General features: G+C 72.2%; 38 protein-coding genes. 27 read left to right on the top strand and 11 right to left on the bottom strand.

Translation table 11 applies throughout. The annotated features are described in order from the left end of the window. Positions 1 to 2,160, bottom strand: a 2,160-nt coding sequence (locus LE548_RS21365; protein WP_225098523.1) for a DEAD/DEAH box helicase, incomplete at its 3' end; no start/stop codon positions are given. 505 nt (positions 2,161 to 2,665) lie between these two features. Between LE548_RS21365 and LE548_RS21360 the strand changes: the two genes are divergently transcribed. Then, positions 2,666 to 3,403 carry a ferritin-like fold-containing protein gene (locus LE548_RS21360; protein ID WP_225098522.1) on the top strand — a complete coding sequence of 246 codons (738 nt, stop codon included), beginning with the start codon at positions 2,666 to 2,668 and terminating at the stop codon, positions 3,401 to 3,403. A gap of 142 nt (positions 3,404 to 3,545) precedes the next feature. Here LE548_RS21360 and LE548_RS21355 read toward each other — a convergent pair whose 3' ends face one another. The 4 genes from LE548_RS21355 to LE548_RS21340 form a co-directional block, all read right to left on the bottom strand. Then, positions 3,546 to 3,812, bottom strand: a complete 267-nt coding sequence (locus tag LE548_RS21355; protein WP_225098521.1) for a hypothetical protein — start codon at positions 3,810 to 3,812, stop codon at positions 3,546 to 3,548. A 174-nt stretch (positions 3,813 to 3,986) separates the two neighbouring features. Then, on the bottom strand, positions 3,987 to 4,214 hold the full coding sequence (locus LE548_RS21350; RefSeq protein ID WP_225098520.1) for a DUF3107 domain-containing protein: 228 nt from the start codon (positions 4,212 to 4,214) through the stop codon (positions 3,987 to 3,989). Positions 4,215 to 4,348: 134 nt separating this feature from the next. Next, complete coding sequence (locus tag LE548_RS21345) at positions 4,349 to 4,990, bottom strand: TetR/AcrR family transcriptional regulator (RefSeq protein ID WP_225098519.1); 642 nt, start codon at positions 4,988 to 4,990, stop codon at positions 4,349 to 4,351. 156 nt (positions 4,991 to 5,146) lie between these two features. Further along, positions 5,147 to 5,374 (bottom strand): hypothetical protein, encoded by a 228-nt coding sequence (locus LE548_RS21340; protein WP_225098518.1) that lies wholly within the window; start codon positions 5,372 to 5,374, stop codon positions 5,147 to 5,149. 249 nt (positions 5,375 to 5,623) lie between these two features. Here LE548_RS21340 and LE548_RS21335 point away from each other — a divergent pair, with 249 nt between their 5' ends. From LE548_RS21335 to LE548_RS21280, 13 genes are all read left to right on the top strand, one after another. After that, on the top strand, positions 5,624 to 6,601 hold the full coding sequence (locus LE548_RS21335) for an alpha/beta fold hydrolase (RefSeq protein WP_225098517.1): 978 nt from the start codon (positions 5,624 to 5,626) through the stop codon (positions 6,599 to 6,601). 490 nt (positions 6,602 to 7,091) lie between these two features. Then, positions 7,092 to 8,501, top strand: a complete 1,410-nt coding sequence (locus tag LE548_RS21330) for a DUF3152 domain-containing protein (RefSeq protein WP_263636381.1) — start codon at positions 7,092 to 7,094, stop codon at positions 8,499 to 8,501. A gap of 56 nt (positions 8,502 to 8,557) precedes the next feature. Then, positions 8,558 to 8,653 (top strand): Ms4533A family Cys-rich leader peptide, encoded by a 96-nt coding sequence (locus LE548_RS46545; RefSeq protein WP_333492262.1) that lies wholly within the window; start codon positions 8,558 to 8,560, stop codon positions 8,651 to 8,653. A gap of 194 nt (positions 8,654 to 8,847) precedes the next feature. Further along, entirely contained in the window at positions 8,848 to 10,566 is a 1,719-nt protein-coding gene (locus tag LE548_RS21325; RefSeq protein ID WP_225098515.1) for an ABC transporter substrate-binding protein, read from the top strand. 4 nt (positions 10,567 to 10,570) lie between these two features. Next, positions 10,571 to 11,623 carry an ABC transporter permease gene (locus LE548_RS21320; RefSeq protein WP_225098514.1) on the top strand — a complete coding sequence of 351 codons (1,053 nt, stop codon included), beginning with the start codon at positions 10,571 to 10,573 and terminating at the stop codon, positions 11,621 to 11,623. Further along, a complete protein-coding gene (locus LE548_RS21315) occupies positions 11,620 to 12,618 on the top strand; it encodes an ABC transporter permease (protein WP_225098513.1) in 999 nt (332 codons plus the stop codon). Before LE548_RS21320 ends, LE548_RS21315 begins: the two co-directional genes overlap by 4 nt. Further along, entirely contained in the window at positions 12,615 to 14,207 is a 1,593-nt protein-coding gene (locus tag LE548_RS21310; protein ID WP_225098512.1) for an ABC transporter ATP-binding protein, read from the top strand. The genes LE548_RS21315 and LE548_RS21310 overlap by 4 nt, the downstream gene beginning before the upstream one ends. A gap of 201 nt (positions 14,208 to 14,408) precedes the next feature. After that, positions 14,409 to 16,163: a DUF3492 domain-containing protein gene (locus LE548_RS21305; protein ID WP_225098511.1), complete on the top strand. Its 1,755-nt coding sequence runs from the start codon at positions 14,409 to 14,411 to the stop codon at positions 16,161 to 16,163. A 467-nt stretch (positions 16,164 to 16,630) separates the two neighbouring features. After that, on the top strand, positions 16,631 to 17,791 hold the full coding sequence (locus LE548_RS21300) for a hypothetical protein (protein WP_374116155.1): 1,161 nt from the start codon (positions 16,631 to 16,633) through the stop codon (positions 17,789 to 17,791). 178 nt (positions 17,792 to 17,969) lie between these two features. Next, positions 17,970 to 18,929, top strand: coding sequence for an NAD(P)-dependent oxidoreductase (locus LE548_RS21295; RefSeq protein WP_225098509.1), 960 nt, complete (start codon positions 17,970 to 17,972; stop codon positions 18,927 to 18,929). After that, entirely contained in the window at positions 18,917 to 19,666 is a 750-nt protein-coding gene (locus tag LE548_RS21290; protein WP_225098508.1) for a spherulation-specific family 4 protein, read from the top strand. The genes LE548_RS21295 and LE548_RS21290 overlap by 13 nt, the downstream gene beginning before the upstream one ends. Before the next feature lie 63 nt (positions 19,667 to 19,729). Then, entirely contained in the window at positions 19,730 to 20,908 is a 1,179-nt protein-coding gene (moeZ, locus tag LE548_RS21285) for an adenylyltransferase/sulfurtransferase MoeZ (RefSeq protein WP_225098507.1), read from the top strand. A 107-nt stretch (positions 20,909 to 21,015) separates the two neighbouring features. Then, positions 21,016 to 21,366 carry a hypothetical protein gene (locus LE548_RS21280; protein WP_225098506.1) on the top strand — a complete coding sequence of 117 codons (351 nt, stop codon included), beginning with the start codon at positions 21,016 to 21,018 and terminating at the stop codon, positions 21,364 to 21,366. A 98-nt stretch (positions 21,367 to 21,464) separates the two neighbouring features. On the opposite strand, the gene LE548_RS21275 is transcribed toward LE548_RS21280, so the two are convergent. The 3 genes from LE548_RS21275 to LE548_RS21265 all read right to left on the bottom strand — a co-directional run bounded on the left by LE548_RS21275 (position 21,465) and on the right by LE548_RS21265 (position 27,624). Beyond that, the gene (locus tag LE548_RS21275) at positions 21,465 to 23,039 is read right to left on the bottom strand and encodes an alpha/beta hydrolase (RefSeq protein WP_225098505.1); all 1,575 of its coding nucleotides are present in this window, start codon (positions 23,037 to 23,039) and stop codon (positions 21,465 to 21,467) included. 131 nt (positions 23,040 to 23,170) lie between these two features. Beyond that, positions 23,171 to 24,715 carry an alpha/beta hydrolase gene (locus tag LE548_RS21270; RefSeq protein WP_225098504.1) on the bottom strand — a complete coding sequence of 515 codons (1,545 nt, stop codon included), beginning with the start codon at positions 24,713 to 24,715 and terminating at the stop codon, positions 23,171 to 23,173. A gap of 71 nt (positions 24,716 to 24,786) precedes the next feature. Next, on the bottom strand, positions 24,787 to 27,624 hold the full coding sequence (locus LE548_RS21265) for a lysylphosphatidylglycerol synthase domain-containing protein (RefSeq protein ID WP_225098503.1): 2,838 nt from the start codon (positions 27,622 to 27,624) through the stop codon (positions 24,787 to 24,789). Positions 27,625 to 27,810: 186 nt separating this feature from the next. On the opposite strand from LE548_RS21265, the gene LE548_RS21260 reads away from it, so the two are divergent. From LE548_RS21260 to LE548_RS21235, 6 genes are all read left to right on the top strand, one after another. Further along, positions 27,811 to 28,197, top strand: coding sequence for an MGMT family protein (locus tag LE548_RS21260; RefSeq protein ID WP_308030355.1), 387 nt, complete (start codon positions 27,811 to 27,813; stop codon positions 28,195 to 28,197). A gap of 257 nt (positions 28,198 to 28,454) precedes the next feature. Further along, complete coding sequence (locus tag LE548_RS21255) at positions 28,455 to 31,865, top strand: ATP-dependent DNA helicase (RefSeq protein WP_225098501.1); 3,411 nt, start codon at positions 28,455 to 28,457, stop codon at positions 31,863 to 31,865. A gap of 109 nt (positions 31,866 to 31,974) precedes the next feature. Continuing rightward, positions 31,975 to 35,583 (top strand): ATP-dependent DNA helicase, encoded by a 3,609-nt coding sequence (locus tag LE548_RS21250; RefSeq protein ID WP_225098500.1) that lies wholly within the window; start codon positions 31,975 to 31,977, stop codon positions 35,581 to 35,583. A gap of 53 nt (positions 35,584 to 35,636) precedes the next feature. After that, positions 35,637 to 37,040, top strand: a complete 1,404-nt coding sequence (locus LE548_RS21245) for a dipeptidase (RefSeq protein ID WP_225098499.1) — start codon at positions 35,637 to 35,639, stop codon at positions 37,038 to 37,040. Between the two features lie 153 nt (positions 37,041 to 37,193). Then, positions 37,194 to 38,138, top strand: coding sequence for an NAD(+) diphosphatase (gene nudC, locus LE548_RS21240; protein ID WP_225098498.1), 945 nt, complete (start codon positions 37,194 to 37,196; stop codon positions 38,136 to 38,138). An 11-nt stretch (positions 38,139 to 38,149) separates the two neighbouring features. Next, positions 38,150 to 38,764: a class I SAM-dependent methyltransferase gene (locus LE548_RS21235; RefSeq protein ID WP_225098497.1), complete on the top strand. Its 615-nt coding sequence runs from the start codon at positions 38,150 to 38,152 to the stop codon at positions 38,762 to 38,764. Positions 38,765 to 38,805: 41 nt separating this feature from the next. On the opposite strand, the gene LE548_RS21230 is transcribed toward LE548_RS21235, so the two are convergent. Continuing rightward, on the bottom strand, positions 38,806 to 39,048 hold the full coding sequence (locus LE548_RS21230; RefSeq protein WP_225098496.1) for a mycoredoxin: 243 nt from the start codon (positions 39,046 to 39,048) through the stop codon (positions 38,806 to 38,808). A 204-nt stretch (positions 39,049 to 39,252) separates the two neighbouring features. Between LE548_RS21230 and LE548_RS21225 the strand changes: the two genes are divergently transcribed. The 5 genes from LE548_RS21225 to LE548_RS21205 all read left to right on the top strand — a co-directional run bounded on the left by LE548_RS21225 (position 39,253) and on the right by LE548_RS21205 (position 43,147). Beyond that, positions 39,253 to 41,448, top strand: a complete 2,196-nt coding sequence (locus tag LE548_RS21225) for an ATP-dependent DNA helicase UvrD2 (RefSeq protein ID WP_225098495.1) — start codon at positions 39,253 to 39,255, stop codon at positions 41,446 to 41,448. Positions 41,449 to 41,612: 164 nt separating this feature from the next. Continuing rightward, positions 41,613 to 41,933 (top strand): hypothetical protein, encoded by a 321-nt coding sequence (locus tag LE548_RS21220; RefSeq protein ID WP_225098494.1) that lies wholly within the window; start codon positions 41,613 to 41,615, stop codon positions 41,931 to 41,933. 172 nt (positions 41,934 to 42,105) lie between these two features. Further along, positions 42,106 to 42,474, top strand: a complete 369-nt coding sequence (locus tag LE548_RS21215; protein ID WP_053664703.1) for a WhiB family transcriptional regulator — start codon at positions 42,106 to 42,108, stop codon at positions 42,472 to 42,474. After that, on the top strand, positions 42,471 to 42,794 hold the full coding sequence (locus LE548_RS21210; RefSeq protein WP_225098493.1) for a hypothetical protein: 324 nt from the start codon (positions 42,471 to 42,473) through the stop codon (positions 42,792 to 42,794). The genes LE548_RS21215 and LE548_RS21210 overlap by 4 nt, the downstream gene beginning before the upstream one ends. A 137-nt stretch (positions 42,795 to 42,931) precedes the next feature. Continuing rightward, on the top strand, positions 42,932 to 43,147 hold the full coding sequence (locus LE548_RS21205) for a hypothetical protein (RefSeq protein WP_225098492.1): 216 nt from the start codon (positions 42,932 to 42,934) through the stop codon (positions 43,145 to 43,147). Between the two features lie 76 nt (positions 43,148 to 43,223). On the opposite strand, the gene LE548_RS21200 is transcribed toward LE548_RS21205, so the two are convergent. Both LE548_RS21200 and LE548_RS21195 read right to left on the bottom strand, forming a co-directional pair. Further along, complete coding sequence (locus tag LE548_RS21200; protein WP_225098491.1) at positions 43,224 to 44,606, bottom strand: AarF/ABC1/UbiB kinase family protein; 1,383 nt, start codon at positions 44,604 to 44,606, stop codon at positions 43,224 to 43,226. Continuing rightward, positions 44,599 to 45,861, bottom strand: coding sequence for a TOMM precursor leader peptide-binding protein (locus tag LE548_RS21195; RefSeq protein ID WP_225098490.1), 1,263 nt, complete (start codon positions 45,859 to 45,861; stop codon positions 44,599 to 44,601). The genes LE548_RS21200 and LE548_RS21195 overlap by 8 nt, the downstream gene beginning before the upstream one ends. A gap of 357 nt (positions 45,862 to 46,218) precedes the next feature. Between LE548_RS21195 and LE548_RS21190 the strand changes: the two genes are divergently transcribed. Further along, positions 46,219 to 46,815, top strand: coding sequence for a M48 family metallopeptidase (locus LE548_RS21190; protein ID WP_225098489.1), 597 nt, complete (start codon positions 46,219 to 46,221; stop codon positions 46,813 to 46,815). Between the two features lie 129 nt (positions 46,816 to 46,944). Continuing rightward, positions 46,945 to 47,476, top strand: a 532-nt coding sequence (locus LE548_RS21185) for a TerD family protein (RefSeq protein ID WP_225098488.1), incomplete at its 3' end; no start/stop codon positions are given.

Below are 47,476 nucleotides of genomic sequence, written 5' to 3'. Positions count from 1 at the left end.
GGTGCGGCGGGGCTTGGCCTCGGCTTCGGGGGTTTCCGTCGGCTCCGGGGCGGTCGCGGCCGTCTTGCGCGTGCGGCGGGGCTTGGGCTCCGTCTCCGGGGGCTCGGCCGTGGCGGCCGTCGCCTCGGCGGTGGCTGCTGCCTTGCGGGTGCGGCGGGGCTTGGCCTCGGCTTCGGGGGCCTCGGTGGTGGCCGTCGTCTTCCGCGTGCGGCGCGGCTTGGCCTCGGTTTCCGGAGTCTCCGGGGCTTCGGCGGTCGCGGCCGTCTTGCGCGTGCGGCGCGGCTTGGGCTCCGCCCCCGCCTCCGCCTCCGCCTCCGGGGCCTTGGTGGCCGCGGAGACCTCAGCGGCCTCGGGAGCGGGGGCCGTTGCCTTTCGGGTACGGCGGGGCTTGGTCGCCGGGGCGGGCTCCTCCGTGGGCTCGGCCGGGGCCGCAGCCGTTTCCGGCGTGGGCTCGGCCGTCTTGCGCGTGCGGCGGCGAGGCTTCGCCTCCGGTGCCTCCACGGTCACCGTGTCGGCCGCCGGAGCCGTCTCCGGCACCGTCACGGGCGTCTCGGCCGTGGGCTCGGCGACAGGAGCCGGTGCCTGCTCCGCGGACTTGCGGGTGCGGCGGCGGCGCGGCTTCTCCGGGGCCTCCGCGGTCTCCGGAGCGGCCGGAGCCTCCACCGGGGCAACGGTCTCGACGGCGGTCTCGACGGCCGCCACCGGCTGCGCCGACGCTCCGCCGCGCGTACGACGACGGCGGCGCAGGGTGCGCGGTGCCGTGGAAGTCTCCTCCGCCGGGCCGGACTCGGCGGCCGGCGCCGGAGCCGTCGTAGCGGCCGGTGCGGCGGTGGCCGCGTCCACCGGGGAGCCACCGCGCGTGCGGCGGCGGCGACGCGGCGTACGGGACGAACGCTCGCGCTCGGCCGGCGCGGCGGCGGACTCGGCGCGGCCACCGCGGCCACCGCGACCGCGCGCACCACGGCCACCGGTCTCGCCCAGGTCCTCCAGCTCCTCCGCGTCCAGACCCGCACGGGTCCGCTCCGAGCGCGGCAGGATGCCCTTGGTGCCCGCGGGGATGTCGAGGTCGGAGAACAGATGCGGGGACGACGAGTACGTCTCCACCGGGTCGTTGAAGTCCAGCTCCAGCGCCTTGTTGATCAGCTGCCAGCGCGGGATGTCGTCCCAGTCGACGAACGTGATCGCCGTACCCTTGGCGCCCGCGCGGCCGGTACGGCCGACCCGGTGCAAGTACGTCTTCTCGTCCTCGGGGGACTGGTAGTTGATGACGTGGGTCACGCCCTCGACGTCGATACCGCGCGCGGCGACGTCGGTGCAGACCAGGACGTCCACCTTGCCGTTGCGGAACGCGCGCAGCGCCTGCTCGCGGGCGCCCTGCCCGAGGTCGCCGTGGACCGCGCCGGAGGCGAACCCGCGGCGCTGCAGCTGCTCGGCGATGTCGGCGGCCGTGCGCTTCGTACGGCAGAAGATCATCGCCAGTCCGCGGCCCTCGGCCTGCAGGATGCGGGCGACCATCTCCGGCTTGTCCATGTTGTGCGCGCGGTAGACGAACTGCTTGATGTTCGCGACCGTCGCGCCCTCGTCGTCCGGTGCGGTGGCACGGATGTGCGTGGGCCGCGACATGTAGCGGCGCGCGAGGCCGATGACCGCGCCCGGCATGGTCGCCGAGAACAGCATGGTCTGGCGCTTGGCAGGGAGCATGTCGATGATCTTCTCGACGTCGGGCAGGAAGCCCAGGTCGAGCATCTCGTCGGCCTCGTCGAGGACCAGGCACTTGACGTGCTTCAGGTCCAGCTTCTTCTGGCCCGCGAGGTCCAGCAGCCGGCCCGGGGTGCCGACGACCACGTCGACGCCCTTCTTCAGAGCCTCCACCTGTGGTTCGTAGGCCCGGCCGCCATAGATCGCCGTCACGCGCACGTTACGGACCTTGCCGGCGGTCAGCAGGTCGTTGGTGACCTGGGTGCACAGCTCGCGCGTGGGGACGACGACGAGCGCCTGCGGGGCGTCCGTGAGGGCCTCGGGGGCGGCGCGTCCGGCCTCGACGTCGGCGGGGACGGTGACGCGCTCCAGAAGCGGGAGGCCGAAGCCCAGCGTCTTGCCGGTGCCGGTCTTGGCCTGGCCGATGACGTCCGTGCCGGAAAGGGCGACGGGGAGCGTCATCTCCTGGATGGGGAAGGGGGTGATGATGCCGACGGCCTCCAGGGCCTCGGCGGTCTCGGGAAGGATTCCGAGTTCTCGAAACGTCGTAGTCAGGGTGCTGCCTCTTCTGTGTGGTGCGGTGCGAGGCGAGCGCGGGGGTCATGTCTGACCGTGCCGGGGACGTCGGCTGCCGTACGGGCGAACCACTCGGGCAAGCCGTAAGACACGGGACCTCTGCCGACGCTCTAGCGCTCGTACCGCTGAGGGGTGTCCCTCCGGTCGTCGTACGTACTGCGCCGTACGGCCAGGGAGGGCTGTCGGGTCGGAGCCGATCGGGCCACCGACCGGGCATCCTCATGCGTGCGGCCTGTCGGGACGCGTCGAACACCGTCAACGCACTCAGCAGGCGCATTACCACCATACCCCGGATCGGCGCACATGCGATGGCCGATTTGGTCACGTAGTCGTCGTCACAGTGATCGGCCAGGCGCCTCGGGGGTGCCGCGAGCGGGCTATTGTGCGCCTCATGACTAGCTCTGACAAGCCTGAGAACGACTCCGTCGCACCCACGGGCATCGCCGCCAAGGACTGGGCGCAGGCCTCCGCCGACCCGCAGTACCGCGCCGCCGTCGTGGATCTGCTCGGCGCGCTCGCGTACGGAGAGCTGGCGGCGTTCGAGCGGCTCGCGGAGGACGCCAAGCTGGCGCCGACCCTCGCGGACAAGGCGGAGCTGGCGAAGATGGCCTCGGCCGAGTTCCACCACTTCGAGCGCCTGCGGGACCGGCTGACCGAGATCGGCGAGGAGCCGACCGCCGCCATGGACCCGTTCGTCGCCGCCCTGGACGGCTTCCACCGGCAGACCGCGCCCTCGGACTGGCTGGAGGGCCTGGTCAAGGCGTACGTCGGCGACTCGATCGCGAGCGACTTCTACCGCGAGGTCGCGGTACGGCTCGACTCCGACACGCGCGAGCTGGTCCTCGCCGTCCTCGACGACACCGGGCACGCCGGGTTCGCGGTGGAGAAGGTACGGGCCGCGATCGACGCCGACCCGCGCGTGGGCGGCCGGCTGGCGCTGTGGGCGCGGCGGCTGATGGGCGAGGCGCTGTCGCAGTCCCAGCGGGTGGTCGCGGACCGGGACGCGCTGTCCACGATGCTCGTCGGGGGCGTCGCCGACGGGTTCGATCTCGCGGAGGTCGGGAGGATGTTCTCGCGGATCACCGAGGCGCACACGAAGAGAATGGCTGCGCTCGGCTTGGCCGCGTAGCGCTGCGTGGGGGTGGGTGCGGTGAGTTGCGCGGCTGCGGGTCCGTTGTGGCTGGTCGCGCCCACGCGGCGGAGCCGCACATTGAACAGAGCCCCGCGCCCCTAGGGGGTTGCCGCTTACGCCACGTGCAAAGGACCCCTTGCTACGCCGTCGCTGATCGGCGCAGTCTTCCCGCCGGACGCAGGAGCAGGGAAAGCGACGCCGCCGAGATGACCGCGGCGCCCAGGAGGCTCAGCCAGGCTGTGCCGGGGCCGAGGGCGGTGTGGGTGACGAAGTCGCCGAAGAGGGCTCCGGCGATGCCTGTCGAGAACACCAGCGGGCGGGCCGGGAGCCGGTGGGAGAGGCCGTGCGCCGCCGCCCACGCGAGGACGAGACCGAGCACTGCGGACGCGAGTGCTTCCAGGATCATGTCGGGGTCCCTCCCACGGCCGGTCTGCCTTGAACGGTCGTAGCCCGTCATACCCGTGACCTGCGGACTGCAATCCTCCGCTGTGCGGGAGTTGTGCTCCATCTGTGTGCACGTCCCCAGGAAGAACAAGGGCCCGGCGGCCGAGTGCCGCCGGGCCCTTGTCACTACGTCGGCCTACAGTGCGCCGAACCCGACCTTGCGGACGCTCGGCTCGCCGATCTCCACGTACGCCAGACGGTCCGTCGGCACCAGGACCTTGCGGCCCTTCTCGTCCTGGAGGCTCAGCAGCTGCGTCTTCCCGGACAGCGCGTCGCTCACCAGGCGCTCGACCTCCTCGACGCTCAGACCGCTCTCCAGCACGATCTCGCGGGGCGCGTACTGCACGCCGATCTTGACCTCCACGGCTATGTCCCTCCGACGGTCAGTGATGTGCGCGATCTTCCGCGCCGTACGCAGCACACATTAGCCCGGTGAGGGGACGCATACGTTGTGCGTCGGCACGCCATCAGCGAACAGCGACCGGGAACAAACGGCCGTCAGTGGTGTTCGGTGCCGTGCAGCGGGAAGCCTGCGATGCCCCGCCAGGCCAGCGAGGTCAGCAGCTGCACCGCCTGGTCGCGCGGGACGCTGCGGTCGCTGTGCAGCCAGGAGCGGGCCACCACCTGGGCGAGCCCGCCGAGGCCGGAGGCCAGCAGCATCGACTCCGCGCGCGAGAGGCCGGTGTCCTCGGCGATGACCTCGCAGATGGCCTCGGCGCAGTCGTTGGTGACCTTGTCGACGCGCTCGCGCACCGCGGGCTCGTTCGTCAGGTCCGACTCGAAGACCAGCCGAAAGGCGCCGCCGTCGTCCTCGACGTAGGCGAAATAAGCGTCCATCGTGGCGCGCACGCGCTGCTTGTTGTCCGTCGTGGACGCGAGCGCGGTCCGTACGGCCTGGATCAGCGACTCGCAGTGCTGGTCCAGCAGCGCGAGGTACAGGTCGAGCTTGCCCGGGAAGTGCTGGTAGAGCACGGGCTTGCTCACACCGGCCCGCTCGGCGATGTCGTCCATCGCCGCCGCGTGATACCCCTGCGCGACGAAAACCTCCTGGGCGGCGCCCAGCAACTGGTTCCGCCGGGCTCGGCGCGGCAGACGGGTGCCACGTGGGCGTGCCGCCTCAGTTTGCTCGATGGCTGTCACGCCGCCTCCCAAAGTCGTCCACATGCGGTGTCGGCCGCGCGGCCATCGTACTTTTCGGTAACCGTGGTGTGCGCGGTGCGAGCGCAGAATTTCATGTACCGGACGGTGACGAAAGACGTGATCATCCTCCGGAACGGGCCCGGGAGTCCGCCGCCGTCAGCGGTAGTCGTCCTCGTCGAGCCTGACCACACGTGCCTGCTCGACCAGATCGGCCACGTTCCCGCGGTCCTGGTCGACTTCTTCCAGGGGATCGTCGCGCTCCGGCGAGATGTCGGTGTGCTGCTCGGCCGCGTCCACCTCGGGGGCCTCGACATCGATCTCCGAGGCCGCCGTCTCGGTCTCCAGGTCGTCGGCCGAGCCGGGCTCGGTGGGGTCATGGGCCATGGTGGGCTCCCTTCCTACGGGCGTCCCTGGATGCGGCAGGGGCCACACGTGGGTGCCCTGGGTACGAGCCTAGGAGAGAGCAGAACCGGACGCCATGCCGTGACGCCCACGCGCGCGTACGGGCGGCACCCACGCGCGCGTACTGGCGGCACTCACGCGCGTGTACTGGCGGCACCCACGCGCGCGTACGGCTCACGCTGTGACGGCGAACACACGAACCTCGGCGTGATCACCTCGTAACATTGCCGCATGTCTTCGACCGAGTCGCCGTCCGTGCCGGCCGCCAGCGTGCTCCCGAAGGTGGCGCCCGTACGGGTCGGTGAGGGTGAGCGGCTGCGGTCCGTGGGGCTGCCCGGTGTCACCCTGTCGATCCGTTCCCGCCGTCCCGCGCACGAGGGCCTGCCGCCCGCGCTGTACGTCCACGGGCTCGGCGGTTCCTCGCAGAACTGGTCGGAGCTGATGGCCGAGCTGGACGGCGTCGTCGACAGCGAGGCGCTCGACCTGCCGGGCTTCGGCGACTCCCCGCCCCCGGACGACGGCGACTACTCCGTCACCGGGCACGCGCGCGCGGTGATCCGCTATCTCGACGCGGCCGGCCGCGGCCCCGTCCACCTCTTCGGCAACTCGCTGGGCGGCGCGGTCACCACGCGCGTGGCCGCCGTACGCCCCGACCTCGTCCGTACGCTCACGCTCGTCTCGCCCGCCCTGCCCGAGCTGCGCATCCAGCGCACCGCGGCACCGACCGCCCTGCTCGGCGTGCCCGGTGTCGCCGCCCTGTTCACCCGGCTCACCCGCGAGTGGACCGCCGAGCAGCGGGTGCGCGGGGTCATGGCCCTCTGTTACGGCGACCCCGGGCGGGTGTCGCCCGAGGCGTTCCAGCACGCCGTGGAGGAGCTGGAGCGGCGGTTGCAGCTGCCGTACGTCTGGGACGCGATGGCCCGCTCCGCGCGCGGGATCGTCAACGCCTATACGCTCGGCGGACAGCACGGGCTGTGGCGCCAGGCCGAGCGCGTCCTCGCGCCGACCCTGCTCGTCTACGGCGGCCGTGACCAGCTCGTCGGCTTCCGTATGGCCCGCAAGGCCGCCCGCTCCTTCCGCGACTCCCGTCTGTTGTCCCTGCCGGACGCCGGGCACGTGGCGATGATGGAGTACCCGGAGGTGGTGGCCAGGGCATTCCGGGAACTCCTGGCCGACACGTCCGTCACCACCCCCGGCGCGGGGAGCTGAGGCCGGCGTGGGACGCCACAGCCGCCGCGGCCCGGCCCCCAAGCCCGATACCGCGGACATAGCCGCGAGGCGTGCACAGAAGCCGGAGCAGAGGGAACAGCCGGAACAGAGGGCCCGGGCGGAACGGCGGGCGCAGGCGGCAGAGTGGGTGGCACCGGGGGACGGGGCACCGCGGATGCCTGACGGGGCGCCTGCGCAGGGGATGCGGCGACCTCCGGACGGCACGCCCGTGCAGAGGATGCCGCGTATTCCTGGTGGTGCACCGATGCAGGGGGTGCCGCGTACGTCTGGCGGCATGCCCGTGCAGGGGGCGCCGCGTATTCCTGGTGGCGCCCGCGCGCAAGGGGTGCCCCGGCCGGCTGACGGCACTCCCGCTCACGGCGTGCCGGGTTTCGCCGCCGGCACTCCCGCGCGCGGTGTGCCTCGTTTCCCCGACGGGACGCCTGCGCATGGGGTGCCGAGGTTCCCTGATGGCACTCCTGCCCACGGCATGCCCCGCCTTCCCGACGGCACGCCCGCCCATGGGATGCCCCGTGTTCCCGACGGCACGCCCGCCCATGGGATGCCCCGTCTTCCCGACGGCACGCCCGCGCAGGGCGTGCCCCGGCCGTGGCCGGCTGACGGTACCCCCGCGCGCGGTGTGCCCCGTTTCCGGGAGGGCAGCTCCGCTGCGGGTGTGCCCGTGCGGGGTGGGCATCCCGAGCAGTGGGAAGTCGGCGGAGGCTGGGGGGAGTTCACGGGGCGGGCCGGGGCCGGGAGCGGGCCCGGTGCCGTGCTTCCTCGGCAGCGGCAGAGCGGGCCGCAAGGCGGGCCTCGGCAGGAGTACCTCGACGCCTTCCGGGACGGCCACGGCGGCGGTGCGGATCTTGGCGATGTCGACGTCTTCGCGCCCCGCGCGCGTGGATCGCGCCGTACCGACGGGCAGCCGGTGGACATGGCGACTGCCGTGGGGACCGAGGCGGACGGCGGCGACGCGCCCCCCGTCGACCTGCCCACGCAGCGCTCTGGCTCAGGCGCCCCGAACGGGGCGCGGGGAACTGCGCGACCAGCCACAACGGACCCGCGGCCGCAAGACGACGGAGCCGCCCCTCATGGAGTGCCGAGCGGTCAGGGCCAGCGCACGCGGGCTTTCACCGGTGTCGCCGCGGCCGCCGTGACGACCGTGCTCGCGGTGGTCGTCGCCGGGCAGGTGGCCGAGAGCCGGGACCACGCCGCACAGTCGCGCTCCGCCACCGACCAGGCCCGTGAGGCGCGCGCCTCGGGACAGCCGGCCCCCTCCGCCTCGGCGAGCCCGGTGACGCTGACGTACGAGCAGGCGATGAACCGGACGTACCCGCTCGGCGCGACACTGAAGGGCTCGGGGAAGTTCGACACCGTGCCCGGGTTCGACAAGGCGCCGGGCAGCGGACGGAAGTACACCTACCGCGTGGACGTGGAGCAGGGGCTGGGCCTGGACGGCACGCTGTTCGCGGAGGCCGTGCAGAAGACCCTGAACGACGAACGCAGTTGGGCCCACGGAGGGGCCCGTACCTTCGAGCGGATCTCCTCCGGCAAGCCCGACTTCGTGATCACGCTGGCCAGCCCCGGAACGACCGCCGCCTGGTGCGCCAAGTCCGGACTGGACACCACGGAGGACAACGTCTCCTGTGACTCGGCGTCCACCGAACGAGTGATGATCAATGCATACAGGTGGGCTCAGGGAAGCGTGACATACGGGGACAAGATCTACGCCTATCGGCAGATGTTGATCAACCATGAGGTCGGCCACCGGCTCGGCCACGGCCACGTGACCTGCCAGAAGGACGGGGAACTCGCCCCCGTCATGCAGCAGCAGACCAAGTTCCTCGACCATGACGGAATCCACTGTCTGCCCAACCCCTGGCCATATCCCGCGAGTTGACGGGCGCCGCTCATGTCACATTGACATGAGTCGCATGTTCGTTCATATTTCTGCGCATGTGGTCTAGTCATGCCGCCCCTGGGAGCGCCGCCATCGAGCTGGCGCTCATCGGCGTGACCGCACTCTGCGTGGCCGACATCCACTGTCGCTGACGCCGTCTCCCTGGCGTTCGCGTCGCGACCTTTCTTTCCTTCCGCTCCGTGACACCGTCACGGGCCTTTTCGACGACCCGGCGCCGGGGCCGACGTCTGTTCGCAGTCGTCTCACTCCTCGTCCACTTGTCTCACTTTTCGAGACGCCCCTTTTTCGAGAAATCCTCGATCAGCCCCGAGAGGTCGTCATTCCGATGCGTCAACCGTCCGTCATAGCGCGCCGCGTGGCCGCGGCATCCGTCAGCCTGGTCGTGGCAGCGGGCGCCGCCGCCTGCGGTCCGAAGGACAGCGGTGCCAAGGCCGCCGGTGGCGACTCCACGCCGCACAAGGGCGGCACCCTGACGGTGCTGAACGCCGAGCCGCAGTCCGACTTCGACCCCGCCCGCCTCTACACCTCCGGCGGCGGCAACGTCCCCTCGCTCGTCTTCCGCACCCTCACCACCCGCAACCGCGAGAACGGCGCGGCCGGCGCCAAGGTCGTCCCCGACCTCGCCACCGACACCGGGCGCCCCAGCAAGGACGCGACCGTGTGGACGTACACCCTGAAGCAGGGCCTCAAGTACGAGGACGGCACGCCGATCACCTCGGCCGACATCAAGTACGGCATCGAGCGCTCCTTCGCCCCCGAGCTGTCCGGCGGCGCCCCCTACCTGCGGGACTGGCTGGTCGGCGCGGCCGACTACCAGGGGCCGTACAAGGACAAGAAGGGCCTCGACGCGATCGAGACCCCGGACAGCCGGACCATCGTCTTCCATCTGAACAAGCCCGAGGGCGAGTTCCCCTTCCTCGCCACGCAGACGCAGTTCGCCCCGGTGCCCAAGAGCAAGGACACCGGCACCAAGTACGAGGAGCACCCGGTCTCGTCCGGCCCGTACCGCGTCGTCAAGAACGAGAACGACGGCGAGCACATGGTTCTGCAGCGCAACACGTACTGGTCGACGGCCGTCGACGACCAGCGCAAGGCCTACCCGGACACCATCGACGTCCGCTCCGGCCTGGACTCCTCCGTGATCAACCAGCGGCTGTCCGCGTCTCAGGGGGCGGACGCCGCGGCCGTCACCACGGACACCAACCTCGGCCCGGCCGAACTCGCCAAGGTCACCGGTGACAAGGAACTCGCCGCGCGCGTGGGCACCGGTCACTTCGGCTACACGAACTACATCGCGTTCAACCCGACCGTGAAGCCGTTCGACAACCCCAAGGTGCGCCAGGCGATCGCCTACGCCATCGACCGCTCCTCGGTGGTCAACGCGGCCGGCGGCAGCGCGCTCGCCGAGCCCGCCACCACCTTCCTGCCCAACCAGAAGTCCTTCGGCTACACGCCGTACGACCCGTTCCCGGCGGGCGCGACCGGCAACCCGGCCAAGGCCAAGGAGCTGCTCGCCCGGGCCGGTTACAAGAACGGGCTCACCGTCACGCTGACCCACTCCAACGCCAAGGACTTCGAGACCAGCCCGGAGATCGCGACCGCCGTCCAGGACGCGCTCAAGACGGCCGGCATCACGGTCAAGCTCCAGGGCCTGGAGCTCAACGACTACAAGGACAAGATCCACAGCGTCAAGACCGAGCCCGGCTTCTTCCTCGCCCACTGGGGTGCCGACTGGCCCTCCGGCGGTCCCTTCCTCGCCCCGATCTTCGACGGCCGGCAGATCGTCAAGGACGGCGCGAACTTCAACACGGGCCTGCTCAATGACAAGTCGGTCAATGACGAGATTGACGCGATCAACAAGTTGACCGACCTTGACGCGGCCGCCAAGCGATGGGGTGCACTGGACCAGAAGATCGGCGAGCAGGCCCTCGTCGTGCCGCTGTTCCACCCCGTCTACAAGCGCCTGTACGGCAAGGACGTCAAGAACATCGTCATCAGCGACTGGACCGGCGTCCTCGACATCTCCCAGGTCGCGGTGAAGTAGCGCCGTGAGCGAGGCACTTGTCGCCGTCGAGACCGCCGGGACGGATGCGTCCGTCCCGGCGGTCTCGGGGGCCCGTCAGTTCTGGCGGCGGCTGCGGGCGCAGCGCGCCGCCCTGGTCGCCGCGGCCGTCGTCGCGCTGCTCGTCCTGGTCGCGCTCGCCGCGCCGCTCCTCACCGCCCTGGAGGGCCAGGACCCCACCACGTACCACCCGGCCCTGATCGACTCCGCGCGCGGGGGCGTGCCCATCGGCTCCTTCGGCGGCGTCGGCGCCGACCACTGGCTGGGTGTCGAACCGCAGACCGGACGCGACATGTTCGCCCGGCTCGTCTACGGAGCGCGGGTCTCGCTGGGGGTCGCGCTGGCGGCCACGGTGGTGCAGGTCATCCTCGGCATCGCCATGGGCGTGGCCTCCGGCCTGGGCAACCGCTGGGTCGACCTGGTCCTGAGCCGCATCACCGACATCTTCGTCTCGATGCCGCTGATGATCATGGCGCTCGCGCTGCTCGCGATCGTGCCCAACGGCTTCCCGCGGCCCGTGCTCGTCGCGTTGATCATCGCCCTGGTCTCCGGCTGGAGCACGACGGCGAAGATGGTGCGCGCCCAGACCCTCACCCTGAAGAGCCTCGACTACGTCGCCGCGTCCCGGCTCAGCGGCTGGAGCACCTGGCGCACCGCGGTACGCGAACTCCTCCCGGGCCTCGCCGCCCCGGTCATCACGTACTCCGCGCTGCTGATCCCGTCGAACATCAGCGCCGAGGCGGCCCTGTCCTTCCTCGGCGTCGGGGTGAAGCCGCCGACGCCCTCCTGGGGACAGATGCTCACCTCCGCCGACGTCTGGTACCAGGCGGCCCCGCAGTATCTGCTGCTGCCCGCCGCCGCCCTGTTCGTGACCGTGTTCGCGCTGACCATCCTCGGCGACGGCGTGCGTGTCGCCCTCGACCCGCGCGCGGCCTCACGCCTGCGCATCGGCACCGGCCGCAAGCGGGAAGCCCGCGCCGAGACGGCCGTACCGAAGGCTGAGACGGCCGCAGCGAAGCAGAAGGAGGACCGGACATGAGCGGCCTCACCGGATTCGTCCTGCGGCGCGTCATCGGCGCCGCGGTCACCCTGTTCGTGCTCTCGGTGATCATCTACGTCGTCTTCTACGTCACCCCCGGCAACGTCGCCCAGATCACCTGCGGCCCGCGCTGCTCCCCTGAACAGGTCCACCAGGTCGCCCAGCAGCTGCACCTCGACGACCCGCTGTACGTGCGCTACTGGCACTTCCTGCACGGCATCTTCGTGGGCCAGGACTTCTCGACCGGCACCGGCGTGGAGCACTGCTCGGCGCCCTGCCTCGGTGAGTCGTACCAGAACGACCAGCAGGTCACCGACATCATCCTGACCAGGCTGCCGGTCAGCCTCTCGCTGGTGCTCGGCGCGATGGTGATCTGGCTGCTGCTCGGCGTCGGCACCGGCGTGCTGTCCGCCTGGCGGCGCGGCCGGTTCAGCGAGCGCGCCCTGACCGCGATCACGCTGGCGGGGGTCGCCACGCCCGTCTTCGTCATCGGCCTGGTCCTGATGATCATCGTCTGCGGCGAACTCCAGCTCCTGCCCTTCCCGCAGTACGTGAACTTCACCGACGACCCCGAACAGTGGGCGTGGAACCTGCTGCTGCCCTGGCTCTCCCTCGCCCTCATCGAGGCGGCCAACTTCGCCCGCCTCACGCGCGCGTCGATGCTGGAGACGCTGGCCGAGGACCACATCCGCACCTTCCGCGCGTACGGCGTCGGCGAGCGCGCGATCATCGCCCGGCACGCGCTGCGCGGTGCGACCGCGTCCGTCATCGCGCTCAACGCGGTGACCTTCGGCTCGGCCGTCGGCGGTGCCGTCCTCACCGAGACCCTCTTCGGCCTGCCCGGCATCGGCCAGGAGCTGGTGCACGCGGTGCAGGTCGTGGACCTGCCGGTGGTCGTCGGCATGGTCCTGGTGACCGGTTTCTTCGTGGTCATCGCCAACGCCGTCGCGGACGTGCTGTACGCGGTGGCCGACCGACGGGTGGTGCTCGCATGAGCCTCGTGGAAGTGACGGACCTGACCGTCGAGTTCGGCTCCCTGCGGGCCGTCGACGGACTCTCCTTCAGCCTGGCGAAGGGCGCCGCGCTGGCCCTCGTCGGCGAGTCCGGCTCCGGCAAGTCCACGGTCGCGGGCGCCCTGCTGGGCCTGCACCGGGGCACCGGGGCACGGGTCACCGGCGCGGTCCGCGTGGCCGGCACGGACGTCCAGGACGCCTCCGACGAGGAACTGCGGGGGCTGCGCGGCGCCAAGGCCGCCATGGTCTTCCAGGACCCGCTGTCCTCGCTCGACCCGTACTACGCGATCGGCGACCAGATCGCCGAGGTCTACCGCGTGCACGCGCGCGTGCCGCGACGTGCCGCACGCGCGCGTGCCGTCGAGGTGCTGGAGCGGGTGGGAATTCCGGACGCGGTACGCCGGGCCAGGTCCCGGCCGCACGAGTTCAGCGGCGGCATGCGCCAGCGCGCGCTGATCGCCATGGCCCTCGCCTGCGAGCCGGACCTGCTGATCGCCGACGAGCCGACCACCGCCCTCGACGTCACCGTCCAGGCCCAGATCCTCGACCTGCTGCACACGCTGCGCGAGGAGACCGGCATGGGCCTGCTGCTCGTCACCCACGACGTGGGCGTGGCCGCCGAGAGCGTGGACGACATCCTCGTCATGCGGCACGGCCGGGCCGTCGAGCGTGGCCCCGTCGGCACCGTCCTCGCGGCGCCGGGTGAGGCGTACACGCGCGAACTGCTCGACGCCGTCCCGCGCGTGGACGCGCGCCGTACCGGCTCCGAGGCGACCGACGAGGTCGTGCTGGAGGCCACCGGGCTGCGGCGGGCGTTCGGGCGCGGCAAGCGGGCGTTCACGGCCGTGGACGACGTCTCGGTGACCGTCCGCCGCGGCGAGACCCTCGGCGTGGTCGGCGAGAGCGGCAGCGGCAAGACCACGCTCGGCCGGATGCTGGTCGGGCTGCTGGAGCCGACCGCCGGCGCGATCCGCTACGAGGGCCGCCCGCACACCACGGTGAACCCGGCCGTCCAGATGGTCTTCCAGGACCCGGTCTCCTCCCTCAACCCCCGCCGCAGTGTGGGCGAGTCCATCGCCGACCCCCTGCGCGCGCGTGGCGAACGGGACGAGGAGCGTGTCCGGGGGCGTGTGGCGGAACTGCTGGAGCGTGTGGGGCTCGAAAAGGCGCACTACGACCGCTACCCGCACGAGTTCAGCGGCGGCCAGCGCCAGCGCATCGGCATCGCCCGCGCGCTCGCCGCCGAACCGCGCGTCATCGTCTGCGACGAGCCGGTCTCCGCGCTGGACGTCACCACACAGGCCCAGGTCGTGGAGCTGCTCGGCGAACTCCAGCGGGAACTCGGCCTCGCGCTGGTCTTCATCGCCCACGACCTGGCCGTCGTACGACAGGTCAGCGACCGGGTCGCGGTCATGCGGCACGGCCGGGTCGTCGAGTACGGGCCCGCCGACGAGGTGTACGACAGCCCGCGCGAGCCGTACACCAGGCAGCTCCTGGCCGCCGTGCCCGCGCTCGATCCGGAGCTGGCGGCCAGGCGGCGCGCGGCCCGGCGCGAGCCGGTCGTGGCGTAACGTTTCGTGTGCACACGATGACGCTCTGAACCCTTAGCGCGACGAAACGCGACCCGCACGCGAAAGTTACGACCGTTCACCCCTTTTGGTGGCGCGATGGACAACCGTCCGTCGCGCCACCGCCTTGTCCGCTTACGTTCGTCCCGCTGCGAGCCGCCGGGACAACGGCGGCTCACCGGACGGGAGATCGGGGGTGCGTACGTGCGCATCGGACTGCTTACGGAGGGTGGCTACCCGTATGTGAGCGGTGACGCCGGACTCTGGTGCGACCGGCTTGTGCGCGGGCTTGAGCAGCACGAGTTCGACCTCTACGCGCTCAGCCGCAGCCGGCAGCAGGAGGACGAGGGCTGGGTCCCGCTCCCGCCGCAGGTCAGCCGGGTGCGTACGGCGCCGCTGTGGACGGCCGAGGACGACGGGGTCGTGTACGGGCGGCGCGCGCGCCGACGTTTCACCGAGTGCTACGGGGAGCTCGTCGGGGCCGTGTGCGCCGGAGCCGACTCCGGGAACGAGGGTGCGCGCGTCGGCGCGTCAGGGAGTGACGGCGTGTCGGGGGATGCGGCCGATGGTGGCTCCGCCGATCTGGCGGACCGTTTCGGCAACGCGCTGTACGGACTCGCCGAACTCGCCCGCGAGGAAGGCGGACTGGTCGGTGCCCTGCGCTCGGACATCGCCGTACGCACCCTGGAGCGCGCCTGCCGCGCCCCCGGCGCGCTGCGCACGGCGCGCGAGGCGCGCGTCCCCGACCTGCTCAACGTCACCGCGCACCTGGAGCGCACCCTGCGCCCCCTCTCCCTCGACTGGTACGGCGACGGCGGCCTCGGCGCGGCCGACCTCTGCCACGCCGCCGCCGGCGGCCCCGCGGCCCTCCCCGGACTGCTCGCCCGGCACTTCTGCGGCGTCCCCCTCCTCGTCACCGAGTACGGCGTGCAGCTCCGCTCGCACTACCTGGCCCTCGGCCCCGACGCCGCCGCCCCCGCCGTACGCGCGCTGCTCGGCGCCTTCCACGGCCGGCTCGCCGCCGAGGTCTACCGGCGCGCCGAGATCCTCACCCCCGGCAACGGCCACGCCCGCCGCTGGCAGGAACGGTGCGGTGCCGACCGGGCCAGGATCCGCACGGTGTACCCGGGCATGGACGCCACCCGCTTCGCGGAGGTCGGCGAGGCCCCCGACCGCGCCGACCCCGACACCCTGGTGTGGGTCGGGCGTGTCGAACCCGCCAAGGACCTGATCTCGCTGCTGCACGCCTTCGCCGAGGTCCGCAAGGAGGAGCCCAAGGCACGCCTCAGAATCGTCGGCGCGCCCGCCGGTCCCGAGGGCGAGGCCTATCTCGGCCACTGCCGGGCGCTCGCCGCCCAGCTCTTCCCGGACGAGGCGGAGGGCGTGCACGCCGTCGGCGACAACCCCGTCTCCTTCGAGGAGATCGGCGGCCCCGAGGCTCCGACCCTGCCCGAGGCCTACGCCGCCGGCGCGGTGGTCGTGCTGTCCAGCGTCGTGGAGGGCTTTCCGATCAGCCTCATCGAGGCCATGTTCTGCGCCCGCGCCACGGTGTCCACGGATGTCGGCGCCGTGGTGGAGGCCATCGGCGGCACGGGACTGGTCGTGCCCCCGCGCAATCCACGGGCGCTCGCGGAGGCGTGCGTGGCGCTGCTGCACGACCCCGAGCGCCGTGAGCGCCTCGGCGCCGCCGCACGCGCCCGCGCGCTCGAACTGTTCACCGTCGAGCAGAACATCGCGGCATTTCACGGCATTTATTTGCAGATCGTGTCGCACTGTCCGGTGCGCCGGGTCGTCCTCGACGATGCTGGCGAGCCCCTGCCGTTCGCCGTCCCCGCCGAATCCCACGTCCCCGGCCGCTGGACCGGCCCCACGGCCCGCGTCCTGTCCCGGACCGTCCCCGGCTGGGCCACGACCGCACCGGTCCGCGCGACACCACTGGCGGCTGCGGAGGGGGCGTGATGGACGTTCAGAACGACGGCCCTGGCACCGGCGACGGGCTCAGCAGCCCGGACCTGCCCGGCATGCCGAGCGGCGCCGAGCCGTGGGACGCGCGGTCGGGGGAGTGGTTCGGGGAAGCCGGGGAAGTCGGGGAAGGAGAAGCGGAGGCACGGGACGGCGAGCGGGCGGACACACCGTTGCGCAGGCAATCGGCGGCCGCCGGGAGCGCTCCCGGCGCGTCCACGCCGCCGGCTTCCGAGAGCGGTCCCGTCACGTTCGTGGCGTCGGTTTCCGCGAGTGACCCTGCCAGGTCCGTGGCGTCGGTTTCCGCGAGTGACCCTGCCAGGTCCGTGGCGTCGGTTTCCGCGAGTGACCCTGCCGCGTTCGTGGCGTCGGCTTCCGAGAGCGGTCCCGTCGCATCCGAACAGTCGGCTTCCGCAGGCGCTCCCGATCGGTCGGTGTCGTCCGCTTCCGTGAACGCCTCAGGCGTGTCGGTGCCGCCACCCTCCGCCGGTGCTCCCGCCTCCTCCGTGCGCACCGTGCCCCGGCGTGGAGCCGCCGACCCCGTGAAGGCCCTGCTGTACCGGCACCGTGAGCTGTGTGAGCGGGCCGTGGACCCGCTGGAGATCGCCGCCGGGCTGGAGGCCCACGGCATCACCGACCGGACCGCCGCCCGGTTCCGCCACCGTGACGTCTTCTCGCTCGCCGAGGAGCTGTACGCGCGCGTGCCACGCGGCAGCGGTGAGGCACGCCCCGAACCCGCACCCCTGCCCGCGCCGCGCGTCCGGGCTGGCCGGGTCCTGCTCACGCTCCTGCCCGGCGCCCTGGGCGCAGCCACCGTGGCCGGACTGCGCCACACCCACGGACAGCTCCGTCCGCTCGTCGCCGGCGCCGGCCTCCTCGCCGTCGGCCTCGCCCTGCGCGCGGTGCTGCGCCGGGGCCCCCTCGCCGGCCCGCCCGCCATCTCCGCGTGGCGCAGGGCGAGCGGCACGCGCGTGTGGACCCTCTGGCTGCTCGGGTACGCCCTCTTCGGCGACGGCCTGCTCGACGCCGTCCTGACCGGCGGCCCCGACGCCCTGCCGACCGGTGCCCCGGGCGGCCCCTGGCCCACGGCCGTCGTGCCCGCCCTGGCCCTCACGCTGGCCTGCGCCCCGGCGGCCTGGTGCGCCCACCTGCTCAGCGCCGGCGCCCGCCGCAGGCTCGCCGGCAGCCGGGGCCTTGAGGACTTCACGGCTGCCGCCAGACCGCTGCTGTACGGCACGTTCACCCTGTTCCTGGGCGCGCTCACCGCGCTGCTCCTGCTGTGCGGCACGGTCCTGCGTGAACCCGCGGCCTATCCGCAGGCCCTCACCCTGGGCGCCCTGCTCCTGCTCGCCCGGCTGCTCGCCGTACACCACCACCGACGCGCCCCGGCCCTCGCGCTGGGCGCCGCCGCGGCCACGGAGGCGATGGCCCTCGCCCTGCCGCTGGCCGGCCGGCTGCCCGGCTGCGCCGTCCTGGCGGCCCCCGTCCGGACCCTCGTGGACGCCTGGGGCGCCGCCATCGTCCCGGCCGTCGCCTGCGGCGTCGCGGCCCTGGCCCTGCTGCTCCACGCCGGCCGCACCCTCACCCAGGCCTCGGCCCATGCGTCCACGGGAGCTCCCGAGTGAACCCTTCGCTCCCGGCCCACCACCGCGTGCACCCGCGCCACCCTTCTGAAGGAGAACACCAGATGACCACCTCCCGACCCGGAGCGTCCGGAGCCGCCGGAGCCGCCGGAGCGCCCGTGACAACCGGCGCCCTCGCCACGGCCGGTGCCGCCGGCGCGCACACCGCGGGAGGCGCCCGATGAGGGTCCTGCTGATCGGAGCCAACGGATACATCGGCCGCTTCGTCGCCGACCGCCTGCTCGCCGACCCGGCCGTCCAGCTCACCGCGCTCGGCCGCGGGGACGACGCCGACGTCCGCTTCGACCTCGCCACCGGCAGCCCGGGCGCGCTCACCCGCTTCCTCGACGCGGTCCACCCCGGGGTCGTCGTCAACTGCGCCGGCGCCACCCGCGGCGGCGCCCGCGAACTCACCCGGCACAACACCGTCGCCGTCGCCACCGTCTGCGAGGCCCTGCGCCGCAGCGGCTGCGGCGCCCGCCTGGTGCAGATCGGCTGCGGCTCGGAGTACGGCCCCAGCCAGCCCGGCTCCTCCACGGCCGAGGACGCGGTGCCCCGCCCCGGCGGCCCGTACGGCGTGAGCAAGCTCGCCGCGACCGAACTGGTTCTCGGCTCGGGCCTGGACGCCGTCGTGCTGCGCGTCTTCTCCCCGGCCGGTCCCGGCACCCCGGCCGGCTCCCCGCTGGGCCGGCTCGCCGAGGCCATGCGCCGTGCCATGCAGTCCGGGGACGGCGAACTCAAACTCGGCGGGCTCGGCGTCCAGCGCGACTTCGTCGACGTACGCGACGTCGCGCGCGCCGTGCACGCCGCCTCGCTCTCCGCCGCGCAGGGCGTCATCAACATCGGCTCCGGCCGCGCCGTCCGCCTGCGCGACGCCGCCGCCGTCCTCGCCCGGGTCGCCGGGTACGGCGGCGCCCTGCACGAACTCGACGCCCCGCCCGGCCCGCTGCGCAGCGCCATCGGCCACCCGCGCGCCGACTCCGACCACGCCGCCCCGGTCGCGTACCCGTACCCGGACGGCTGCGGCAGCTGGCAGCAGGCCGATGTGCGCACCGCGCGGGACCGGCTCGGCTGGCGGCCCCGCATCAACCTCGAAGAATCCCTGGCCGACATCTGGATGGAGGCGGCATGCCGCATCTGACCAGCACCACCACAGGCGCCACGGGCACGGGCCTGCGCACCGCCCTCGGCATCCCCGGCTACGCCCACCCGCTCGTCGCCCCCGCCCAGTGGGCCGAACTCGCCCGCCCGGGCACCCCGCTGGACTGGGTCGTCCTCAACGTGTCCGCGGGACCCGGCACCCGGCCCGACCCGCACTGCCTGGAAGCCGTGAGCCGGCTGCGGGCCGCCGGCGTCCGCGTCCTCGGCCACCTGGACGTGACCTACGGCGCCCGCCCCTTCGCCGACCTGCTCGGCGACGCCCACCGCCACCTCGACTGGTACCGCGTCGACGGCTTCCTGCTGGACCGCTGCCCCACCGAGCGCACCGCGCTCCCCGAGGTCCGCCGGGCGGTCACCGCCCTCCGGGCGATCAGTGACACCGCCCACATCGTCCTCGGCCACGGCAGCCATCCGCACCCCGGCTACACGGAGAACGCCGACCAGCTGGTGACCTTCTCCGGCCCCTGGTCCGACTACCGCTGGTCGCAGGTCGCCGAGTGGACCGCTGACTATCCACCGGACCGCTTCTGCCACTTCGTGCACGGCGTACCCCGAGGCCACCTGGACGAGGCGCTGCGCATCGCCCGCTGGCAGGGAGCCGCGACGATCTACTTCACCGACCACCCGGACCGTGGCGGGAGAGCCGATCCGTGGGAGTCGATGCCCGGTTACTGGGACGACATTGTCTCGCGTATCGGAACGGGTGTCTCGGAATGAAAAAGGCCGTGGCAGTGTTACGGGGAGAACAACCGTAGTGATTGACCGACCAACGGAGTCCCCGTGTCGCTGCCACCCCTGGTAGAGCCAGCCTCTGAGCTCACCGTAGACGAGGTCCGCAGGTACTCCCGCCACCTGATCATCCCCGACGTGGGCATGGACGGGCAGAAGCGGCTGAAGAACGCCAAGGTGCTCTGTGTGGGCGCCGGCGGCCTGGGCTCGCCGGCGCTGATGTACCTGGCCGCCGCGGGCGTGGGCACGCTCGGCATCGTGGAGTTCGACGAGGTCGACGAGTCGAACCTGCAGCGCCAGATCATCCACAGCCAGTCCGACATCGGCCGCTCCAAGGCCGAGTCCGCCCGTGACACCGTCAAGGGCATCAACCCGTACGTGAACGTGATCCTTCACGAGGAGCGGCTTGAGGCCGACAACGTGATGGACATCTTCAGCCAGTACGACCTGATCGTCGACGGCACCGACAACTTCGCGACCCGCTACCTGGTCAACGACGCCTGCGTGCTGCTGAACAAGCCGTACGTGTGGGGCTCGATCTACCGCTTCGACGGCCAGGCCTCCGTCTTCTGGTCCGAGCACGGCCCCTGCTACCGCTGCCTCTACCCCGAGCCCCCGCCGCCGGGCATGGTCCCGTCCTGCGCCGAGGGCGGCGTCCTGGGTGTGCTGTGCGCGTCCATCGGCTCCATCCAGGTCAACGAGGCCATCAAGCTCCTGGCGGGCATCGGCGAGCCGCTGGTCGGCCGCCTGATGATCTACGACGCCCTGGAGATGCAGTACCGCACGGTCAAGGTCCGCAAGGACCCGAACTGCGCGGTCTGCGGTGAGAACCCGACCGTCACCGAGCTCATCGACTACGAGGCCTTCTGCGGCGTCGTGTCCGAGGAGGCCCAGGCGGCGGCCGTCGACTCCACGATCACTCCGAAGCAGCTCAAGGAGTGGATCGACGACGGCGAGAACATCGAGATCATCGACGTCCGCGAGCCGAACGAGTACGAGATCGTCTCCATCCCGGGCGCCAAGCTGATCCCGAAGAACGAGTTCCTCATGGGCAGCGCCCTGGAGGGCCTCCCGCAGGACAAGAAGATCGTCCTGCATTGCAAGACGGGTGTCCGCAGTGCGGAAGTCCTCGCGGTTCTGAAGTCCGCGGGCTTCGCCGACGCCGTCCACGTGGGCGGCGGCGTGATTGGCTGGGTCAACCAGATCGAGCCGCACAAGCCGGTCTACTGATCAGAAGCCTCGCCGACCAGCGGGGCAGGAAGCCCACGGCTCCGACCAGCTCGGACGCCGTGGGTTTCTGTCGTTGTCGGCCGGCTGAGTGGTGAGGAGCCAACCTGGTGTGGGACGGGGCGTTCTACCGCGTTCGACGTGACGGCTATGAGATCTGCTTCGTCCCCGATGCCGGGGTACCCCTCGACGAGATCGACGACGTCGACATGTGGGTGATCTTCAACGACGGGGAACGCTGGTCGGGGACCATCTACACCCTGGACAATGTCCGCCGCACCATGGACCGTTGGCGACAGACCGGTGAGTGCCTCGGCGGCAGGTATTTCTATGTCTGGGATGGGCTGATCGTCCGCGACCGGGGCCTTCCCGGCATGATCGACGTCGTCGACGACCTCGTCCGGAGCGGTGGCTACAGACAAGTCTTCCGCGACGTCGGTCCTGTGGACACGGATGACTGACCTCTTCGCCCCGAAGGAACTCGGGTGAGGGCGGGGTGGGGGACTTCGGGTGCGTACGGTGCCCGGGGCCCTCGTCCGTGTCAGGGCCTCCGCGTGCGTCAGGTGCAGACCTTGCCGTCCTTGGGCACCTCTCCCTTCAACAGATAGGCGTTCACGGTCGAGTCCACGCACGCGCTGCCGTTGCCGTACGCCCCGTGTCCCTCGCCCTTCCAGGTGAGTTCGACCCCGACACCCTTGCCCAGCGCGTCGGCCATTCTGCGGGCGCCCTCGTATGGGGTCGCCGGGTCCCCGGTGTTGCCGACCAGCAGGACCGGCGCTGCCCCTGGCGCGCTGACCTGAGGGTGGTCGTACTGTCCCGGCACCGGCCAGGCGTGGCACCAGCCGGCCGTGTCCCAGCCCAGGAAGTCCCCGAAGACCGGCGAGATCCGCTCGAACTCCGCCAGCCGCTGCTTCGTCTCGGCGAGCGTCGGCCGCTCCTTGTCGTCCAGGCACGATATGAGCCGCTGGGAATGGGTCGTGGTGCCGTAATGGCCCGAGGCGTCACGCTCGTTGTAGTCGTCCGCGAGTGCCAGCAGCTGTGAGCCGTCGCCGTTCTCCGCCGCGTCGAGCGCGCTGGTAAGCCTCGGCCAGCCGGCCTCGCTGTACAGCGGCAGGACGATCCCGGTGGTCGCGAGGGTCTGGGTCAGCTGCCGCCCGGAGGACGTCGGCAGCGGTTTCGCGTCGATCCGCTTCAACAGGGCGGCGATCTTCCGGGAGCCCTGCGCGGGATCCTGCCCGGTGGACTTCAGATAGTCGTCCAGAGCCCGCTGGAAGCCGCGGGCCTGGTTCTCGGCGTGGCCCACCGTGTCCGCGGTCGGGTCGACAACGGCGTCGAGGATCAGCCGTCCCACTCGCTGCGGGAACAAGTGGGCGTACACGCCGCCGAGTTGGGTGCCGTAGGAGATGCCGAAGTAGTGCAGCTTGTCATCGCCGAGGACCTGGCGCATCAGGTCCATGTCGCGTGCGGTGTCGGTGGTGGACACATGCGCCAGGAGCGGGCCGGCGGTCTTCTGACAGCCCTTGGCGAAGTCGGCGGCGTCCTGGAGATAGGCCTTCTCCTCCTGCGGGGTGTCCGGTGTGGCGTCCACGTCCTCGGCGGCCGCGATCTGCCGGTCGCTGCGGCAGCGGACGCCCTCGCTGGCGCCGACGCCGCGCGGGTCCCAGCTCACCAGGTCGTAGCGCTCGCGCAGGGCGGAGGCGGTGTTCGCGTAGTACGGCATCATCTCCACGCCCGAGCCGCCGGGGCCGCCGAAGTTGAACAGCAGCGAGCCGATGCGGTCGCCGCCGGTCGCCTTCGCGCGGATCAGGGCGAGGCCGATTGTCGTGCCGTTCGGCTCGGACCAGTCCAGCGGCACCTTGAGCGTCGCGCACCGCCATGCGTCGCCCGGGGCCGCCGCGGGGCTCTTGGTGGCTTCGCAGCGCTGCCAGTCGAGGTGCTGGGAGGTGAGGGAGGCCGGAAGCTCCGGCTCGGCGGGTGTGGACCGCGACGCCGAGTCCTCTGACGCCGGCGGGGCCGTCGTACCCCTCCCCTTGCCCTCGTCTCTGTGCCCGCCTCCGCCGGACGTGCCGTTGCTGCAGCCGGCCACCAGCAGCGCCGCGGCCACGACGGCCGTCCAGCGCAGAATCCCCCTCATGCGCACCCCCTCACAGGCCCTTCGCATCGTGCCGCGCCGGGCGTTCAGGCCATGGTAGGCGGATCGGACCGAACGCGTTTTTGCCCTGTGGATAACCTTCTGACCTGCTGGTTTCCGGTGATCGAGGGGGTTCAGGAGCAGACCGAGCCGGCCTTCGGCACCGTCCCGTCGAGCAGGTAGCGGTTCACCGCACCCTGCACACACTTGTCCTTGCTGTCGTACGCGCCGTGCCCCTGGCCCCTGTACGTCAGCTCGACCGCGACGCCCTTGCCGAGTGCGTCGGCCATCTTCTTCGCGCCCTCGTACGGGGTGGCCGGATCACCGGTGTTGCCGACGACGAGGATGGGCGCCGACCCGGGCGCGCTGACGTCGGGATGGTCGGCGGCGCCGGCCACGGGCCAGTCGGTGCAGCTGATCATGCCCCAGGCGAGGAAGTCCCCGAACAGGGGCGAGGCGGCGCGGAATTCGGGCAGTTTCCGCTGGATGTCGTCGGGGGTGTACCGCGGTTTCTCGTCGGCGCAGTTGATGGCGATGTTCGCCGCGGTGATGTTGCTGTACTCACCGTTCTCGCTGCGGCCGTTCATCGCGTCGGACAGCAGCATGAGGATCTTGCCGTCGCCGGCGTAGGCCTCCTCCAGCCCCTCGGTGAGATACTCCCAGAAGTCCTTCGAGTACAGGGACTGCGCGATGCCGTTCGTCGCGGCGGTCTCGGTGAGCGGGCGCGGGGGGATACCGGGGATCGGCTTCTTCTCCAGGTCGCCGAGCAGTTTCGCGATGCGGTTCTTCACGTCCTGCGGGGTGTTGCCGATCGGGCACTGGGTGGGCTTCGACGTGCAGTCGTCGGCGAAGTTGTCGAGCGCGAGCTGGAAGCCCTTGGCCTGCCCGAGCGCGCTCTGTTCGGGGTCCTGCGTGGGGTCGATGACGCCGTCCAGGACGGCTCGTCCGACGTTCTTGGGGAACAAGTGGGCGTACACGCCACCGAGTTCGGTTCCGTAGGAGATGCCGAAGTAGTGCAGCTTGTCGTCGCCGAGCACCTGCCGCAGCAGATCCATGTCGCGGGCCGCGTCCGTGGTCGCCACATGCGGCAGGACCTTCTGGGAGTTCTTCTCGCAGGCCGTGTTGAACTGTCTGGTGCGGTTCACCAGTTGGGTGCGCTCGGCGCTGGTGTCGGGCGTCGCGTCCTGCTGGAAGAACACGTCCAGCTGGGCGTCACTCTCGCACTTCACCGGCGCGCTGCGGCCGACCCCGCGCGGGTCGAAGCTGACCAGGTCGTAGCGGGTGCGCAGGACGTCGTAGTCCGAACCGAACGCGGGCAGGGTGCTGACGCCGCTGCCGCCAGGGCCGCCGAAGTTGAACACGAGCGAGCCGATCCGCTTGCTCGCGGGGCCGCTTGTCCTGGTGCGGATGAGGGCGATGCCGATCGTGTCGCCCTTGGGCTTGCTCCAGTCCAGGGGCGCCTTCATGGTGGCGCACTGCCATGTGCCGCCGTTCGGCAGCGGGGACGGGGCGCTGCCGCCGCCCTCGGCCTCGGACGGGGCCGGGCAGTCCTTCCAGTCCAGCTTCTGCGCCGCGAGGTCCCCGTCCTTGGCGCTGTCGCCGCATCCGGCCAGCATCGTGGCCAGCAGCACGGCGGTGGTGGTCAGGGCGGCGGTGCGCAGCCGGGAGGGGTTCGCCATGTACCCATCGTGGCCCCGCGTGCACGCCCCCGCGCGCGGGGCGCGGGCCGTACGAGGTACGGCCCGCGGTCCTACAGAGCTCCCTTGCGGGTGAGCTGGTTGAAGGCCAGCCAGCCGGGCAGCACCGGCAGCCACAGGGTGAGCAGCCGGTACAGCAGGACGGCCGGGGCGGCGACCTCCTTGGGCAGGCCGAAGGCGATCAGGCCGAGCGTGAGGCTCGCCTCGACCGCGCCGACGCCGCCCGGGGTGGGCGCCGCGGAACCGAGCGCGTTGCCGGCGAGGAAGACGACGGCGACGCTGGCGATGCTCAGCGAGGCCGTGCCACCGCCGAACGCGCGGACGGACGCGTCCAGGCACATCACGAAGCAGGCGGTCAGCAGGAGCATGCCGCCGATGCCGGTGACCAGCTTCTGCGGCCGCTGGAGCACGTCGAGCATGCGCGGGACGACACCGGCGAACAGCGACCTCACGCGCGTGACGAGGAATTTCCGCAGGAACGGCACCGACGTCACCACGAGCACCAGCACCGCCACGGTCAGCAGACCCGCGATGACCGTGCGGGACGGCGACAGCGACGGCGTCTTCTCGGTGCCGGTCAGATAGCCGAAGGTCAGCAGCATCATGATGTGTGCGCCGAGCCCGAACAGCTGGGACGCGCCGACGCTCGCCACCGCGAGCCCCGGGCGTACGCCGGTGCGCTGCAGGAAGCGCGTGTTCAGGGCGACACCGCCGACCGCGGCCGGCGCGACGATCTTCACGAAGGACCCGGCGACCTGCGCCGCCACCGTCCGCGGGAACGGCACCCGCTCCGGTACGAAGCCCAGCAGTGCCATCGCCGCGGCGACGTAGCTGAGGGCGGAGAACAGCACCGCTGCGGCCACCCAGCCCCACTGGGCCTGGGCGAACAGCGTGCCGAACTCGATGTGGGTGAGCTGCGTCAGCAGGTAGTACGCGCCGATCGCACCCGCGATGAAGCTGATGAGCGTGCGCGGCCGCACCCGCTCCAGCCGGGCCGGCTCCACGGGGGCCTGCGGCCTGATCCGCAGTACCTGGTGGCGGATCTGGGTGAGCAGGTCCTCCTCACGGGCCTCTTCGAGGGCTTCGTCGATGGCCCGCCGTTCCGCGCGCTGCTCGGCGCGGACGGTCTTCTTGTCGAGCTTTTCCAGCTCGGCCGGGGCCGTGTCGGCCGCTTCCTCCGGCCGGGCCTGCTTCGCCTGCCGGGACGCCTCCAGGACTGCTTCGCGTTCCCGCTGGGCGCGCTCCCGGGCCAGTCGGCGCAGTGTCGCGCGCGTGGAGCGCGTCAGCGCGATCGGCTGGAGCAGGGGCAGACAGTCGGCGACCGCGTCGGGGCCGAGCACGCCGACGGCCGAGGCCACGGCCCGCTCGGCGCCCACCCGCAGACCGAGGGTGGTGACCAGCTGGGCCACGTCCATGCGCAGCAGCAGCTCGCCGGCGGCGATCTCGCCGCCGCGCAGTTCGGTGAGGATCACTTTGCCGGAACGATCCACCAGAATCGCGTCACCCGCGAGCCTGCGGTGCGCGATCCGCCGGGACTGCAGGGCCTGCACCTGGTGCCAGGTGTTCCGCAGCAGCTCGTCGGTGATCTCCTCGTCGGGCAGCGAGTCCAGGGTGCGCCCGCCGGTGTGCTCGTAGACGAGCATGACGGCGTCGGGGCCGAGTTCGGAGGTGGCGATCAGCTTGGGCGCGTTGGCGCCGGCCGCGATCGCCGCGTAGGCCAGCAGCGCCTCCTGCTCCAGCGCCTGGCGCAGCGACTGCAGGCTGGAGCGGGTGGCGAAACCGCGCAGGGTCAGATTGCGCCACGCCCGGTAGAAGAAGCCCTGGGCCTGCTGTTCCCGGTCGACGACCGTGACGTCCAGCGGCGCGCCGTCCTCCAGGGTGACGAAGTAGCGCCGGCCGCGGTCGCCGTTCTCGCTCTCCACGGCCTCCTCGCGGGCCGCGGCGACGGGGTGGAAGCCGACGTGCCTCAGGCCAGCCATCAGGGTCTGCCCGGTGGGGCGGACGTTGGGGGAGCCGACCGCGTAGAGCGTGCCGTAGGCGACCGTCCAGCCGATCAGCACCGTCAGGATGATCGAGAACGGCGTCGTGTAGCCGGTGACCAGCATCGAGAACGCGTCGAGCAGCAGCACGATCCACAGCACCGAGCGCCATCGGGGTCTGCGGGACATGCCGACAGCCGTCATATAGGCGATGACAGGGGCCAGATAGCCGTGCACGGGGTCGGTCAGGGCGTGCAGGTCACCTGGCGAGGGCTGGGTGAGCGCCTCCTGGATCGAGCCCGGCGCGGCCCGCGCGACCCACAGGTCGGTGGCGAGGGTCACTCCGTGGGCGAGGACCGCCGCGAGGACGCCGTCGGCGATGCGCAGCCCGTCGCGTTTGATTAGCCGTTCGATCGCGAAGGCGACCGGCACCAGCAGGATCGCGATGCTGGACGCCAGTCCGGCGAACCTGATCAGCAGGTCGGGGGCCTGTCCGGTGCCCTTGTTGATGTCCTGTTCGAGTCCCGAGGTGGTGCCGTGGGCGAACGCGGCGATCGCGAGCAGCACCACGATGGCGAGTACGCCCACCAGGCACCGCATGAGGTCGGACGGGCGGTGCACGCGCGCGGGGAGCAGCGGTTCGTCGCCTTCCACCTCACCGGCGTGCGGCTCGTCGTCGGCGCCCGGACCATGGCCGGGGGGCGTGTGCTGAGGGACGTGCGCCCCCTCGGTGTCGTCGTCGCCGTCCGCATCCGCGCGGGTGCGGTCGTTCCTCCGAGACGCGCCTTCGTCCGCACGCGCGCGCGTGGTGTCGTCCTTGCGCGGACCGGTGTCGTCCTTGCCGGCGCCGGGGCGCGCGGCGGCGCCAGGGGTGCCCGCCGCGCCTTCGGGGTGCACGCCCTGCTGATTCATGGTCTCTTCTTGGTCTCGTATCACCGGTCACCGCCCGCACGATGGTGGCATGCCCCACCGACACACGGGGGCATCAGGGTGCGGATGCGCGGGCGCACAGTCTGCCCGAAGCGCCGTCCAGGGGCGAGAGGGCTCGTCCTCACGGCCCGCGCCGCGCTGTCGGTGGAGTGCGGCAGGATGGGACGAATGAGCGAGCAGAGCCCTGCCGAGGACACCCGCGACGGGTACGCGGACGCGCTGCCGGAGTACGCCGAGCGGGTCCTCCAGGTCGCCGAGCGCATTCCGCCGGGACGCGTGATGACGTACGGGGACGTGGCCGAGTGGCTTGAGGAGGGCGGCCCGCGCCAGGTCGGCCGGGTGATGGCTCTCTACGGAGGCGCGGTGCCGTGGTGGCGTGTCGTACGCGCCGACGGGGTGCTGCTGCCGGGGCATGAGCTCAGAGCCCTCGACCACTACCGCACGGAGGGCACGCCGCTCAAAGAGGCAGGCAGGAGCGCCGAGGGGCATCTGCCGCGGCTCGACATGCGGCGGGCCCGGTGGGACGGCGGGGCGGGCGCGGAGGGTCACACCTGACAGCTTCCGCCATCGGACGCCGTCGAGGAGAGCCTGTGGCCCGTATGGGGGACACGGGGGACGTTCGTGGCATGACGTACGTTCGTGAGGTACGGGACGCGCGTGGCGGGAGCGCCACGAGGGATGAACCGGAAGCCCTGCTTCCGGCCCAGGCGGCGGCGTAACCTCGGCCGCACCTGTCCCCCGCACCCCGCGGCCACCGCCTCGCGCGCGTGACCGTCCGCCCATCAGCACGACCACCAGGACCGGCCAACCACGTGAGCTCCTCTTCCTCCACCGAACGCCTGCCGCACCCCCAGGTGCGGCAGGGGAGCCGTGGCGCTTACCGACTGGTCCGCACCCCTCCCGCTGTGACGGATCCCCCTCGTCTGGACGCGGCACAGCGTGCCGTGGTTGACCATCGTTCCGGACCGCTGCTCGTCCTCGCCGGCCCCGGCACCGGCAAGACCACCACCCTGGTCGAGTCCGTGGCCGAGCGGATCGCCCGCGGCGCGGACCCGGAGCGCATCCTGGTGCTGACGTTCAGCCGCAAGGCCGCCGTCGACCTGCGCGACCGCATGGCCCTGCGCATCGGCGCCGCCCGCGCGCCGAGGGCGACCACGTTCCACTCGTACTGCTACGCCCTCGTGCGCGCCCACCAGGACAGCGACCGGTTCGCCGACCCGCTGCGCCTGCTCTCCGGCCCCGAGCAGGACGTCGCCGTGCGCGAGCTGCTCGCTGGACAGCCCGAGCTGGAGCGGCTCGGCCTCAGCCGCATGCGCTGGCCCGACGAACTGCGCGCCTGCCTGACCACGCGCGGGTTCGCCGACGAGGTCCGCGCCGTCCTCGCGCGCAGCCGTGAGCTGGGCCTCGGCCCCGACGCCCTGGACGCCTTCGCCCGCCGCATCGGCCGCCCCGACTGGCGCGCCGCGGCGGCGTTCCTCGCCGAGTACCTGGACGTCCTCGACCTGCAGGGTGTGATCGACTACGCGGAACTGGTCCACCGCGCGGTCCTGCTCGCCCAGCGCCCCGAGACCGCCGCCCGGCTCGCCGCCCGGTACGACGCCGTGTATGTCGACGAGTACCAGGACACCGACCCCGCCCAGATACGCCTCCTGCGCGCGCTGGCCGGCGGCGGACGGACGCTCGTCGCCTTCGGCGACCCCGACCAGTCGATCTACGCCTTCCGGGGCGCCGACGTGAACGGCATCCTCGACTTCCCGGCGGCCTTCTCGCGCGCGGACGGCCGCCCCGCCCCCGTCGAGGTGCTGCGCACCTCCCGCCGCTCCGGTGCCGCCCTGCTGGCCGCCACCCGGCTGATCACCCAGCGGATGCCGCTGACCCGGCTGCCCGCCGGCCAGGTGCGCGCCCACCGCGAGCCGGCCGCGGTCCGGGACGGGGGCCGCGTCGAGGCCTACACGTACCCGACGCCTGGTACAGAAATGGACAACATCGCGGACATCCTGCGCCGCGCGCACCTGGAGGACGGTGTCCGCTGGAGCGACATGGCCGTCCTGGTCCGGGCCGGATCCCGCCTTCCGACCCTCCGTCGCGCCCTGACCGCGGCCGGTGTCCCGCTGGACATCGACGGCGACGACCTGCCCCTGCGGCACGAACCGGCGGTGGCACCCCTGCTGACGGCCCTGCGTGCGGTCGCCACGGCGGAGGCCGGGCGCCGCGAGGAGACCGCCGACGCGCGCGCCCCGGAGCCTGAGCCCCCCGCCGAGGACCCTGAGGAAGCCACTCCGGAAGACACCACAGAACCGGAGGACACCGCAGAACCGGAAGACACGGCAGAAGCGGCACCGGACACCCCCTGGCTCGGCACCGAGACCGCCCTCACCCTGCTCACCTCCCCCCTCGCGGGCATGGACGCGGCTGATCTGCGCCGGCTCGGGCGGGCGCTGCGCGAGGAGGAACGGACGGCCGGGAACCCACTGCCGCCGCCGTCCGACGAACTCCTCGCGCGTGCCCTCGCCGAGCCCGAACGGCTGGCCGTGCACGACCCGGCGTACGCGCGCGGGGCGCAGCGCCTCGGCGCGCTGCTCCGCAAGGCCCGCGAACGCCTCGCCGGCGGCGGAACGGCCGAGGAAGCACTGTGGGACCTGTGGGAGGGCACACCCTGGCCCGCGCGCCTGGAACGGGCCGCCCGGCGCGGCGGCGCGGCCGGCCGCAACGCCGACCGCGACCTGGACGCCGTGTGCGCGCTGTTCGCGACCGCCGCGCGCGCGGAGGAGCGCACCGGGGGCCGGGGTGCGCTGAACTTCCTGGAGGAGATCGAGGCCGAGGACATCGCCGCCGACACCCTCGCCCGCCGCGCGGTGCGCCCCGACGCCGTACGCCTGATGACCGCCCACCGCGCCAAGGGCCTGGAATGGCGGCTGGTCGTCGTCGCCGGCGTCCAGGAGGGGCTGTGGCCCGACCTGCGCCGCCGCGGCTCCCTGCTGGAGGCCGACCGCATCGGCCGCGACGGACTCGCCGAACCGCTCACGCCGGGCGCGCTGCTCGCCGAGGAGCGCCGGCTGTTCTACGTCGCCGCCACACGCGCGCGTGAACGTCTCGTCGTCACCGCGGTGAAGGCACCGGCGGACGACGGCGACCAGCCGTCCCGGTTCCTGGCCGAACTCGGCGTCGAGCCCCGGGACATCACCGGCCGCCCGCGCCGTCCGCTGTCCGTGGCCGCGCTCGTCGCCGAGCTGCGCGCCACCACCGTCGACCCGCGCGCGTCCGCCGCCCTGCGCGAGGCCGCCGCCCGCCGCCTGGCCCGGCTCGCCGCCCTCACCGACGAGGACGGCCGCCCGCTCGTGCCGTCCGCGCACCCCTACCGCTGGTGGGGCATGTACGACCCGACCCGGAGCAAGGTGCCGCTGCGCCACCGCGACCAGCCGGTCGTGCTCTCCGGCAGCGCCCTCGACCAGCTCGCCAACACCTGCGCGCTCCAGTGGTTCCTCGGGCGCGAGGTGAAGGCCGACGCGCCCGCCACCACCGCGCAGGGCTTCGGCAACGTCGTCCACGTCCTCGCCGACGAGGTCGCTTCCGGCCGTACCCCGGCCGACCTCGACGTCCTCATGGAACGCCTGGACTCCGTGTGGAACGCGCTCGCCTTCGACGCGCCCTGGAAGTCACGGCAGGAGAAGGACAACGCGCGCGTGGCGCTCGAACGCTTCCTGAACTGGCACGTCCTGGACCGCACCGGGCGCACCCCGGTGGCGAGCGAGCAGGACTTCGACGTCACCCTCGGAGCGGGCGACTACGAGATCCGCATCCGCGGCCAGATGGACCGCGTTGAGGCGGACGGCGAGGGCCGCGCCTACGTGGTGGACTTCAAGACCGGCAAACAGGCGCCCAGCGCCGCCGAGGTGGCCCGCCACCCCCAGCTCGCCGTCTACCAGCTCGCCGTCCGTGAGGGCGCCGTGGACGAGGCCTTCGACGGCGTGCGTCCCGAGCCCGGAGGCGCCGAGCTGGTGCACCTCAGACAGGGCGCCGCCAAGCGCGACGGAGGCGACAGCCTGCCCAAGACCCAGAGCCAGGAGCCGCTGGCAGGGGAGTGGGTCGGGGAGCTGCTGGCCACCGCCGCCGGCAAGGTCCTCGACGAGCGGTTCGCGCCCAGCACCGGTCAGCACTGCACGCACTGCGCGTTCCGCGCCTCGTGCAGCGCCCGGCCCGAGGGGCGGCACGTGGTCGAATGAGCCGCTGCGGGAGTGATGTACGGCACCACAGGTGCTGACCTGCGCTTCTTTCTCCCCGCGGGGTCGATCCGGCCTCGATTGTCAGTGCCCGCCGCTAGCCTTTTGCGACATGCCCGCCCGTATCACCGACCCCGAGCAGCTCAAGGAGCTCCTTGGCATCCCGTTCACCCCGGAGCAGACGGCCTGCATCACCGCGCCGCCCGCCCCGCAGGTGATCGTGGCCGGAGCCGGGTCCGGCAAGACCACCGTGATGGCCGCTCGCGTGGTCTGGCTGGTCGGCACCGGGCAGGTCGCCCCCGAACAGGTCCTCGGCCTGACCTTCACCAACAAGGCCGCCGGCGAGCTGGCCGAACGTGTCCGCAAGGCGCTGATCAAGGCCGGCGTCACCGATCCCGATGTCATCGACCCGGACAACCCGCCCGGCGAGCCGGTGATCTCGACCTACCACGCCTTCGCCGGCCGCCTGCTCACCGACCACGGCCTGCGCATCGGCCTGGAGCCCACCTCCCGGCTGCTCGCCGACGCCACCCGCTACCAGCTCGCCGCACGCGTGCTGCGCGAGGCACCCGGCCCTTACCCCGCGTTGACCCGCTCCTTCGCCGACCTCGTCAGCGACTTGCTCGCCCTCGACTCCGAGCTCGCCGAACACCTCGTCGGCCCCGAGGAACTGCGCGCCTGGGACGCCGACCTGCTGCACACCCTCCAGGGCGCCAAACTCACCAACGCCGACCTGCGCAAGGTCCCCGACACGGCCGCCGCCCGCCGCGAACTCGCCGACCTCGTCCAGCGCTACCGGACCGCCAAACGCGAGCGCGACCTGCTCGACTTCGGCGACCAGATCGCCCTGTCCGCCCGCCTCGCGCGCGTGCCCGAGGTCGGCCGCCTGCTGCGCGAGGAGTTCCGCGTGGTGCTCCTGGACGAGTACCAGGACACCTCCGTGGCCCAACGCGTGCTGCTGGCAGGCCTGTTCGGCGGCGGCACCGGCCACCCGGTCACCGCGGTCGGCGACCCCTGCCAGGCCATCTACGGCTGGCGCGGCGCCTCCGTCGCCAACCTCGACGACTTCCCCGCGCACTTCGCCCAGGCCGGCGGCCGCCCCGCCACCCGGCAGGCGCTCAGCGAGAACCGTCGCAGCGGCGGCCGCCTCCTCGACCTCGCCAACGGCCTCGCCGAACCCCTGCGCGCCATGCACGCGGGCGTGGAGGCCCTCCGCCCGGCACCCGGCGCCGAGCGCGACGGCACCGTCCGCTGCGCCCTGCTGCGCACCCACGCCGAGGAGATCGACTGGCTCGCCGACTCGATCGCCCACCTCGTGCACACCGGCACGGCCCCCGGCGAGATCGCCGTGCTGTGCCGTACGGCGACCGACTTCGCCGAGATCCAGGGCGCCCTCGTGGCCCGGGACATCCCCGTCGAGGTGGTCGGCCTGTCCGGACTGCTGCACCTGCCCGAGGTCGCCGACCTCGTCGCCGTCTGCGAGGTGCTCCAGGACCCCGGTGCCAACGCCTCCCTGGTGCGCCTGTTGACCGGCCCGCGCTGGCGCATCGGCCCCCGCGACCTCGCCCTGCTGGGCCGCCGCGCCCGGCTGCTGGTCGCCCACGCGCGCGTGGGCGACACCGACGACCCGGACCGCCGGCTCGCCGCCGCCGTCGAGGGGATCGACCCGGCCGAGGTGATATCGCTCGCCGACGCCCTCGACACCTTCCTGGAGACGCCGGCGGAGGGCGACTTCGAGGAGGGCGGCGACGACGGACTGCCGTTCTCCGCGGACGCGCGCGTGCGCTTCGCCCGCCTGGCCGCCGAACTGCGCGACCTGCGCCGCTCCCTGTCCGACCCGCTGATGGACGTCCTGCACCGCGTGCTCGCCGTCACCGGCCTGGAGGTGGAGCTGTCGGCGTCGCCGCACGCCCTGGCCGCCCGCCGCCGCGAGACCCTCTCCAACTTCCTGGACATCGCCGCCTCCTTCGCGGCGGGCGACGGCGAGGCCACCCTGCTCGCTTTCCTCGGCTTCCTGCGCACCGCCGCCCAGTACGAGAAGGGCCTCGACAACGCCCTGCCCGGCGGCGAGAACACCGTCAAGGTGCTCACCGCCCACAAGTCCAAGGGCCTGGAGTGGGACGTCGTGGCCGTCCCCGGACTGGTCGAGGGGACGTTCCCCAGTGCCCAGGGCCGCGAGAAGTGGACGGCACAGGCCAAGGTGGTGCCGCACGCCCTGCGCGGCGACACCGACACCCTGCCCGACGTCGAGAGCTGGGACGCGCGCGGCATGAAGGCCTTCCACGAGTCCATGAAGGACCACCAGCACACCGAGGAACTCCGACTCGGCTACGTCACCTTCACCCGCCCCCGCTCCCTCCTGCTCGGCTCCGGCCACTGGTGGGGACCCAGCCAGAAGAGGCCGCGCGGCCCGTCCGGCTTTCTCCAGGCCCTGTACGAGCACTGCGCCGCGGGGTACGGCGAGATCGAGCAGTGGGCCGACGAGCCCGCCGAGGACGAGGAGAACCCGGCCCTGCACGCGGCGCGAGCCGACCAGGCGTGGCCGCTCCCGCTGGACGAGGCCGCCCTGGCCCGCCGCCGCGCGGCCGCCGAGACCGTCCTCGCCCACCTGGACGCCCTCGCCCAGGACCCCGGCCACCCGCCGGCCGCCCACGACCCCGCCGCCTTCGACGACCCGGACTGGCCGGCACCGCCGGAAGAGCCGTACGACGACGATCTGTACGCCGAGGGCTTCCCGTACGACGAGGACGCGCCGTACGCGGAGGGGCCGTATGCAGAGGGGACGTACGCGGAGGGGACGTACGCGGACGGGTCGTACGTGCAGGGACCGTACGCCGAGGACGCCTTCCCGGACCAGGAGCCCCCGTACGACACGGACACACCTGCCGCGGACGATCCGGCCGGCCCCGCCGGCCGGGACACCTGGGACACCGTCCGGCCCACGGTGCCGCGCCAGGCGCCCGCCCCCCAGCACCTCCCCGGCTCCGCCGAGCCGCCGCCGCACACGCACCTCACCCCGGAGGAGACCCGCACCATCGCCTCCTGGGACCGCGACCTGGACGCGCTCACCGGAGAGCTGCTGCGCGCCCGGCAGGCCGTCACGGACGTCCCCCTGCCCGCCACACTCACCGCGTCCCAGCTGATGCTGCTGGCCGAGGACCCCGACGGGCTCGCACAGGAACTCGCGCGCCCCATGCCGCGGCCCCCGCAACCGGCCGCGCGCCGGGGCACGCGCTTCCACGCCTGGGTCGAGGCCCGCTTCGAGGAACTGACCCTGCCCCTGCTGGAACCCGACGAGCTGCCCGGCAGCGACGCCGAGATCGCCGACGAGGCGGACCTGGAAGCCCTGAAAGAGGCCTTCGAACGCAGCCCGTACGCCCAGCGCACCCCATACCGGGTCGAGGCCCCCTTCCAGCTCGCCCTCGCCGGGCGCGTCGTACGCGGCCGGATCGACGCGGTCTACAGAAACGGCTGCGGCGACGAGACGACGTACGAGATCGTCGACTGGAAGACCAGCCGCGTCCGCGCCGCCGACCCGCTCCAGCTCGCCGTGTACCGGCTGGCTTGGGCCGAGCAGCAGGGCGTGCCCCCCGAGTCGGTCACGGCCGCCTTCCTGTACGTGCGCAGCGGCGAGATCGTACGGCCGCGGAACCTGCCGGACCGGGCCGCCCTGGAACGGCTCCTCACGCAAGACGCCGGAACGGCACACAAGGCGACCTGAGTGTGACGAACCGCCCGCCGAGGATGTCGGTGCGGGCCGATAGGCTCGTGAGCATGAGCCAGACCCCGGACAGCGCCGTCCGCACGTACATCGCGCAGCACCGCACGGCCTTCCTCGACGACCTCGCCGCATGGCTGCGCATCCCCTCCGTGTCGGCCCTGCCCGCCCACGCGGCCGACGTACGGCGCAGCGCGGACTGGCTCGCCGCCAAGCTCAAGGAGACCGGCTTCCCCACGGTCGAGGTCTGGCAGACCCCCGGCGCCCCCGCCGTCTTCGCCGAGTGGCCCTCCGGCGACCCCGAGGCCCCCACCGTCCTCGTCTACGGCCACCACGACGTGCAGCCCGCCGCCCGCGAGGACGGCTGGAACAGCGACCCCTTCGAGCCCGTCGTCCGCGAAAACCGGCTCTACGCGCGCGGGGCGGCCGACGACAAGGGCCAGGTGTTCTTCCACACACTCGGCGTCCGCGCCCACCTCGCCGCCACCGGCCGCACCGCCCCCGCCGTCAGCCTGAAGCTGCTCATCGAGGGCGAGGAGGAGTCCGGCTCCCCGCACTTCCGGGCCCTGGTCGAGGAGCACGTCGAGCGGCTCGCCGCCGACGCCGTGATCGTCTCCGACACCGGCATGTGGTCCGAGGACACCCCGACCGTGTGCACGGGCATGCGCGGCCTCGCCGAGTGCGAGATCCGCCTGTACGGCCCCGACCAGGACATCCACTCCGGCTCCTTCGGCGGCGCGGTGCCCAACCCGGCCACCGCGATCGCCCGCCTGGTCGCCGCCCTGCACGACGAGCACGCGCGCGTGGCGATCCCCGGCTTCTACGACGGCGTCGTCGAGCTGACCGACCGCGAACGCGAGCTGTTCGCCGAACTGCCCTTCGACGAGGAAAGCTGGCTGCACACGGCCAAGTCCCGCGCCGCCCACGGCGAGGCCGGGCACACCACCCTGGAGCGGATCTGGGCCCGCCCGACCGCCGAGGTCAACGGCATCGGCGGTGGCTACCAGGGCCCCGGCAGCAAGACGATCATCCCGTCCTCGGCCCTGGTGAAGCTGTCGTTCCGGCTGGTCGCCGGCCAGGAGCCCGAGCACATCGAGAAGGCCGTGCGCGCCTGGGCCGCCGAACAGGTGCCGGCCGGGATCCGCTGCGAGATCGACTTCGGCCCGGCCACGCGCCCGTGCCTGACCCCGCTCGACCACCCCGCCCTGCAGTCCGTGGCCCGCGCCATGGGCCGCGCCTTCGAGGCACCGGTCCGCTACACGCGCGAAGGCGGCTCCGGGCCCGCCGCCGACCTCCAGGAAGTCCTCGGAGCCCCCGTGCTCTTCCTGGGCATCTCCGTCCCCTCCGACGGCTGGCACGCCCCCGACGAGAAGGTCGAACTGGATCTCCTCCTCAAGGGCGTCGAGACCAGCGCCTATCTGTGGGGTGACCTGGCCGAGAACTGGCGTCCCACGCCCTGACCGGACCGGCGCCGCACGGGAGGGCACCGCGCCCGGGGCACACTGGAGGAACCGCCCCGCCCGCCCGCCCCATCCGGCCCGGTGCCCCACGCCGAACGCCCCGCCGAACCGCCCGCCGAACGAACCGCTGCACTGGGGGAGTTGGAAGCACCCGTGACCACCTGGACCGACGACACAGCCGACCGTCCCATCTCACTGACCGCCCCGAGCGGCATCGACCGCGCCGCCCACCACCGGCTCGACGAAGCCTGGCTCGCGGCGGCATGGAGCCACCCCACGACCCGCTGCTTCGTCGTCTCCGGCGGCCAGGTGCTCATCGACGAGACCCCGGACGGCCGTACCGAACTCGTCATGACGCCCTCCTTCGAGGCCCCGCTCACCGAGGCGCACCGCTACTTCCTCGGCATAGACGAGGACGGCGTCAGCTACTTCGCGCTGCAGAAGGACGCGCTGCCCGGCCGCATCGACCAGTCCGCGCGCCCCGCCGGCCTGCGGGAGGCGGGCCTGCTGCTGTCGCCGCGCGACGCCGGGCTCATGGTGCACGCGGTCGGCCTGGAGAACTGGCAGCGCACCCACCGCTTCTGCTCCCGCTGCGGCGAGCGCACGGTCATCGCCGCCGCCGGCCACATCCGCCGCTGCCCGGCCTGCGGTGCCGAGCACTACCCGCGCACCGACCCGGCCGTGATCATGGCCGTCACCGACGCGGACGACCGCATCCTGCTCGGCCGCCAGGTGCACTGGCCCGAGGGACGCTTCTCCACGCTCGCCGGTTTCGTCGAGCCCGGCGAGTCCATCGAGCAGGCGGTGCGCCGCGAGGTGTCCGAGGAGGTCGGTGTCACCATCGGCTCGGTGGAGTACGTGGCCAGCCAGCCCTGGCCCTTCCCGTCCAGCCTGATGCTCGGCTTCATGGCGCGTGCCACGTCCACCGAGATCGATGTCGACGGCGACGAGATCCACGAGGCCCGCTGGTTCTCCCGCGAGGAACTGCACGACGCCTTCGAATCCGGCGAGGTGATGCCGCCCTACGGCATCTCCATCGCGGCCCGCCTGATCGAGATGTGGTACGGCAAGCCGCTGCCGACACGAAGCTTCGTCTGAAGACACCCCCGATGACCGGCGACCCGTACTGGAACCACAACGTCCACTACCACCGGGCGGTGCTGGCGGCCGTACCCGACGGCTGCCGCACGGCCCTGGACGTCGGCTGCGGCGACGGCCTCCTGGCCCGCAAGCTCGCCGCCCGCGTGCGGACGGTCACGGGCGTGGACCGTTCGCCTGAGATGATCCGGCAGGCCCGCGCCCGGCAGCCGGGGAACGTCACCTTCGTCGAGGCCGACTACCTCGACGGCGCCTCGCTCCCCACGGACGGCTACGACTTCGTCAGCGCCGTCGCTGTCGTGCACCACGCCCGCTTCGAGGACGCGATCGGCGGCCTGACCCGGCTGGTCGCGCCCGGCGGCCGACTGGTCGTCGTCGGGATGGCGTACAACCACACACCGCTGGACTGGGTGATCAGCGGCTGCGGACTGCCGGTGAGCCTTCTGTACGCCCGCGCGCACGGCGGCAAACGCGGCCCCGCCGGCATGCCGGCGGAGGACTCCGCCATGCACTGGGGCGAGGCCCGCGCGGCCGCCCGCCGTCTGCTGCCGGGCTGCCGCTTCCGGCGCAGGCTGCTGTGGCGGTACGTCCTCGTGTGGGACAAGACGCGAAACGGCGGTTCCTGAACCCCAGGGGGCTCGGGAACCGCCGTCCGGCAGCGCGGACCTTACGCGGCCAGCTTCTGCTTCACCTGAGCCAGCGACGGGTTCGTCAGCGTGCTGCCGTCCGCGAAGAGCACGGTCGGGACCGTCTGGTTTCCGCCGTTCGCCTTCTCCACGAACGCGGCGGACTCCGGGTCCTGCTCGATGTTGATCTCGGTGTAGGCGATGCCCTCCCGCTCCAGCTGCTTCTTCAGCCGCTGGCAGTAGCCGCACCAAGTCGTGCTGTACATCGTCACAGTGCCCTGCATGTCTCTCGCGCTCCTCAGGCAGCTCGGAAAAGGTCGTCCGGGGAGAGAACGTACGCGACGGGCCCGCCATTCCCACCGGGGGTATGCGCCCTGTCACCCCGTTGTCCACAGGCTGCTGTGACACCTGCCGCATTAGTACGACAAAGCCCGCCCGCCTGTGGACAACCGCCACGGCAGTCCCGGACGACCTGGCAGCATTGCGGTGTGACAGCAGCAACGCACTCCACCCTCTTCCCGCAGGCACCGGACTCGGCCGACGCGGTGCTCGAAGGGCTCGACCCCGAGCAGCGCGCGGTGGCGACCGCCCTGCACGGCCCGGTGTGCGTCCTGGCCGGGGCGGGCACGGGCAAGACCCGGGCGATCACGCACCGTATCGCCTACGGGGTGCGCGCCGGGATCCTGCAGCCCTCCAGCGTGCTCGCCGTCACCTTCACCAACCGCGCCGCCGGAGAGATGCGCGGCCGGCTGCGCCAGCTCGGCGCCCACGGCGTCCAGGCCCGCACCTTCCACTCCGCCGCCCTGCGCCAGCTCCAGTACTTCTGGCCGAAAGCGATCGGTGGTGGCATGCCCCGGCTCATCGACCGCAAGCTCCAACTCGTCGCCGACGCGGCCGCCGCCTGCGGCACCCGGCTCGACCGCGGCGAGCTGCGCGATGTGACCGCGGAAATCGAATGGTCCAAGGTCACCCAGACCGTCCCCGCCGACTACCCCTACGCAGCTGCGAAGGCCGACCGCGAGGCCCCCCGCGACCCCGCCGAGATCGCACACCTCTACGCGGCCTACGAAGACCTCAAACGCGACCGCGCGGTGATCGACTTCGAGGACGTCCTGCTGCTGACCGTCGCCATCCTCCAGGACCGGCACGACATCGCCGAACAGGTCCGCGCGCAGTACCAGCACTTCGTCGTGGACGAGTACCAGGACGTCAGCCCACTGCAGCAGCGCCTGCTGGAGCTGTGGCTCGGCGACCGCGACAACCTGTGCGTCGTCGGCGACGCCAGCCAGACCATCTACTCGTTCACGGGAGCAACCCCCGACCACCTCCTCGACTTCCGGGCCAGGCACCCGGGCGCCACCGTCGTGAAACTGGTCCGGGACTACCGCTCCACCCCCCAGGTGGTCCGCCTCGCCAACGGCCTGCTCGCCCAGGCCCGCGGCCGAGCCGCCGACCACCGGCTGGAACTCGTCTCCCAGCGCCCCCCCGGCCCCGAGCCCGTCCACACCGAGTACACCGACGAACCCGCCGAGGCCGAAGGCGCCGCCCGCCGCATCCGCGAACTGATCGACGCGGGCGTCCCCGCCGCCGAGATCGCCGTCCTGTTTCGTACGAACGCCCAGTCCGAAACCTATGAACAGGCCCTCGCCGACGCCGGCGTCCCCTACCAGCTGCGCGGCGCCGAGCGCTTCTTCGACCGGCCCGAGGTCCGCAAGGCCGGCCTCGCCCTGCGCGGCGCGGCCCGCTTCGGCGGCAACGACTCGCTGCTGGACGACGCCGTCGACCTGCCCTCCCAGGTGCGTGCCGTCCTCTCCGGGGAGGGCTGGACCAGCGAGCCCCCGGCCGGCTCCGGCGCCGTCAGAGAGCGCTGGGAGTCCCTGGCCGCCCTGGTCAACCTCGCGCACGACCTCGCCGCCGCCAGCCCGAAGGCGACCCTCGCCGACTTCGTCGCGGAACTGGACGAGCGGGCGGGCGCCCAGCACGCCCCCACGGTCCAGGGCGTCACCCTCGCCTCCCTGCACGCGGCCAAGGGCCTGGAGTGGGACGTTGTCTTCCTGGTCGGTGTCGCCGAGGGCATGCTGCCCATCACCTACGCCAAGACCGACGAGCAGATCGAGGAGGAACGCCGGCTCCTCTACGTCGGCGTCACCCGTGCGCGGGAACGCCTCCATGTTTCCTGGGCCCTGTCCCGCTCACCCGGCGGACGCCCCAACCGCCGGCCCAGCCGCTTCCTCGACGGCCTACGGCACGGCACCACCGCCACGGCCGGCCACACCGGCACCGGCGCCGCGGCGGGCGTCGAACGGGGCACCAGCCGCGACACCGCCGCCGTACCGCGACGCGCCCAGCGCACCCCCGCCCGCTGCCGGGTCTGCGGACGAACGCTCACCGAGGCGGGCGAGATGAAGCTGATGCGCTGCGAGGACTGCCCCTCGGACATGGACGAAGGGCTCTACGAACGCCTCCGCGAGTGGCGGGCCGTCCAGGCCGAGCGCAGCGGACAGCCGGACTTCTGCGTCTTCACCGACCGAACCCTCATGGCCATCGCCGAGGCCCGGCCGGAGAACTCCGCCGAACTCTCCCGCATCTCCGGCGTCCTCAACCGCAAGCTGCGCAGCTACGGGGCTGACGTTCTGGCCATCTGTGCAGGTCAGGACATCAAGGAAGGCGACGGGGACGACTGATGCGAACTCGTCGAAAAAATAGTTTGCGCATGCCCCAGCAATCCCCATAGGTTCTAGGCACGGAAGCAGCGGCCTTCTCCAAGGGCCCGGCTCCGTGATGTACTTGCACATCCGAACGGACTGGTTTGCGCCGGTCCCCAAGACGCCGAGAGGAGGCGAGTCCAGTGATCAGCATCAACACCAGCACCATCAGCTCGGCCAAACTGACCGATCGCTCGGCCGTCTCCACGTGCATGCTCGGCGCCTCGAACCAGGGCACCGGTCTGTCCGGCATCCGTGCCGTCCGGCCGGCATCCTCCCTCGCCCTCGCGGGTCTTCCCGTCCGCGAGCGCAATGAGCGACCGACCAAGGCACTGGAAGCGGTAGCGGCACAGGCACATGCCTATGCCTTTGCGGCGGCCGGTGCCGGATTCCGGAAGCAGACGACGCAGCACCACCTGATGTGGGCCTTCCGTGGGCCAGAACCCTGGAGTGATCCAGCCTGATCCGATCAGGCCGGCGCCTTCAGGGCCGCGGAACCCCATCCGGGATCCGCGGCCCTTCTGTTTTCCCTCAAGCGGGAAGACGGAGCGAAGGGGCCTCGGGACAAGAAAAGAACCCGGTACCAAGCCGACACCCGGTCAACCGGCCGGAACGACCAGACGAGGAAGACCAACCGTGCAACTCGAAGCGCACGCCCCGTCCGTACCGCCTTCGCAAACGATCCCCCCGCCCGGCCTCACGGAGGACTCCACCTTGATCCCCCTCACCGCGCTCACTGCGCTCGACGACGCCATCGAGAACCTCGGCGTACCCGTCCCCTGCCGCTCCTACGACCCGGAGGTCTTCTTCGCCGAGTCGCCGGCGGACGTCGAGTACGCCAAGTCCCTCTGCCGCACCTGCCCGCTGATCGAGGCCTGCCTCGCCGGCGCCAAGGAGCGGCGCGAGCCCTGGGGCGTCTGGGGCGGCGAGCTCTTCGTCCAGGGTGTCGTCGTCGCCCGGAAGCGGCCGCGTGGTCGCCCGCGGAAGAACCCGGTCACGGCATGAACACCGCAGGAACGATCGATCGCCCCCTCACGCACGACCCCAAGAAGCAGGCCCCGATGAAGCCGTCCACCAGCGAGCCCACAGGCTCCGCGACCACAGACTTCCCCATCACCGGCGCGACCGAAGCGCGCCAGAACAGGAACCGTGAGATGCAACTCATGCAAGAAGCCCTGGCTCGTGCGCATATGCACGAGCGACTCCATGACGCCGGGAGAGAGCGCCGGGCCCTGCGCCTGGTGGTCGCCCAGCGGATGCAGCGCCGGGCCGAGCGCGCCTCGCTCCGCGCCCGCCGCGCGCTCGCCCAGGCCGTCATGCAGTAACGATCACACCTGAGAAGCGGTGGCCTCCCGGCCCAGGGAGGCGAAGACTTCCCCGCGGGGGCCGTCCGGCCGAACGGACCGGCCCCCGCAGTGCGTTGCGTACGACGATCGGCCGGTCCGGGAGTTATCGTCACCGGGTGACGAGTCCTCCCGGAGGCAGTGATCAGGGCGGCTCCACCACGGAGCCCCGGCTTCCCCTCACCTGCGCCCGCTGCGGCACCCCCGCCGCCGGCCCCCAGCCGGTCACCTGGACCTGCTCCGTGGAGAACGGCATCCGCCGGTACTTCTGCGACATCTGCTCCCGGGAGAACCTCAGGGCGATCGAGGGGCGGCTGGATTCTTCCTGGTGGTGAGCCTTTTCCTTCGGGCCCCCTCCCCCTCCCCCTCCCCCTCCCACCCCTCCCCTCCGCCCCTTCAGGGCATGCCGGATCAGGCCTCCGCCGCCGGCTCCTCGCCGGGCAGGGCCTCGCCGGGCAGGTCGTCCTCGACGAACCCCGGCAGCCATTCCTCCAGTTCCTCCCGGAGCCGCACCGTGGCGCCCAGCTGGCACAGCACACCGATCGTGCTCAAGGTCACCCGGTGGATCAGCAGATAGGACGGCGGCAGGTTCAGCCGCTTGCCCAGCTGATACGCGGGGGAGCGGGGGTCGGCGATGCGGGCGGCCTGGCTGCGCATCCAGCTACGGGTGAAGGTGAAGGAGTCGACGCGGGCCGGCTCGATGATCGGCAGCAGGTAGTCGAGCACCGCGTCGGGGTCCAGCTCTATGGACTCCTTCACGAACCCTTCCTCGCAGAGGAGTTCGTAGACCGGCTCGGCCTCGCCGTCCAGTGTCATCCGCAAGGAGACGCCGATCGGTGTCGGCAGGCCGCCGGGGAGGCGGTCGACGGTGCCGAAGTCCAGGACGCCGAGGCGCCAGTCGTCCTCGCCTGACGGGCCCCCGGGCAGCAGACGGAAGTTCCCCGGGTGGGGGTCGGCGTGCAGCAGGCCGGTGCGGGCAGGGCCCGAGAACAGGAACCGGGCCAGCAGCTGGCCGGCGCGGTCGCGCTGCTCCTCGGTGCCGTCCGTGATGATCTCCGACAGGGGGATCCCGTCGATCCACTCCGTGACCAGGACCTGCTCGCACTGGTGCACCACCGCCGGGACCACCACGTCCGGGTCGTCGGCGAACTCCTCCGCGTGCACGGACTGCGCCTGGGCCTCCAGCGCGTAGTCCAGTTCCTCGGAGACGCGGTCCTTCAGTTCCGCGATCAGCGGCTTGATGTCCATGCCGGGGATCAGGGGCCCCAACAGACGGGCGAAGCGGCTCAGTTGGCCCAGGTCGGAGATCAGTGCCTCGCCGGCGCCGGGGTACTGGACCTTGACCGCCACCTCGCGGCCGTCGTGCCACACCGCCCGGTGCACCTGCCCGATCGAGGCCGCGGCGGCCGGCTTTTCCTCGAACTCCTCGAACAGATCACGCCAGCCCGGGCCCAGCCGCTGCTCCAGCACGCCGTGCACGGTGCGGGTCGGCATCGGCGGGGCCGCTTCCTGGAGCTTGGTCAAGGCGGCGCGGTAGGGGCCGGCGACCTCCTCGGGCAGCGCGGACTCGAAGACGGACAGCGCCTGCCCGAACTTCATCGCACCGCCCTTCAGCTCGCCCAGCACCTTGAACAGCTGCTCCGCCGTGCGCTGTTGCAGTTCCCTGCCGACGATCTCCGCGGACTCGCCCACGATCCGCTTGCCCAGCCCCCAGGTCGCCCGGCCGGCGAAGCCGAGCGGGAGCGCGGCGAGCTTGGCGGTACGGGTGACCGCCTTCCGGGGAAGATCAGACATGCGCCCTCCAAGTCCCAGTCGGCCGCGCCGCGCCCGTTTCGCATCGTCGCTCCGTCGACGGCCGTTGCACCGCCATTGTCGCGCGTGGCTTCTCGTTGGTTGAGACGTGCTCCCCCTTGGCCTGACCCCCGGCCTGCCTCCCGGCTTTCTTCCTGGTTCTACCGGTGGATTTCTCCGCCGCACCGCACCCGCACGCCGGATGCGGCCGGACCGGTCGGGCGGACCAGTCCAGGCCGGGCAGGGACGCCTCCCAGCGGGCCCCGGTGCCGGACGGCGACCGCCCGTCGAGGAAGGCCAGCGCGTGTGCCGCGGCCAGTCCGGCGACCGCCGTGGCCAGCGCCAGATCGCAGGCCCCGACCCGGCGGGCCCGCGCGGACCGCCACTGGGCGATCAGCCGGGGCCAGGCCGGATCCCGGTCCGCACGGTCGAAGTGCAGACAGCCGGCGCAGCCCGACCCGCCGGGCAGGACCAGCGGTCCGACGACACCCGTGCCCTCCACGACACCGGCGTACAGATGGGGTGTTCCGGAGGCCATCAGGGGCTCGGCCGCGACCGGGTCCGGCGCGTACACGCTCACGTCGTCGCGGGGTGTGAGGATCACCAGGGAGAGGCCGGGTTCGCGGGCGCCGGATCCGGGGGAGTGGGCGTGGCGCCGCGGGCGGTCCGGTGCCGCGCGGCGGACGGCGGCCCGCGCCGCCGCGTCGCGGCGCTCGCCGACCGACTCGGCGGGCAGGCCGCCCGGGGCCACGTCCCAGGGCTCCACGTGTCCGGTGTCGCGCACATCCACCTCGCCGATGCCGGCGCCCGACAGCACCGATGCCAGCACAGCGCCGACCCGTCCCGCGCCCTCCACCCGCACTCTGAGCGCGCGGCGTGCGGCGAGGCAGGCGAACGCACCGCCCGGCTCGGCCGTGGTCAGGGACAGCGAGGTGAGGTCCGGGCGCAGCCGCTGCAGGACGTGGTCCTGTGCGCGCAGCGCGTCCGCGGCCGGTCCGCCGCCGCGCGCGTCGTCGACGAGGCCGGCCCGGGTGAGCCGCTTCAGCAGGGTGTCGACCCGGTCGGCCGGCAGTTCCATGCGGTGGCCCTCCTCGCGCAGCAGCGGCAGTCCGCGCGTGCCGTTGAGCAGATCCAGGAAGCCGCGTGTCGTCGCGTCCACCGGTCCCAGCGTCACCGCGTGCGCCGGGGTCATCCCGAACTGCACGGTGTCGCGGTCCCGCCAGCCTCGCCGCAGCGCGGGCTTCATCACCGGATGCATGACTGTCCCCCTGTCCGTTGAAGCATCCTCCGGAACATCCCTGGAGTCTTCCTGGAAGATCCCCGGACGTCCTCGTCGCCGAGTGGGGCCGGTCACGCCCCGCCGACGACTGCCAGCATGCCGTGCCCGCCCGACCCGTGCCGGGAGTTATCCACAGGGCAGGGGTGTTTGTCGTATCAGCGGATCAGGAGTGGATCAACCTGTCTGAAGGGGAACAACCGGTCGGGAGCGGAGCCGTACAAACCGGATGTGCGGATCAGTCGTAGGAATCATAGGAATCAGACGCATGGTGGGGGATCGGCAGCGAACCGTCCCGGAGCCGGGACTTTGCCCGGGCCCACCGGGTAACGTCGGGGCGTGCCCGCCGACCCACTGCACCGCGCCGGAAAGCCACAGCGCAGCACGACGAGCCAGCCGCCCAGCGGCTCGGGGGCGAGCGCGATCGAGGTCCGCAGGAGTGCCCGGCGCCGCCGGACGGTCTCCGCGTACCGCGAGGGCGATCGCACCGTCGTACTGATCCCCGCCCGGATGTCCAAGGCGGAGGAGCAGCGCTGGATCACCGTCATGCTCGACAAACTCGCCGCCCAGGAGAGCAAACGGGTCCTCGGCGACGCCGAGCTGGCCGAGCGTGCCGAGCGGCTGTCGGCGCAGTACTTCGACGGCCGGGCGCGCCCCGCCTCCGTGCGCTGGGTCACCAATCAGAACACCCGCTGGGGTTCGTGCACGCCGGCCGAGGGCAGCATCCGGCTCTCGCACCGGCTGCAGGGGATGCCCGAGTACGTCGTCGACTACGTGCTCTGCCATGAGCTGGCGCATCTGCTGGTGCCCGGTCATGGGCCGGACTTCTGGCGGCTCTTGGAGGCCTATCCGCGTACCGAGCGGGCCCGTGGCTATCTCGAAGGGGTCGTCGCGGCCGAACGGCTGCCGCATGTGCCCAGCGCGCGCGGGGAGTGAGCCGGAGGCCGTACGTCCGCCCCCTGCGCGCGTTGTGTACCGGGTCTGTACCGGCTGCGTCCGTTGTCGGACTTTGCCGTTAGCCTGGCGCGACGCACTCACATTCGGGATGGGGGACGGTCTTCACGCATGGCCAGGGAATTCCAACGGGGCCACAAGGCCAGGATCAGTGACCTCACGGCGGGCACGGATCTGTACGTAGGCGTGCAGATCTCCGCCCCCGGACTGACCTTCGACATCAGCTGCTTCGGTCTGGACGGCGACGAGCGCCTCTCGGACGACCGGTACTTCGTCTTCTTCAACCAGCCGAAGTCCCCCGAGGAGTCCCTCCAACTGCTGGGTGCCCAGGCGGGCGACACGGAGTCGTTCCGGGTCACCCTGGACCGGATCCCCTCGCACATCCGCAAGCTGTCCTTCACCGCGACCATCGACGGCGCCGGGCAGATGTCGCAGGTCGCCCCCGGCTACCTGCGCATCGTGGCGGGCGGCGAGGAGGTCGCGCGGTACTCGTTCAACGGCGCGGAGTTCTCCACCGAGCGGGCCGTGATGCTCGGTGACATCTACCTCAAGGACGTGTGGCGGTTCGCCGCTGTCGGACAGGGCTTCGACGGTGGTCTGGAGGCGCTGCTGAAGAACTTCGGCGGCGAGGTGCTGGAGGAGG

This window comes from Streptomyces sp. CoH27, assembly GCF_020181035.1.
GTDB classification, from domain to species: Bacteria; Actinomycetota; Actinomycetes; order Streptomycetales; family Streptomycetaceae; genus Streptomyces; species Streptomyces camelliae.
This window is presented reverse-complemented; position numbering and strand designations above follow the sequence as displayed.

Bases quoted from the DNA above. Each gene is read 5' to 3' on its own strand.
- LE548_RS21325 (WP_225098515.1), top strand. From the start codon at position 8,848: ATGCGTCAACCGTCCGTCATAGCGCGCCGCGTGGCCGCGGCATCCGTC.
- LE548_RS21210 (WP_225098493.1), top strand. From the start codon at position 42,471: ATGAACACCGCAGGAACGATCGATCGCCCCCTCACGCACGACCCCAAG.
- LE548_RS21340 (WP_225098518.1), bottom strand. From the start codon at position 5,374: ATGGCCCATGACCCCACCGAGCCCGGCTCGGCCGACGACCTGGAGACC.
- LE548_RS46545 (WP_333492262.1), top strand. From the start codon at position 8,558: ATGTGGTCTAGTCATGCCGCCCCTGGGAGCGCCGCCATCGAGCTGGCG.
- LE548_RS21245 (WP_225098499.1), top strand. From the start codon at position 35,637: ATGAGCCAGACCCCGGACAGCGCCGTCCGCACGTACATCGCGCAGCAC.
- LE548_RS21315 (WP_225098513.1), top strand. From the start codon at position 11,620: ATGAGCGGCCTCACCGGATTCGTCCTGCGGCGCGTCATCGGCGCCGCG.
- LE548_RS21235 (WP_225098497.1), top strand. From the start codon at position 38,150: ATGACCGGCGACCCGTACTGGAACCACAACGTCCACTACCACCGGGCG.
- LE548_RS21265 (WP_225098503.1), bottom strand. From the start codon at position 27,624: ATGAATCAGCAGGGCGTGCACCCCGAAGGCGCGGCGGGCACCCCTGGC.
- LE548_RS21250 (WP_225098500.1), top strand. From the start codon at position 31,975: ATGCCCGCCCGTATCACCGACCCCGAGCAGCTCAAGGAGCTCCTTGGC.
- LE548_RS21310 (WP_225098512.1), top strand. From the start codon at position 12,615: ATGAGCCTCGTGGAAGTGACGGACCTGACCGTCGAGTTCGGCTCCCTG.
- LE548_RS21200 (WP_225098491.1), bottom strand. From the start codon at position 44,606: ATGTCTGATCTTCCCCGGAAGGCGGTCACCCGTACCGCCAAGCTCGCC.
- LE548_RS21270 (WP_225098504.1), bottom strand. From the start codon at position 24,715: ATGGCGAACCCCTCCCGGCTGCGCACCGCCGCCCTGACCACCACCGCC.
- LE548_RS21260 (WP_308030355.1), top strand. From the start codon at position 27,811: ATGAGCGAGCAGAGCCCTGCCGAGGACACCCGCGACGGGTACGCGGAC.
- LE548_RS21330 (WP_263636381.1), top strand. From the start codon at position 7,092: ATGCCCCGCCTTCCCGACGGCACGCCCGCCCATGGGATGCCCCGTGTT.
- LE548_RS21360 (WP_225098522.1), top strand. From the start codon at position 2,666: ATGACTAGCTCTGACAAGCCTGAGAACGACTCCGTCGCACCCACGGGC.
- LE548_RS21290 (WP_225098508.1), top strand. From the start codon at position 18,917: ATGCCGCATCTGACCAGCACCACCACAGGCGCCACGGGCACGGGCCTG.
- LE548_RS21275 (WP_225098505.1), bottom strand. From the start codon at position 23,039: ATGAGGGGGATTCTGCGCTGGACGGCCGTCGTGGCCGCGGCGCTGCTG.
- LE548_RS21335 (WP_225098517.1), top strand. From the start codon at position 5,624: ATGTCTTCGACCGAGTCGCCGTCCGTGCCGGCCGCCAGCGTGCTCCCG.
- LE548_RS21295 (WP_225098509.1), top strand. From the start codon at position 17,970: ATGAGGGTCCTGCTGATCGGAGCCAACGGATACATCGGCCGCTTCGTC.
- LE548_RS21195 (WP_225098490.1), bottom strand. From the start codon at position 45,861: ATGCATCCGGTGATGAAGCCCGCGCTGCGGCGAGGCTGGCGGGACCGC.
- LE548_RS21355 (WP_225098521.1), bottom strand. From the start codon at position 3,812: ATGATCCTGGAAGCACTCGCGTCCGCAGTGCTCGGTCTCGTCCTCGCG.
- LE548_RS21230 (WP_225098496.1), bottom strand. From the start codon at position 39,048: ATGCAGGGCACTGTGACGATGTACAGCACGACTTGGTGCGGCTACTGC.